At 55.2% G+C, this 57,671-nt stretch carries 44 protein-coding genes, 3 rRNA genes and 1 riboswitch (2 of these 48 running past the window's edge); of the genes, 27 read left to right on the top strand and 20 right to left on the bottom strand.

Annotation, left to right across the window (positions count from 1 at the left end; genetic code table 11):
- Both rpoB and rpoC read left to right on the top strand, forming a co-directional pair.
- On the top strand, window positions 1–3,619 hold the 3' portion of the coding sequence (gene rpoB / locus NQ842_RS22970; protein ID WP_014830238.1) for a DNA-directed RNA polymerase subunit beta. The gene continues 410 nt to the left of window position 1, outside the view; 3,619 of the gene's 4,029 nt are visible here — the last part of the coding sequence; its start codon lies off the left edge, out of view; the stop codon is at window positions 3,617–3,619.
- A 76-nt stretch (window positions 3,620–3,695) separates the two neighbouring features.
- A complete protein-coding gene (gene rpoC / locus NQ842_RS22965; protein ID WP_013095003.1) occupies window positions 3,696–7,919 on the top strand; it encodes a DNA-directed RNA polymerase subunit beta' in 4,224 nt (1,407 codons plus the stop codon).
- A gap of 57 nt (window positions 7,920–7,976) precedes the next feature.
- On the opposite strand, the gene NQ842_RS22960 is transcribed toward rpoC, so the two are convergent.
- From NQ842_RS22960 to rsd, 10 genes are all read right to left on the bottom strand, one after another.
- A complete protein-coding gene (locus NQ842_RS22960; protein WP_014830239.1) occupies window positions 7,977–8,294 on the bottom strand; it encodes a PTS lactose/cellobiose transporter subunit IIA in 318 nt (105 codons plus the stop codon).
- Between the two features lie 3 nt (window positions 8,295–8,297).
- Window positions 8,298–8,603: a PTS sugar transporter subunit IIB gene (locus tag NQ842_RS22955; protein ID WP_014882067.1), complete on the bottom strand. Its 306-nt coding sequence runs from the start codon at window positions 8,601–8,603 to the stop codon at window positions 8,298–8,300.
- A gap of 146 nt (window positions 8,604–8,749) precedes the next feature.
- Window positions 8,750–10,291 (bottom strand): sensor domain-containing diguanylate cyclase, encoded by a 1,542-nt coding sequence (locus NQ842_RS22950; protein ID WP_257256370.1) that lies wholly within the window; start codon window positions 10,289–10,291, stop codon window positions 8,750–8,752.
- 329 nt (window positions 10,292–10,620) lie between these two features.
- Window positions 10,621–11,754 (bottom strand): 2-iminoacetate synthase ThiH, encoded by a 1,134-nt coding sequence (gene thiH / locus NQ842_RS22945; protein ID WP_083022132.1) that lies wholly within the window; start codon window positions 11,752–11,754, stop codon window positions 10,621–10,623.
- A complete protein-coding gene (gene thiG, locus NQ842_RS22940) occupies window positions 11,751–12,521 on the bottom strand; it encodes a thiazole synthase (RefSeq protein WP_014830243.1) in 771 nt (256 codons plus the stop codon). The genes thiH and thiG overlap by 4 nt, the downstream gene beginning before the upstream one ends.
- A 1-nt stretch (window position 12,522) precedes the next feature.
- Entirely contained in the window at window positions 12,523–12,723 is a 201-nt protein-coding gene (thiS, locus tag NQ842_RS22935) for a sulfur carrier protein ThiS (protein WP_014830244.1), read from the bottom strand.
- Complete coding sequence (thiF, locus tag NQ842_RS22930) at window positions 12,707–13,462, bottom strand: thiazole biosynthesis adenylyltransferase ThiF (protein WP_014830245.1); 756 nt, start codon at window positions 13,460–13,462, stop codon at window positions 12,707–12,709. Before thiF ends, thiS begins: the two co-directional genes overlap by 17 nt.
- On the bottom strand, window positions 13,455–14,090 hold the full coding sequence (thiE, locus tag NQ842_RS22925) for a thiamine phosphate synthase (RefSeq protein ID WP_257256369.1): 636 nt from the start codon (window positions 14,088–14,090) through the stop codon (window positions 13,455–13,457). The genes thiF and thiE overlap by 8 nt, the downstream gene beginning before the upstream one ends.
- Window positions 14,090–15,985, bottom strand: a complete 1,896-nt coding sequence (gene thiC / locus NQ842_RS22920) for a phosphomethylpyrimidine synthase ThiC (protein WP_014830247.1) — start codon at window positions 15,983–15,985, stop codon at window positions 14,090–14,092. The genes thiE and thiC overlap by 1 nt, the downstream gene beginning before the upstream one ends.
- Before the next feature lie 79 nt (window positions 15,986–16,064).
- Window positions 16,065–16,174, bottom strand: a riboswitch (TPP riboswitch).
- A gap of 54 nt (window positions 16,175–16,228) precedes the next feature.
- Window positions 16,229–16,726, bottom strand: coding sequence for a sigma D regulator (gene rsd, locus NQ842_RS22915; protein ID WP_257256368.1), 498 nt, complete (start codon window positions 16,724–16,726; stop codon window positions 16,229–16,231).
- 95 nt (window positions 16,727–16,821) lie between these two features.
- Here rsd and nudC point away from each other — a divergent pair, with 95 nt between their 5' ends.
- From nudC to NQ842_RS22880, 7 genes are all read left to right on the top strand, one after another.
- Entirely contained in the window at window positions 16,822–17,595 is a 774-nt protein-coding gene (gene nudC / locus NQ842_RS22910) for an NAD(+) diphosphatase (RefSeq protein ID WP_014830249.1), read from the top strand.
- Window positions 17,596–17,635: 40 nt separating this feature from the next.
- A complete protein-coding gene (gene hemE, locus NQ842_RS22905; RefSeq protein WP_046889083.1) occupies window positions 17,636–18,700 on the top strand; it encodes a uroporphyrinogen decarboxylase in 1,065 nt (354 codons plus the stop codon).
- A gap of 9 nt (window positions 18,701–18,709) precedes the next feature.
- A complete protein-coding gene (nfi, locus tag NQ842_RS22900) occupies window positions 18,710–19,381 on the top strand; it encodes a deoxyribonuclease V (protein ID WP_014830251.1) in 672 nt (223 codons plus the stop codon).
- 41 nt (window positions 19,382–19,422) lie between these two features.
- Window positions 19,423–20,013 (top strand): YjaG family protein, encoded by a 591-nt coding sequence (locus NQ842_RS22895; RefSeq protein WP_013095017.1) that lies wholly within the window; start codon window positions 19,423–19,425, stop codon window positions 20,011–20,013.
- 186 nt (window positions 20,014–20,199) lie between these two features.
- Entirely contained in the window at window positions 20,200–20,472 is a 273-nt protein-coding gene (gene hupA, locus NQ842_RS22890) for a nucleoid-associated protein HU-alpha (RefSeq protein ID WP_002445246.1), read from the top strand.
- An 11-nt stretch (window positions 20,473–20,483) separates the two neighbouring features.
- Window positions 20,484–21,176, top strand: coding sequence for a DUF1481 domain-containing protein (locus tag NQ842_RS22885; protein WP_047360218.1), 693 nt, complete (start codon window positions 20,484–20,486; stop codon window positions 21,174–21,176).
- Window positions 21,177–21,277: 101 nt separating this feature from the next.
- Entirely contained in the window at window positions 21,278–22,432 is a 1,155-nt protein-coding gene (locus NQ842_RS22880; RefSeq protein WP_373371034.1) for an IS481 family transposase, read from the top strand.
- Between the two features lie 80 nt (window positions 22,433–22,512).
- Here the strand turns inward: NQ842_RS22880 and purD are convergent, their stop codons facing one another.
- On the bottom strand, window positions 22,513–23,805 hold the full coding sequence (purD, locus tag NQ842_RS22875) for a phosphoribosylamine--glycine ligase (protein ID WP_257256367.1): 1,293 nt from the start codon (window positions 23,803–23,805) through the stop codon (window positions 22,513–22,515).
- Window positions 23,806–23,820: 15 nt separating this feature from the next.
- Complete coding sequence (purH, locus tag NQ842_RS22870) at window positions 23,821–25,410, bottom strand: bifunctional phosphoribosylaminoimidazolecarboxamide formyltransferase/IMP cyclohydrolase (protein ID WP_046889086.1); 1,590 nt, start codon at window positions 25,408–25,410, stop codon at window positions 23,821–23,823.
- Window positions 25,411–25,973: 563 nt separating this feature from the next.
- On the opposite strand from purH, the gene NQ842_RS22865 reads away from it, so the two are divergent.
- From NQ842_RS22865 to aceK, 7 genes are all read left to right on the top strand, one after another.
- A 16S ribosomal RNA gene (locus NQ842_RS22865) occupies window positions 25,974–27,513 on the top strand.
- A gap of 199 nt (window positions 27,514–27,712) precedes the next feature.
- Window positions 27,713–30,616: ribosomal RNA gene (locus NQ842_RS22860) — 23S ribosomal RNA — on the top strand.
- A gap of 67 nt (window positions 30,617–30,683) precedes the next feature.
- Window positions 30,684–30,799 (top strand): 5S ribosomal RNA (rrf, locus tag NQ842_RS22855).
- Together the 16S, 23S and 5S rRNA genes form the textbook arrangement of a ribosomal RNA operon.
- 175 nt (window positions 30,800–30,974) lie before the next feature.
- Entirely contained in the window at window positions 30,975–31,904 is a 930-nt protein-coding gene (gene metA / locus NQ842_RS22850) for a homoserine O-succinyltransferase (protein WP_194516889.1), read from the top strand.
- A 270-nt stretch (window positions 31,905–32,174) separates the two neighbouring features.
- Window positions 32,175–33,776: a malate synthase A gene (gene aceB, locus NQ842_RS22845; protein WP_257256366.1), complete on the top strand. Its 1,602-nt coding sequence runs from the start codon at window positions 32,175–32,177 to the stop codon at window positions 33,774–33,776.
- A gap of 32 nt (window positions 33,777–33,808) precedes the next feature.
- Window positions 33,809–35,113 (top strand): isocitrate lyase, encoded by a 1,305-nt coding sequence (aceA, locus tag NQ842_RS22840; RefSeq protein WP_014830257.1) that lies wholly within the window; start codon window positions 33,809–33,811, stop codon window positions 35,111–35,113.
- A 49-nt stretch (window positions 35,114–35,162) separates the two neighbouring features.
- Window positions 35,163–36,902 (top strand): bifunctional isocitrate dehydrogenase kinase/phosphatase, encoded by a 1,740-nt coding sequence (gene aceK, locus NQ842_RS22835; RefSeq protein ID WP_014830258.1) that lies wholly within the window; start codon window positions 35,163–35,165, stop codon window positions 36,900–36,902.
- A gap of 68 nt (window positions 36,903–36,970) precedes the next feature.
- Here aceK and iclR read toward each other — a convergent pair whose 3' ends face one another.
- The gene (gene iclR, locus NQ842_RS22830) at window positions 36,971–37,798 is read right to left on the bottom strand and encodes a glyoxylate bypass operon transcriptional repressor IclR (protein ID WP_013095025.1); all 828 of its coding nucleotides are present in this window, start codon (window positions 37,796–37,798) and stop codon (window positions 36,971–36,973) included.
- Window positions 37,799–37,991: 193 nt separating this feature from the next.
- On the opposite strand from iclR, the gene metH reads away from it, so the two are divergent.
- From metH to rluF, 5 genes are all read left to right on the top strand, one after another.
- Window positions 37,992–41,675 carry a methionine synthase gene (metH, locus tag NQ842_RS22825; protein WP_257256365.1) on the top strand — a complete coding sequence of 1,228 codons (3,684 nt, stop codon included), beginning with the start codon at window positions 37,992–37,994 and terminating at the stop codon, window positions 41,673–41,675.
- Between the two features lie 115 nt (window positions 41,676–41,790).
- Window positions 41,791–43,422: a Na/Pi cotransporter family protein gene (locus NQ842_RS22820; RefSeq protein WP_013095027.1), complete on the top strand. Its 1,632-nt coding sequence runs from the start codon at window positions 41,791–41,793 to the stop codon at window positions 43,420–43,422.
- 95 nt (window positions 43,423–43,517) lie between these two features.
- The gene (locus NQ842_RS22815; RefSeq protein ID WP_014830260.1) at window positions 43,518–43,811 is read left to right on the top strand and encodes a type II toxin-antitoxin system CcdA family antitoxin; all 294 of its coding nucleotides are present in this window, start codon (window positions 43,518–43,520) and stop codon (window positions 43,809–43,811) included.
- Complete coding sequence (locus NQ842_RS22810; protein WP_194516887.1) at window positions 43,811–44,128, top strand: CcdB family protein; 318 nt, start codon at window positions 43,811–43,813, stop codon at window positions 44,126–44,128. Before NQ842_RS22815 ends, NQ842_RS22810 begins: the two co-directional genes overlap by 1 nt.
- A gap of 54 nt (window positions 44,129–44,182) precedes the next feature.
- The gene (gene rluF, locus NQ842_RS22805; RefSeq protein WP_083021999.1) at window positions 44,183–45,055 is read left to right on the top strand and encodes a 23S rRNA pseudouridine(2604) synthase RluF; all 873 of its coding nucleotides are present in this window, start codon (window positions 44,183–44,185) and stop codon (window positions 45,053–45,055) included.
- Here rluF and NQ842_RS22800 read toward each other — a convergent pair whose 3' ends face one another.
- The 3 genes from NQ842_RS22800 to lysC form a co-directional block, all read right to left on the bottom strand.
- The gene (locus NQ842_RS22800) at window positions 45,056–45,328 is read right to left on the bottom strand and encodes a DUF3811 domain-containing protein (RefSeq protein ID WP_014830263.1); all 273 of its coding nucleotides are present in this window, start codon (window positions 45,326–45,328) and stop codon (window positions 45,056–45,058) included.
- Between the two features lie 50 nt (window positions 45,329–45,378).
- Window positions 45,379–46,323: a ketopantoate/pantoate/pantothenate transporter PanS gene (panS, locus tag NQ842_RS22795; RefSeq protein WP_047360201.1), complete on the bottom strand. Its 945-nt coding sequence runs from the start codon at window positions 46,321–46,323 to the stop codon at window positions 45,379–45,381.
- Between the two features lie 92 nt (window positions 46,324–46,415).
- Entirely contained in the window at window positions 46,416–47,765 is a 1,350-nt protein-coding gene (gene lysC, locus NQ842_RS22790; protein ID WP_014830265.1) for a lysine-sensitive aspartokinase 3, read from the bottom strand.
- A gap of 375 nt (window positions 47,766–48,140) precedes the next feature.
- Here lysC and pgi point away from each other — a divergent pair, with 375 nt between their 5' ends.
- The 5 genes from pgi (at window position 48,141) to NQ842_RS22765 (ending at window position 53,932) form a co-directional block, all read left to right on the top strand.
- Window positions 48,141–49,790, top strand: a complete 1,650-nt coding sequence (pgi, locus tag NQ842_RS22785) for a glucose-6-phosphate isomerase (RefSeq protein WP_014830266.1) — start codon at window positions 48,141–48,143, stop codon at window positions 49,788–49,790.
- A 367-nt stretch (window positions 49,791–50,157) separates the two neighbouring features.
- Complete coding sequence (yjbE, locus tag NQ842_RS22780) at window positions 50,158–50,400, top strand: exopolysaccharide production protein YjbE (RefSeq protein WP_008503423.1); 243 nt, start codon at window positions 50,158–50,160, stop codon at window positions 50,398–50,400.
- 63 nt (window positions 50,401–50,463) lie between these two features.
- Window positions 50,464–51,102: a YjbF family lipoprotein gene (locus NQ842_RS22775; protein ID WP_014830268.1), complete on the top strand. Its 639-nt coding sequence runs from the start codon at window positions 50,464–50,466 to the stop codon at window positions 51,100–51,102.
- Entirely contained in the window at window positions 51,099–51,836 is a 738-nt protein-coding gene (locus NQ842_RS22770) for a capsule biosynthesis GfcC D2 domain-containing protein (RefSeq protein ID WP_072094899.1), read from the top strand. The genes NQ842_RS22775 and NQ842_RS22770 overlap by 4 nt, the downstream gene beginning before the upstream one ends.
- Complete coding sequence (locus tag NQ842_RS22765) at window positions 51,836–53,932, top strand: YjbH domain-containing protein (protein ID WP_257256364.1); 2,097 nt, start codon at window positions 51,836–51,838, stop codon at window positions 53,930–53,932. The genes NQ842_RS22770 and NQ842_RS22765 overlap by 1 nt, the downstream gene beginning before the upstream one ends.
- A gap of 55 nt (window positions 53,933–53,987) precedes the next feature.
- Here the strand turns inward: NQ842_RS22765 and NQ842_RS22760 are convergent, their stop codons facing one another.
- The gene (locus NQ842_RS22760) at window positions 53,988–54,440 is read right to left on the bottom strand and encodes an acyltransferase (RefSeq protein ID WP_257256363.1); all 453 of its coding nucleotides are present in this window, start codon (window positions 54,438–54,440) and stop codon (window positions 53,988–53,990) included.
- 96 nt (window positions 54,441–54,536) lie between these two features.
- Between NQ842_RS22760 and psiE the strand changes: the two genes are divergently transcribed.
- Complete coding sequence (gene psiE / locus NQ842_RS22755) at window positions 54,537–54,947, top strand: phosphate-starvation-inducible protein PsiE (protein WP_000202963.1); 411 nt, start codon at window positions 54,537–54,539, stop codon at window positions 54,945–54,947.
- Between the two features lie 97 nt (window positions 54,948–55,044).
- Here psiE and malG read toward each other — a convergent pair whose 3' ends face one another.
- The 3 genes from malG to malE all read right to left on the bottom strand — a co-directional run.
- Window positions 55,045–55,935, bottom strand: coding sequence for a maltose ABC transporter permease MalG (gene malG / locus NQ842_RS22750; protein ID WP_014830272.1), 891 nt, complete (start codon window positions 55,933–55,935; stop codon window positions 55,045–55,047).
- A 14-nt stretch (window positions 55,936–55,949) separates the two neighbouring features.
- Window positions 55,950–57,494, bottom strand: a complete 1,545-nt coding sequence (malF, locus tag NQ842_RS22745; protein ID WP_047360205.1) for a maltose ABC transporter permease MalF — start codon at window positions 57,492–57,494, stop codon at window positions 55,950–55,952.
- A 125-nt stretch (window positions 57,495–57,619) separates the two neighbouring features.
- Window positions 57,620–57,671, bottom strand: the end of a protein-coding gene (gene malE / locus NQ842_RS22740; RefSeq protein WP_257256362.1) for a maltose/maltodextrin ABC transporter substrate-binding protein MalE. The gene runs 1,139 nt beyond the window's last position; 52 of the gene's 1,191 nt are visible here — the last part of the coding sequence; its start codon lies beyond the right edge, outside the window; its stop codon occupies window positions 57,620–57,622.

Raw genomic sequence — 57,671 nt, 5'->3', positions numbered from 1 at the left:
TATCAACGGTACTGAGCGTGTTATCGTTTCCCAGCTGCACCGTAGCCCGGGCGTCTTCTTCGACAGCGATAAAGGTAAAACACACTCTTCCGGTAAAGTACTGTATAACGCACGCATCATTCCTTACCGTGGTTCATGGCTGGACTTCGAGTTCGATCCAAAAGACAACCTGTTTGTCCGTATCGACCGTCGTCGTAAACTGCCTGCAACCATCATTCTGCGTGCACTGAACTACACCACTGAGCAGATCCTGGACCTGTTCTTTGAGAAAGTGATCTTTGAAATCCGCGACAACAAGCTGCAGATGGAGCTGGTGCCGGAACGTCTGCGTGGTGAGACCGCGTCGTTCGACATCGAAGCCGACGGCAAAGTGTATGTGGAAAAAGGTCGCCGTATTACCGCGCGCCACATCCGTCAGCTGGAAAAAGATGATATCAAACACATCGAAGTTCCGGTTGAATACATTGCAGGAAAAGTAGCCGCGAAAGATTACGTTGATGAATCAACTGGCGAGCTGATCTGCCCGGCGAACATGGAGCTGAGCCTGGATCTGCTGGCTAAGCTGAGTCAGGCTGGTCACAAACGTATCGAAACGCTGTTCACCAACGATCTGGACCACGGTCCGTACATCTCTGAGACTGTACGCGTCGACCCAACCAACGATCGTCTGAGCGCGCTGGTAGAAATCTACCGCATGATGCGTCCTGGTGAGCCACCAACTCGCGAAGCGGCTGAAAGCCTGTTCGAGAACCTGTTCTTCTCTGAAGACCGCTACGATCTGTCTGCGGTTGGTCGTATGAAGTTCAACCGTTCTCTGCTGCGCGATGAGATCGAAGGTTCCGGTATCCTGAGCAAAGACGACATCATCGAAGTGATGAAGAAGCTCATCGATATCCGTAACGGTAAAGGCGAAGTGGACGATATCGACCACCTCGGCAACCGTCGTATCCGTTCTGTAGGTGAAATGGCGGAAAACCAGTTCCGCGTTGGCCTGGTACGTGTAGAGCGTGCGGTGAAAGAGCGTCTGTCTCTGGGCGATCTGGATACCCTGATGCCTCAGGATATGATCAACGCCAAGCCGATTTCTGCCGCCGTGAAAGAGTTCTTCGGTTCCAGCCAGCTGTCTCAGTTCATGGACCAGAACAACCCGCTGTCTGAGATTACGCACAAACGTCGTATCTCTGCACTCGGCCCAGGCGGTCTGACTCGTGAACGCGCAGGCTTCGAAGTTCGAGACGTACACCCGACGCACTACGGTCGCGTATGTCCAATCGAAACCCCTGAAGGTCCAAACATCGGTCTGATCAACTCCCTGTCCGTGTACGCACAGACAAACGAATACGGTTTCCTTGAGACCCCGTACCGTAAAGTGACTGACGGTGTTGTTACCGACGAAATTCATTACCTGTCTGCTATTGAAGAAGGCAACTACGTTATCGCTCAGGCGAACTCCAACCTGGATGACGAAGGCCACTTTGTAGAAGATCTGGTTACCTGCCGTAGCAAAGGCGAATCCAGCTTGTTCAGCCGCGACCAGGTTGACTACATGGACGTATCCACCCAGCAGGTGGTATCCGTCGGTGCGTCCCTGATCCCGTTCCTGGAACACGATGACGCCAACCGTGCATTGATGGGTGCGAACATGCAACGTCAGGCCGTTCCAACTCTGCGTGCTGATAAGCCGCTGGTTGGTACCGGTATGGAACGTGCTGTTGCCGTTGACTCCGGTGTTACTGCAGTGGCTAAGCGTGGCGGTACCGTTCAGTACGTTGACGCATCCCGTATCGTTATCAAAGTTAACGAAGACGAGATGTATCCGGGCGAAGCGGGTATCGACATCTACAACCTGACCAAATACACCCGTTCTAACCAGAACACCTGTATCAACCAGATGCCTTGCGTATCTCTGGGTGAGCCAGTTGAGCGCGGCGACGTGCTGGCAGACGGTCCGTCCACCGACCTCGGTGAACTGGCGCTCGGTCAGAACATGCGCGTAGCGTTCATGCCGTGGAACGGTTACAACTTCGAAGACTCCATCCTCGTCTCCGAGCGTGTGGTTCAGGAAGATCGTTTCACCACCATCCACATTCAGGAACTGGCCTGTGTGTCCCGTGACACCAAGCTGGGGCCAGAAGAGATCACCGCTGACATCCCTAACGTGGGTGAAGCTGCGCTCTCCAAACTGGATGAATCCGGTATCGTTTACATCGGTGCGGAAGTGACCGGCGGCGATATTCTGGTTGGTAAGGTTACGCCGAAAGGTGAAACTCAGCTGACGCCAGAAGAGAAACTGCTGCGTGCAATCTTCGGTGAGAAAGCGTCTGACGTTAAAGACTCTTCTCTGCGCGTACCAAACGGTGTTTCCGGTACGGTTATCGACGTTCAGGTCTTCACCCGTGACGGCGTTGAGAAAGACAAACGTGCGCTGGAAATCGAAGAGATGCAGCTCAAACAGGCTAAGAAAGACCTGTCTGAAGAACTGCAGATCCTCGAAGCGGGTCTGTTCAGCCGTATCTATGCGGTACTGGTTGCCGGTGGCGTTGAAGCTGAGAAGCTCGACAAACTGCCACGCGATCGCTGGCTGGAACTGGGCCTGACCGACGAAGAGAAACAAAATCAGCTGGAACAGCTGGCTGAGCAGTATGACGAACTGAAACACGAGTTCGAGAAAAAACTCGAAGCGAAACGCCGCAAAATCACTCAGGGCGACGATCTGGCACCAGGCGTGCTGAAGATTGTTAAGGTGTATCTGGCTGTTAAACGTCAGATCCAGCCTGGTGATAAGATGGCAGGTCGTCACGGTAACAAGGGTGTTATCTCTAAGATCAACCCGATCGAAGATATGCCGCACGATGCTAACGGTACGCCGGTAGATATCGTACTGAACCCGCTGGGCGTACCGTCTCGTATGAACATCGGTCAGATTCTGGAAACCCACCTGGGTATGGCTGCGAAAGGTATCGGCGACAAGATTAACGCCATGCTGAAACAGCAGGAAGAAGTCGCGAAACTGCGCGAATTCATCCAGCGTGCCTACGATCTGGGTACCGATGTGCGTCAGAAAGTCGACCTGAACACCTTCAGCGATGAAGAAGTGCTGCGTCTGGCAGAGAACCTGCGCAAAGGTATGCCAATTGCAACGCCGGTATTCGACGGTGCAAAAGAAGCTGAAATTAAAGAGCTGCTGCAACTGGGTGGTCTGCCAACGTCTGGTCAGATTACGCTGTTTGACGGCCGTACCGGTGAACAGTTCGAGCGTCCGGTAACCGTAGGTTACATGTACATGCTGAAACTGAACCACCTGGTCGACGACAAAATGCACGCTCGTTCTACCGGTTCTTACAGCCTGGTTACTCAGCAGCCGCTGGGTGGTAAGGCACAGTTCGGTGGTCAGCGCTTCGGGGAGATGGAAGTGTGGGCGCTGGAAGCATACGGCGCAGCATACACCCTGCAGGAAATGCTCACCGTTAAGTCTGATGACGTGAACGGTCGTACCAAGATGTATAAGAACATCGTGGACGGCAACCATCAGATGGAACCGGGCATGCCAGAGTCCTTCAACGTACTGTTGAAAGAGATTCGTTCGCTGGGTATCAACATCGAACTGGAAGACGAGTAATTCTCGCTCAAACAGGTCACTGCTGTCGGGTTAACGCCCGACAGCAGAGTGTGCTAACTCCGACGGGAGCAAATCCGTGAAAGACTTATTAAAGTTTCTGAAAGCGCAAACTAAAACCGAAGAGTTTGATGCGATCAAAATTGCTCTGGCTTCGCCAGACATGATCCGTTCATGGTCTTTCGGTGAAGTTAAAAAGCCGGAAACCATCAACTACCGTACGTTCAAACCTGAGCGTGACGGCCTTTTCTGTGCACGTATTTTCGGGCCAGTAAAAGATTACGAGTGCCTGTGCGGTAAGTACAAGCGCCTGAAACACCGTGGTGTGATCTGTGAGAAGTGCGGCGTTGAAGTGACCCAGACCAAAGTGCGCCGTGAGCGCATGGGCCACATCGAGCTGGCGTCTCCGACTGCTCACATCTGGTTCCTGAAATCTCTGCCGTCCCGTATCGGCCTGCTGCTGGATATGCCGCTGCGCGATATCGAACGTGTTCTGTACTTCGAATCTTATGTGGTTATCGAAGGCGGGATGACGAACCTGGAACGTCACCAGATCCTGACTGAAGAGCAGTATCTGGACGCGCTGGAAGAGTTCGGTGACGAATTCGACGCGAAGATGGGTGCGGAAGCTATTCAGGCCCTGCTGAAGAGCATGGATCTGGAGCAAGAGTGCGAGCAGCTGCGTGAAGAGCTGAACGAAACCAACTCCGAAACCAAGCGTAAAAAGCTGACCAAGCGTATCAAACTGCTGGAAGCGTTCGTTCAGTCTGGTAACAAGCCAGAGTGGATGATCCTGACCGTTCTGCCGGTTCTGCCTCCAGATCTGCGTCCGCTGGTTCCGCTGGATGGTGGTCGTTTCGCAACGTCCGATCTGAACGATCTGTATCGTCGCGTGATCAACCGTAACAACCGTCTGAAACGTCTGCTGGATCTGGCTGCGCCGGATATCATCGTACGCAACGAAAAACGTATGCTGCAGGAAGCGGTAGATGCCCTGCTGGATAACGGTCGTCGCGGTCGTGCGATCACCGGTTCTAACAAACGTCCTCTGAAATCTTTGGCCGACATGATCAAAGGTAAACAGGGTCGTTTCCGTCAGAACCTGCTCGGTAAGCGTGTTGACTACTCCGGTCGTTCTGTAATCACCGTAGGTCCATACCTGCGTCTGCATCAGTGCGGTCTGCCGAAGAAAATGGCACTGGAGCTGTTCAAACCATTCATCTACGGCAAACTGGAGTTGCGAGGACTCGCCACCACCATCAAAGCCGCTAAGAAAATGGTTGAGCGTGAAGAAGCTGTCGTTTGGGATATCCTGGACGAAGTGATCCGCGAACACCCGGTACTGCTGAACCGTGCACCAACCCTGCACCGTCTGGGTATCCAGGCATTTGAGCCAGTCCTGATCGAAGGTAAAGCTATCCAGCTGCACCCGCTGGTCTGTGCGGCGTATAACGCCGACTTCGATGGTGACCAGATGGCTGTTCACGTACCGCTGACGCTGGAAGCCCAGCTGGAAGCGCGTGCGCTGATGATGTCTACCAACAACATCCTGTCTCCAGCGAACGGTGAGCCAATCATCGTTCCTTCTCAGGACGTTGTATTGGGTCTGTACTACATGACCCGTGACTGTGTTAACGCTAAAGGCGAAGGCATGGTGCTGACTGGCCCGAAAGAAGCTGAGCGTATTTATCGCGCTGGCCTGGCCTCTCTGCATGCGCGCGTTAAAGTGCGTATCACTGAATATGAAAAAGATGCTAACGGCGAATTCGTTGCGAAAACCAGCCTGAAAGACACGACTATCGGCCGTGCCATTCTGTGGATGATCGTACCGAAAGGTCTGCCTTTCTCCATCGTCAACCAGGCGCTGGGTAAGAAAGCGATCTCCAAAATGCTGAACACCTGTTACCGCATTCTGGGTCTGAAGCCGACGGTTATCTTCGCTGACCAGACAATGTATACCGGCTTTGCTTATGCAGCGCGTTCAGGTGCATCTGTTGGTATCGATGACATGGTCATCCCAGAGAAGAAACACGAGATCATCTCTGAAGCGGAAGCGGAAGTTGCGGAAATCCAGGAGCAGTTCCAGTCTGGTCTGGTCACCGCGGGCGAACGCTACAACAAAGTTATCGATATCTGGGCTGCGGCGAACGATCGTGTATCCAAAGCGATGATGGATAACCTGCAAACCGAAACCGTGATTAACCGTGACGGCGTGGAAGAGCAGCAGGTTTCCTTCAACAGCATCTACATGATGGCCGACTCCGGTGCGCGTGGTTCTGCAGCACAGATTCGTCAGCTGGCAGGTATGCGTGGTCTGATGGCGAAGCCAGATGGCTCCATCATCGAAACGCCAATCACCGCGAACTTCCGTGAAGGTCTGAACGTACTCCAGTACTTCATCTCCACGCACGGTGCGCGTAAAGGTCTGGCGGATACCGCACTGAAAACAGCGAACTCCGGTTATCTGACGCGTCGTCTGGTTGACGTTGCGCAGGATCTGGTGGTGACCGAAGACGATTGTGGCACCCTTGAAGGTATCACCATGACTCCGGTTATCGAGGGTGGTGATGTTAAAGAGCCACTGCGCGATCGCGTACTGGGTCGTGTTACCGCGGAAGACATTCTGAAGCCGGGTACCGCAGACATTCTGGTTCCACGCAACACGCTGCTGCACGAACAGTGGTGTGACCTGCTGGAAGCGAACTCTGTTGACTCCGTGAAAGTGCGTTCCGTTGTATCCTGTGACACCGACTTTGGTGTATGTGCGCACTGCTACGGTCGTGACCTGGCGCGTGGCCACATCATCAACAAAGGTGAAGCCATCGGCGTTATCGCGGCACAGTCCATCGGTGAGCCGGGTACACAGCTGACGATGCGTACGTTCCACATCGGTGGTGCGGCATCTCGTGCGGCTGCTGAATCCAGCATCCAGGTGAAAAACAAAGGTAGCATCAAGCTTAGCAACGCGAAATCGGTTGTGAACTCCAGCGGTAAACTGGTTATCACTTCTCGTAACACCGAGCTGAAGCTGATCGACGAATTCGGTCGTACCAAAGAGAGCTATAAAGTGCCTTACGGTGCTGTTATGGCGAAAGGTGATGGCGAGCAGGTTGCCGGCGGGGAAACCGTTGCAAACTGGGATCCACACACCATGCCAGTTATCACCGAAGTAAGTGGTTTCATCCGCTTCACTGACATGATCGACGGCCAGACCATTACTCGTCAGACTGACGAGCTGACCGGTCTGTCTTCTCTGGTGGTTCTGGATTCTGCTGAACGTACTACCGGCGGTAAAGATCTGCGTCCTGCACTGAAAATCGTTGATGCTCAGGGTAACGACGTTCTGATCCCGGGTACCGATATGCCTGCGCAGTACTTCCTGCCTGGTAAAGCGATTGTCCAGCTGGAAGATGGCGTACAGATCAGCTCTGGTGACACCCTGGCGCGTATTCCTCAGGAATCCGGCGGTACCAAGGACATCACCGGTGGTCTGCCACGCGTTGCGGACCTGTTCGAAGCTCGTCGTCCGAAAGAGCCGGCAATCCTGGCTGAAATCAGCGGTATCATCTCCTTCGGTAAAGAGACCAAAGGTAAACGCCGTCTGGTTATCACCCCGGTAGATGGCAGCGAGCCGTACGAAGAGATGATTCCTAAGTGGCGTCAGCTCAACGTGTTCGAAGGTGAACGTGTAGAACGTGGTGACGTGGTTTCCGACGGTCCAGAAGCGCCGCACGACATCCTGCGTCTGCGTGGTGTGCATGCTGTTACGCGTTACATCGTTAACGAAGTACAGGACGTATACCGTCTGCAGGGCGTTAAGATTAACGATAAACACATCGAAGTTATCGTTCGTCAGATGCTGCGTAAAGCGACCATCGAGAACGCGGGCAGCTCCGAGTTCCTGGAAGGCGAGCAGGTTGAGTACTCACGCGTCAAGATCGCTAACCGCGAACTGGAAGCGAACGGCAAAATCGGTGCGACCTTCTCGCGCGATCTGCTGGGTATCACCAAAGCGTCTCTGGCAACCGAGTCCTTCATCTCTGCAGCATCGTTCCAGGAAACCACTCGTGTCCTGACCGAAGCCGCTGTTGCAGGTAAACGTGATGAACTGCGCGGTCTGAAAGAGAACGTTATCGTGGGTCGTCTGATCCCGGCGGGTACTGGTTATGCGTACCATCAGGATCGTATGCGTCGTCGTGCTGCAGGCGAACTGCCAGCTGCACCGCAGGTGACTGCTGAAGATGCATCCGCGAGCCTGGCAGAACTGCTGAACGCAGGTCTGGGCGGTTCCGACAACGAGTAATCGTTGATGCAGTAAATAAAAAACCCGCCTCGGCGGGTTTTTTTACAGCTGTAGCTTTTAATTTAGCAACGGGATGCGTCGATAAAGCTCAATCATATCGCCCGCAAGATCCTGGATGACCATCGCGTTCATCAGGTGATCCTGAGAGTGGACGGTAATCAGGTTAACCGGAAGCTTCCCGGAACCTTCATCAAGACCAATAAGCTGTGTCTGGATTGTGTGCGCATGTTTCACATATTCGCGCGATTCTTCCATCGCTTTTTCGGCTTCGTCAAAATCACCCTTGCGAGCCATCTGCAACGCCGTCAGGGCAGCACTGCGCGCCGCACCCGCGTTGACCAGCAGTTCCATGATCGTTGTTTCTAAATCTTCCACGGGTCACTCCAGCAGTTTGAGCGCTTTTTCCAGTACGGCATCACCTTTCATCATGCCGTAATCCATCATGTCGATCACCGCGACCTTTTTTCCCAGCGGGTCGGCCTGGGCCTGAAGTTTCGCCTGCTCGTATTTAACCTGTGGCCCCAGTAATACGATGTCGGCCGTCGCGATGTTATCTTTAAACTCCGCGACCGGAACGGCTTTAATGGTTACTTCAACCCCTTTTTTCTGCGCGGCGTCTTTCATACGTTGAACCAGCATGCTGGTTGACATTCCCGCTGCACAGCATAAAACGATGTTCTTCATAGTCAGCCTCGATCTACATGTGTTTATTGATAATTATCCCGTGCAGACCGCTTCAACAACCGCTTTACCGCGATTGTGTGTCTGGCATCACAAAGAAATCGGCATTTTTCTGAAACCGGTTACAATTTTGCGTCGAGCAGAGAAAATCAGCCGACGGACGTTCGAATAATGCGGTTTTTTCCCTGCTGTTTCGCGCTGTATAGTGCGTTATCTACACTCCCTACAAGCTGCTCCAGCGGTTCGAAATGCCATTCTCCCAGACCGGCGCTGAACGTAACCCGCAGGTTTTCTTCCCGCCAGACGCGTCTTTCAACGGCGGTACGCCACGCGTCCAGTAACGAGAATGCGGCAGCGATCTGCTCGGCCTGGAAAATCACCGCGAACTCTTCTCCACCGTAGCGGTAAACCGAGACGTTATGGGGCTGCATTATCTGGATCCCTTCACGCGCCACGTTACGCAGGACGATATCACCGCTCAGGTGACCCCAGGTGTCGTTAATCGATTTGAAGTTGTCGATATCAATCAGCGCCAGGGCGAAAGGCTGGTGGGCACTCAGTAACTCATTCACATCGCTATCAAACGCCCGGCGGTTTTTGCAGCCGGTGAGTGCATCGTGAGTTGCCTGGCGCACATAGGCCATCTCACGCTCTTTATTGGACTGGATGGTATGGCTAAGCATCGCTTCCAGACGCGGTGCCTGGCTGACGTCGCCGGTTTTGATGGCGTTGATAATCGTCATCAGCACGGTACGTGACGCATGACGCAGGTACAGACCGAAGAGGATGATAATGATGGCCGCCAGCGCAAAGCCCCAGCCGACGATGGTCGTTTCATGGCGGGTGATATCGGTGAGGGTCGCGCCCGATACCCGGTAGATGACAAACCAGTCCGGGTTAGTGAAGGAGTAGTAGTAATACCAGGCTTTGGTTTTCTTATCATACAGATGGCCTTCGCCGCTGGTCATTTTGTCCATCAGCGCTTCGCTCACATAGTGTTTGAAGAGCGCACCCGTATCAGGGTGAAGCACCACAGCACCGTCACGTTCGACGACAAAAAACTCCCCCTGCACAGGCGCCACCATTTGACGAAGGGTAAACCCCATGGAGGTCAAATCAAGATGAAAAGCGATTGTGCCCTTCAGCCTGCCTTCTGGCGAAATCAAGGGCTTGTACAGCGTCACAGTCGGGTGACCGGTGAAATAGTCCATGTAGGGACGGGTATAGTGACTGAAGATGCTGGCTTCCGCCTGGGCGATAAACCACGGACGCGTCCGGGGATCGAACGTTTTGCTCTTTTCCGTGGGGAGCACCTCCGGCGCGCGCAGATAACGCCCCTCGGTGTCTGTCAGAGAGATGGAAGAAACGGTCGGCATCAGGTTCTGCAAATGCATCAACATCTGTAGTCCCTGCGTCGGATTGACGATCAGGGTCTCGTTCAGCGTGTCGTTACGCGAAAAGTATATTGCCGAGCGCCCAAGGATATAGTCGTTTTCACGCAGGATAGATTCGGTGTAGTTCACTGCAAGGTTGTGGGTAAAGTTACCATTAATTTTATGATAATCCTCAAGAAAATCCTTTTGTTGTGAAAGGGTAACCACGACCGCGATCAGCGCAAAACTGCACAGGATCCCTGCAAAGCTAACCATAATGGGGCGGGTAAAAGAGAGTTTTCTGTTGTGAAGTGCCATGAGTTTTACATCAATCCTGATGGTGAGTTTTTTCGTTTGCCGACATCCTCTCAGCATAGTCGCTGCCCTGCGGTTAGTTGTGAATTATACGGAACACGATTTCAGGCGAGATGATTTATCTTAAGAATCACTAAGAAAATACTCATTAAACTGGCCGGGGGCGTTTGTGCAAAGAATCAGAGGCAGGGCGAAACGAGGAAGAAGCTTTTCGCCCTGGACAGCTTCCGTTGCTGACGGTATGACAATAAAAAACCGGACGACAGCTGACAATCATCCGGTTGTGACTCTCCAGAGCGCCTCGACAATTTTTTACCGGCTTGCAGTTCGTTTCAACGTATTTGCGAGGCTCTTCCCAGCCAGCTGTCCCAGTCTTTCCATACCGGTTGTAATCCCTGAGCGGTCAGGGCGGCAGCGACCGCGTCCGGACGTCGTCCATCATGTGGCGCGAATTGTTCCAGCTCCGGATGGTCATCGGCATAGCCCCCTGGCTGCGTTTTTGAGAACGCACTGACGTTGTTAATCGCAAGCGGGATCACGCGATCGCGAAACGCAGGAGATTCACGCGTCGAGAGGGATAATTCAACCTCCGGGGCGAGCAGGCGAAACGCGCAGATGGCCTGGACCAGCTGACGTTCGTCCATCACCGAAGCGGGTTCAACACCCCCAGTACACGGGCGTAATCGGGGGAAGGAGATGGAGTAACGGCTCTGCCAGTAGTGCTGCTGCAGCCATAGCAGGTGTTCCGCCACCATATAGCAATCCACTCGCCAGCTATCGGATAGCCCAATCAGCGCCCCCAGACCGATTTTGTCGATCCCCGCACGGCCCAGCCTGTCCGGGGTCTCCAGCCGGAAGAAGAAATCCTGTTTCTTTCCCTTCAGGTGATGCCGGGCATACGTCGCCTCGTGGTAGGTTTCCTGATAAACCATCACCCCGTCCAGCCCGAGGGCTTTAAGCTCCGCGTATTCGTCCTGCGACAGGGGCTGAACCTCCATCTGTAGCGACGCGAACTGCCGACGAATAGCCGGAAGGTGCTGTCGAAAATAGTCCATCCCGACTTTGCCCTGGTGTTCACCCGTGACCAGCAGGAGATGCTCAAAGCCCATCTCACGGATGGCGGCACACTCACGGGCGATTTCGCCCTCATCGAGCGTTTTCCGCTTAATGCGGTTGCTCATGGAGAAACCGCAGTAGGTGCAGTCATTGGCGCACAGGTTGGAGAGATAGAGCGGTACGTAAAAGCTCACCGTGTTGCCAAAACGCTGGCGGGTGAGCCTCTGAGCGCGCTGGGCCATCGGCTCAAGAAAGGTGCTCGCCGCCGGAGAGAGCAGGGCCATCATATCGTCGCGGGACAGATGACGGGCTTGTAAGGCGCGCTCCACATCAGCCTGCGTTTTACTGTTGATGCGCAGGGCAATATCGTCCCAGTCAAGTTGCCGCCAGCGATCGGTAAAGGTGATCATGAGAGCGCCTCCAGAAAACCGGTCAGCGGGCTGGTGGCCTGTGCCTGAAAACTGCGCGTTCCCGGGCCGGACTCTCGTGCCAGCAAGCCGGCCTCCACCGCCATGCGGAACGCGCGCGCCATCATGATCGGGTCGTCGGCTACCGCAATGGCCGTATTCACCAGCACCGCATCGGCTCCCATCTCCAGCGCCTGTGCGGCATGGCTTGGCACGCCAATACCTGCATCCACCACCACCGGCACGGTGGCCTGTTCAATGATGATCTCCAGCATGGCGCGGGTCTCCAGGCCCTGATTAGAACCAATTGGGGCGCCCAGTGGCATGACGGCAGCGCAGCCGACCTCTTCCAGCCGTTTACACAGCACGGGATCGGCTCCGCAGTAGGGCAGAACGGTAAAGCCTTGCTGCACCAGTTTTTCCGCCGCTTTCAGCGTTTCGATGGGGTCGGGTAACAGCCAGCGCGCATCCGGGTGAATTTCCAGTTTCAGCCAGTGGGTACCCAACGCTTCACGGGCCAGCTGAGCCGCAAAAATCGCCTCTTCAGCCGTTTTCGCACCCGAAGTATTGGGCAGCAGGGTAACGCCAGCATCCAGCAACGGTGCCAGAATGGCGTCGCTGTGATGGCGCAGATCGACGCGCTTGAGCGCCAGCGTTACCAGCTGGCTGCCGCTTTCACGGATGGCATCCACCATCAGCTGCGGCGAGGCGAATTTTCCGGTTCCGGTAAACAGATGTGAATCAAAGATTTTATCAGCAATACGTAACATCTCAGCCCCCTGCGATTACCTGAAACAGCAGGATCTGGTCGCCTTCACTTACCTGCTGATGTTCCCACTGCTCACGCGGCAGGATCTGTTGATTAAGCGCCAGCGCCGTTCCCGGCCTGAGCTGGCGCAGCTTCCTGAGCAGCGCGGCAACGGTGAGGCCGTCATCGCATTTCATCGGCTCATCGTTAAACAGAATGCGCATTCTGACCTCCGCACACCGGGCAGTGGCTGGCGCGATGCAGCGCCAGATGACGCCAGCCGCTGGAGCGGGCATCAAACAGCCGCAGTGTATTACGCTCTGTTTCCATACCGCTGAGCAATTTGATGGCCTCCAGCGCCTGCAGAGTGCCCATCACGCCCACCACCGGACCAAGAATGCCTGCGGTGCGGCAGTTGCGCTCCGGCTCGGCATCATCCGGCCACAGGCAGCGATAACAGCCCTGCGCCCAGGGCGGGGTCAGTACCATCATCTGGCCGCCGAATCCTACCGCGCTGGCGGTGATAAGCGGCGTATTCTGTGCCACGCAGGCGGCGTTAATGGCCTGACGGGTCGCCATATTATCGGTGCAGTCCAGTACCACATCCGCAAGGGCAACTTCGCGCTGCAGGCTTTCGCCGCTGAGCCGCTCCTGGAGTGCAATAAGCGTAATATCCGGATTCAACGCATTCAGGCGTTTACGGGTAATGTGTGCTTTGGGCTGGTTGACGTCCTCAGTGGTGAAAAGGATCTGTCGCTGCAGGTTGCTGAGATGTACCTCGTCGTCGTCGGCCAGCACCAGCGTGCCCACGCCCGCCCCCGCCAGATAGAGCGCGGCAGGTGCACCCAATCCGCCCAGGCCAATAATCAGAACCCGGCTGGCGAGCAGCTTTTGCTGCCCGTCAATGGCGATATCCTCCAGCAGGATCTGGCGGCTATAGCGCATAAAATCACGATCATTCATCGCCTGCTCCTGCCAGCTGTAAGAGCTGTGCGGTGGCGGCCTGCCAGTCTGCCGCCTGGGTAATGGCGCTGACGACAGCGATACTGCCGACACCGGTATCCAGCACGGCAGGAGCGCGTTCCAGGCTGATCCCACCGATCGCAACGGTAGGGTAATCGGCAAGGCGTTTAACGTGCGCCGCCAGCTGCGTCAGCCCCTGTGGGGCAGAGGGCATCTGTTTGGTCTGCGTCGGAAAAACATGGCCAAGTGCGATGTACGAAGGGCGAGCCGCCAGCGCCACGTCGATCTCCATGTCGTCGTGTGTTGATACCCCCAGTCTTAATCCAGCGTCCCGGATTGCGCTCAGGTCCGTTGTTTCCAGGTCCTCCTGACCCAGATGCACGCCGTAAGCCTGGTGCTTAACGGCCAGCCGCCAGTAGTCGTTGATAAACAGGCGCCCGTCGTAACGACGTCCCAGCGCGATGGCGGCGACCACATCGGCCTCCACCTCGTCATCACGTTTATCCTTGATGCGCAGTTGGATTGTGCGAACGCCGCACGCCAGCAGGCGCTCGATCCACGCCACGCTGTCCACCACCGGATAGAGTCCTAAACGAAAGGGAACGGAGGGGAAATCAGGCTGATACATTACGCCTCCTCTTGTTTGAGGTAGATTTCGCCGCCCTTCGCGCGGAAGGTTTCTGACATGTCCGCCATACCCACTTCGATGGTTTGCGCGGCGGCGTAGTCACGGACTTCCTGGCTGATTTTCATCGAACAGAATTTTGGCCCACACATGGAGCAGAAGTGAGCCACTTTGCCCGACTCCTGCGGCAGGGTTTCATCGTGATACGCACGGGCGGTGAAAGGATCGAGCGCCAGGTTGAACTGGTCTTCCCAGCGGAATTCAAAGCGCGCCTTCGACATGGCGTTGTCGCGAATTTGCGCGCCAGGGTGGCCTTTGGCCAGGTCCGCGGCGTGGGCGGCGATTTTGTAGGTAATCAGCCCCTGCTTCACATCCTCTTTGTTAGGCAGACCGAGGTGCTCTTTCGGCGTCACATAGCAAAGCATGGCGCAGCCGAACCAGCCGATCATCGCCGCACCAATCCCGGAGGTGAAGTGGTCATAGCCCGGTGCGATATCCGTGGTCAACGGCCCCAGGGTATAAAACGGTGCTTCGTGGCAGTGCTCCAGCTCTTCGGTCATGTTGCGGCGGATCATCTGCATCGGGACATGTCCCGGGCCTTCAATCATCACCTGTACGTCATACTCCCAGGCGATTTTGGTCAGCTCGCCCAGAGTATGCAGCTCGGCAAACTGCGCTTCGTCGTTGGCATCACGAATGGAGCCCGGACGCAGGCCGTCGCCCAGCGACAGGGAGACATCGTACGCGGCACAGATTTCACAGATCTCGCGGAAGTGTTCGTAGAGGAAGTTTTCCTTATGGTGCGACAGGCACCATTTGGCCATGATAGAGCCGCCGCGCGAGACAATACCGGTCAGACGCTTCGCCGTCATCGGCACGTAGCGCAGCAGTACGCCCGCGTGGATGGTGAAGTAGTCTACGCCCTGTTCAGCCTGCTCCAGTAGCGTGTCGCGGAAGGCTTCCCAGGTGAGGTCTTCGGCAATACCGTTCACTTTCTCCAGTGCCTGATAAACGGGCACCGTTCCGATAGGCACCGGGCTATTGCGCAGGATCCACTCGCGGGTTTCGTGGATGTAACGCCCGGTGGAGAGATCCATCACCGTGTCCGCGCCCCAGCGCGTCGACCAGACCAGCTTTTCGACCTCTTCTTCGATGGAGGAGGTCACGGCTGAGTTGCCGATGTTGGCGTTGACCTTCACCAGGAAGTTGCGGCCGATGATCATCGGTTCAGATTCCGGGTGATTGATGTTGGCGGGAATAATCGCACGGCCAGCGGCCACTTCATCACGCACGAACTCCGGCGTAATGTTTTCTGGCAGACGTGCCCCGAAGCCTTCCCCCGGGTGCTGGTGGCGCAACACTTCGCTGCGGATGCGCTCACGGCCCATATTTTCGCGAATGGCGATAAATTCCATCTCCGGCGTGACGATACCCTGGCGTGCGTAGTGCAGCTGGGTGACGCATTTGCCCGCTTTCGCCCGTTTCGGCGTCAGCAACCCGGTGAAGCGCAGTTCATCCAGACCGTCGTCCGCCAGGCGCGCTTTGGTGTAAGCCGAGCTGCGGTCAGACAGCTCTTCGCAGTCGTTACGCGCGTCAATCCACGGCTGGCGTAATTTCGCCAGACCCTGCTGAACGTTAATGGCAACCGCAGGATCGCCGTACGGACCAGAGGTGTCATACACCGGCACGGCTTCGTTATCTTCATACTGCGGGTGCGCTTTGCTGCCGCCGATAAGCGTCGGGCTAAGCTGGATTTCACGCATTGGCACACGGATATCCGCCTGTGAGCCGGTGATGTAAATGCGTTTTGAGTTCGGGAAAGCGGTACCTTCCAGGGTGTCGATGAAGTGTTGGGCTTGTGCGCGCTGTTCGCGGCGGGTCAGTTTTGTTGTAGACATAGCTCATTCCAAAAGTGAAGGACATGGCTTGTCAGACGACGGATGAAGCAAGAGGAGATCGCCCGGTGGGCGATACAACAGCAGTGTGACTCTTGTTCCCTTCGCAGGTATTAGCCTGATCAGGTTCCGCGGATCCCGAATTAACGGTCTCAGCCCGTGCTTTCACACTGGGCACTCCGACAAGAAAAATCCCCCTCCAGAGAGGGGCGAATGGTTGTAAATTACTCGTTAACGATTAAGAACTCAAGCAGGGCGCGCAATGTTATCTTCGCTGCTGATGTTCAGGTTGTTATCCAGGGCGAGACCGATCAGCTTATCTTCCAGCGTGAATCGCTCTTCCAGCGCTTCGCCAAGGTCGGAAAGCGCCTGCTGGAACTCAAGATAGTTATCGTGATCGATAGCGTTCTCAAGCGTGGAATCGTAGTAATCCATGATCTGCTGGGTGTTGGCTTCCAGCAGCGGATAGAGTTTGCTGGCGGTTAAATACGGCGTCGTCCCTTCCATTTCACGGATAATACGTTCATAAATATTGAAATGGCCATCGGACAGATAGTCGACCAGGCTCTGACAAAAATCATCCAGCGCTTTTTCATTCAACCGCATAAACGATTCTTTGCCAGGCTTAATACCGACCAGATTGTAATAAGCCACGAGTAGATGCTTGCGCACATGTAGCCAGCGATCCACCAGTTTGTTACTTCCTCTAACGCGCTCAGTCAGGCTTTCTAGCTGGTTTAACATGGTCGACTCCGCAAGGTTTAGAATGGGATCTGCTTATCCAAAATGTAACCACAATGCTAACAACATGTCAGTGAAGCGAAGGTAGTGCAATAGATATGGATCGTATTATTGAAAAATCAGATCTCGGTTGGTGGATCGTCAGTCACGAACAAAAATTATGGTTGCCTGCCGGGGAGATACCCTATGGTGCGGCAGATCGTTTCGATCTTGTAGGCCTGCCCGCGCTAAGGATCGGGGAATGGCAGGGGGAACCCGTGTGGTTGATCCAACAGCCACGCCGCAATGACATGGGATCGGTTCGTCAGGTGCTGGATCAGGATGTTGGCTTGTTCCAGCTGGCGGGCCGGGGCGTTCAACTGGCTGAGTTTTACCGTTCGCATAAGTACTGCGGCTACTGTGGTCACACCATGCACCCCAGTAAAACCGAATGGGCGATGCTCTGCAGCCACTGCCGTGAGCGCTACTACCCGCAAATTGCGCCGTGCATTATCGTCGCTATCCGTCGTGACGATTCCATCCTGCTGGCGCAGCATACCCGCCATCGCAACGGCATTCATACCGTGCTGGCCGGCTTCGTCGAAGTGGGCGAAACGCTGGAACAGGCGGTGGCGCGTGAAGTGATGGAAGAGAGCGGTATTAAGGTTAAGAACCTGCGCTATGTCACCTCGCAGCCGTGGCCGTTCCCGCAGTCGCTGATGACGGCCTTTATGGCCGACTATGACAGCGGGGAGATTGTTATCGACCAGAAAGAGTTACTGGAAGCGAACTGGTATCGCTACGACGATTTACCGCTGCTGCCACCACCAGGCACCGTCGCTCGTCGGCTGATAGAAGATACCGTAGCAATGTGTCGGGCTGATGCTGAGTGACATGTTACACTGAGGCCATGACGCTTAAGGAACTGCAAAAATGACCGAACTGAAAAACGATCGTTATCTGCGTGCGCTGCTGCGCCAGCCCGTTGATGTCACCCCGGTGTGGATGATGCGCCAGGCGGGACGTTATCTGCCAGAGTACAAAGCCACGCGTGCGCAGGCGGGCGATTTTATGTCGCTGTGCAAAAATGCCGAGCTGGCGTGTGAAGTCACGCTCCAGCCGCTGCGCCGCTTCCCGCTGGATGCCGCCATTCTCTTTTCGGACATTCTGACCATTCCGGATGCGATGGGCCTTGGGCTCTATTTCGAAACCGGCGAAGGCCCGCGCTTCACCTCCCCAATCAAAAGCAAAGCCGACGTGGATAAGCTGCCGATCCCCGATCCGGAAGGTGAACTGGGCTACGTGATGAACGCCGTGCGCACCATTCGTCGCGAACTGAAAGGCGAAGTCCCACTGATTGGCTTCTCCGGCAGCCCATGGACGCTGGCGACCTATATGGTTGAAGGCGGCAGCAGTAAAGCCTTTACCGTCATTAAAAAGATGATGTATGCCGAGCCGCTGGCCCTGCATGCGCTGCTCGACAAGCTGGCGAAAAGCGTCACCCTCTATCTGAACGCGCAGATCAAAGCGGGTGCGCAGTCGGTGATGATTTTCGATACCTGGGGCGGCGTGCTGACCGGGCGTGACTATCAGCAATTCTCTCTCTACTACATGCACAAAATCGTTGATGGCCTGCTGCGTGAACATGAAGGCCGCCGTGTGCCGGTCACGCTGTTCACCAAAGGCGGTGGTCAATGGCTGGAGGCGATGGCCGCCACTGGCTGTGACGCGCTGGGGCTCGACTGGACCACCGATATCGCCGACGCGCGCCGCCGCGTGGGTGACAAAGTCGCGCTGCAGGGCAATATGGATCCGTCCATGCTCTACGCGCAGCCTGCCCGTATTGAAGAAGAGGTGGCTTCCATTCTGGCTGGCTTTGGCCAGGGGGAAGGGCACGTGTTTAACCTCGGGCACGGTATCCATCAGGACGTTCCGCCAGAGCACGCTGGCGCGTTTGTGGAGGCGGTGCACCGACTTTCTGCGCAATATCACAAATAAGGAGTGGTTATGGATCTCGCGTCATTACGCGCTCAACAGATAGAACTGGCTTCATCCGTGATCCGCGAGGATCGTCTGGATAAGGATCCCCCGCAGTATATAGGCGGTGCGGATGTCGGATTTGAGCAGGGCGGTGAAGTGACGCGAGCGGCAATGGTGCTGCTGAAGTACCCCTCACTTGAGCTGGTGGAGTACAAAGTGGCGCGTATCGCCACCACCATGCCGTACATACCGGGTTTTCTCTCCTTTCGTGAATACCCCGCGCTGCTGGCAGCGTGGGAGCAACTCTCGCAAAAACCCGATCTGCTGTTTGTTGATGGACACGGTATCTCTCATCCACGTCGCTTAGGCGTTGCCAGCCACTTTGGCCTGCTGGTGGATGTGCCCACCATCGGCGTCGCCAAGAAACGCCTGTGCGGTGCGTTTGAGCCGCTCTCCGCTGAGCCGGGCGCGCTGGCGCCGCTTATCGATAAGGGTGAGCAGCTGGCGTGGGTCTGGCGCAGTAAAGCGCGCTGTAATCCGTTGTTTATCGCGACCGGGCATCGCGTAAGTATGGACAGCGCCCTGACATGGGTACAACGGTGTACGAAGGGTTACCGTTTACCTGAGCCCACCCGCTGGGCGGACGCCGTGGCCTCTGCCCGTCCGGCTTTTGTTCGTTGGCAGGAAATTCAGCGCTGATTCAGGTAAACTGCGGCTAATTTTCGATTCGAGACATCATCATGCTACAAAACCCGATTCACCTGCGCCTTGAGAAGCTGGAAAGCTGGCAGCACGTCACCTTTATGGCTTGCCTGTGCGAGCGCATGTATCCGAACTACGCCGCGTTCTGCAAGCAGACGGAGTTTGGTGATGGCCATATTTATCGCCGGATCCTGGACCTCATCTGGGAAACGCTGACGGTCAAAGACGCGAAGGTGAACTTCGACTCTCAGCTGGAAAAGCTCGAAGAGGCTATTCCGGTAGCGGATGATTTTGATCTCTACGGTGTCTATCCGGCGATCGATGCCTGCGTGGCGTTAAGCGAACTGATCCACTCTCGTCTGAGCGGTGAAACGCTGGAGCATGCCATCGAAGTCAGTAAGGCATCCATTACGACCGTGGCGATGCTGGAAATGACCCAGGCAGGCCGCGAAATGACCGACGAAGAGCTGCGCGCTAACCCCGCGGTCGAACAAGAATGGGATATCCAGTGGGAAATTTTCCGCCTGCTGGCAGAGTGTGAAGAACGCGATATCGAGCTGATAAAAGGGCTGCGTGCGGACTTGCGTGAGGCGGGTGAGAGCAATATTGGTATAATTTTTAACCAATGAGACAACAAAACGTGATTTAACGCCTGTTTTGTCACACCTCAACTCTTCCCTTCTGCCCCCCGTCTGGTCTACATTTGGGGGGCGAAAAAAAGTGGCTATCGGTGCGTGTATGCAGGAGAGTGCTATTTTGGCCTTTTCGTCGCACTCGATGCTTAGCAAGCGATAAACACATTGAAAGGATAACTTATGAACAAGACTCAACTGATTGATGTAATTGCGGACAAGGCTGATCTGTCTAAAGTGCAGGCTAAAGCTGCTCTGGAATCTACCCTGGCTGCTATTACTGAGTCTCTGAAAGAAGGCGATGCTGTACAACTGGTTGGTTTCGGTACCTTCAAAGTGAACCACCGCGCTGAGCGTACTGGCCGCAACCCGCAGACCGGTAAAGAAATCAAAATCGCCGCAGCTAACGTGCCGGCATTTGTTTCTGGTAAAGCACTGAAAGACGCTGTTAAGTAAGACGCGTGGCAGTGAACAGTTTTAGCGAAGGGGCGGTAACGCCCCTTTTGTCTGTCTGGCGTGGTCTGTTTGCGCTGGCGGGCGTGCTGCTGCTGTCAGCCTGTAGCCACGACACCTCTCTGCCACCGTTTACCGCCAGCGGCTACGCTGACAACCAGGGGGCGGTCAGGATCTGGCGTAAAGATTCCGGCGGTGAAGTGCATCTGCTTTCCGCTTTTAGCCCGTGGCATAACGGCAATACATCGACCGCAGAGTATCGCTGGCAGGGAGACGACCTGTCATTCATCGAACTCAATATCTACGGCAAAACCCCCGAACATGTTAAAGTGCGGTTTGATGACCACGGCGAGCTGAGCTTTATGCAGCGTGAAGTCCACGGTCAAAAACAGCAGCTCTCCAGCGATCAGGTTGCCCTCTATCGTTATCGTGCCGGACAAATCCGCCAGACCAGCGACGCGTTGCGTCTGGGACGCGTGGTGCTGCGCCAGGGGCGCTGGCATACCGATGGTACGGTCACCACCTGCGAAGGACAGACAGTTAAACCTGAGCTTGAATCCTGGGCAACCGAACATATTCAGCGCCGTCAGCGTCATTCATCAATGGAAGTGAGTGTGGCATGGCTTGAAGCGCCGGAAGGCTCTCAGCTGTTGCTGGTCGCGAACGAAGATTTCTGCACCTGGCAGCCGACAGAAAAGAGTTTTTGACGTAAATCCCCTCTCCCTTGAGGGTGTACGGTCCGGGGACATAGTGAACACTTGTTCGGGGACATGGTAGACACTTACAACTAAGGCATAAGAACCCGTTTATGGAGTCGCTTATGCCCTGGGATGCGAGAGATACCATGTCATTACGTACCGAGTTTGTTTTGTTCGCCTCGCAGGACGGGGCGAACATCCGTTCCCTCTGCCGTCGCTTCGGCATTTCACCTGCCACCGGCTACAAGTGGCTTCGTCGCTGGATGGAGGAAGGTTCCTCCGGCCTTCAGGACCGCCCGCGCATACCGCACCATTCCCCGAACCGCTCATCTGACGACATCACTGCCCTGCTGCGTATGGCCCATGACCGCCATGAACGCTGGGGCGCACGCAAGATAAAGCGCTGGCTGGAAGACCAGGGGCACCGTATGCCCGCCTTCAGCACCGTTCATAACCTGATGGCCCGTCACGGCCTGCTGCCGGGCACTTCACCGGGCATTCCCGCCACGGGACGGTTCGAACATGACGCGCCGAACCGGCTCTGGCAGATGGATTTTAAGGGCCACTTTCCCTTTGGCGGTGGCCGCTGCCATCCGCTCACCCTGCTGGATGACCACTCCCGTTTTTCCCTGTGCCTGGCGCACTGTAGCGATGAACGGCGTGAGACCGTGCAGCAACAACTGGTCAGCGTGTTTGAACGCTACGGCCTGCCGGACAGGATGACGATGGACAACGGCGCCCCGTGGGGAGACACCACCGGCACCTGGACGGCGCTCGAGCTGTGGCTGATGCGCCATGGTATCCGGGTGGGACACTCCCGGCCGTATCATCCGCAGACGCAGGGCAAGCTGGAGCGTTTTCACCGCAGCCTGAAGACGGAGGTGCTGCAGGGTAAATGGTTCGCGAGTGAGGGCGAACTGCAGCGCGCCTTCGACCACTGGCGGACGGTCTATAACCTTGAACGCCCGCATGAGGCGCTGGATATGGCGGTACCGGGCTCGCGGTATCAGCCGTCATCGCGACGGTACAGCGGCAACACAACGCCCCCGGAATACGACGAGGGCGTGATGGTCAGGAAAGTGGATATCAGCGGAAAGCTGAGCGTGAAAGGGGTAAGTCTGAGCGCAGGCAAGGCGTTCAGGGGAGAACGGGTCGGGCTGAAGGAGATGCAGGAAGACGGCCGCTACGAGGTGTGGTGGTACAGCACAAAAGTGGGGGTGATCGACCTGAAGAAAAAGTCGATCACCATGGGTAAAGGATGTTAAAAAGTGTTCACCATGTCCCCGAACACCTGTCTACCATGTCCCCGGACCGTACAGAGGGAGAGGGTTAGGGTGAGGGGGTATTATTCCCCTTGCTCGCGTGCAATCGCACGATAGCCGATATCCTGACGGCTAAAGCTACCGTTCCAGTGAATATCCGCCATCAGCGCATAGGCACGCTTCTGGGCATCGGCAACAGTATGGCCCAGCGCGGTGGCGCACAGCACGCGGCCACCATTAGTCAGTACGCGATCGTCCTCAGACAGTTTCGTACCGGCGTGGAACACCTTCGCACCTTCAACTTCTTCCAGCGGCAGGCCGTGGATCTCATCCCCGGTGTTGTAGTGGCCAGGATAACCGCCCGCAGCAATCACCACGCCCAGAGACGCGCGTTCGTCCCACTCGGAGGTTTTCTCATCCAGCTTGCCGTCGCATGCGGCCAGGCAAAGATCCACCAGATCGGATTTCATGCGCAGCATGATTGGCTGTGTTTCCGGATCGCCGAAGCGGCAGTTAAATTCGATTACCTTCGGATTGCCCTGCTTGTCGATCATCAGGCCCGCATAGAGGAAACCGGTGTAGGTGTTACCCTCGGCAGCCATTCCTTTTACGGTTGGCCAGATGATACGGTCCATGGTGCGCTGATGCACTTCATCAGTTACCACAGGTGCAGGGGAGTAAGCACCCATACCGCCGGTATTCGGCCCGGTATCCGCATTGCCTACGCGCTTATGGTCCTGGCTGGTGGCCATTGGCAGAACGTGTTCGCCATCGACCATCACGATAAAGCTCGCCTCTTCACCGTCGAGAAACTCTTCAATCACGATGCGGTGGCCCGCGTCGCCAAAGGTGTTGCCGGCCAGCATATCGTGAACCGCGGCTTCGGCTTCTTCGAGCGTCATCGCGACGATAACGCCTTTACCGGCAGCCAGACCGTCGGCTTTAATAACGATCGGCGCGCCTTTTTCACGGAGGTAAGCCAGGGCGGGCTCAATCTCGGTGAAGTTCTGGTATTCCGCCGTCGGGATGTGATGACGCGCGAGGAAATCTTTGGTGAAGGCTTTAGATCCTTCCAGCTGTGCGGCACCTTCCGTTGGGCCGAAGATTTTCAGACCCGCGGCACGGAACGCGTCAACAACGCCAATCACCAGCGGAGCTTCGGGGCCGACGATGGTGAGATCGATTTTCTCGTTCTGTGCAAAGCTCAGCAGCGCGGGAATATCCGTCACGCCGATGGCGACGTTCTGCAGAGCAGGTTCCAGTGCCGTACCCGCATTACCCGGCGCGACGAAGACGGTTTTCACCCGCGGCGACTGAGCTGCTTTCCACGCCAGCGCATGCTCGCGTCCGCCGTTACCAATCACTAATATTTTCATTTTCTGCTCCGTGGATTAATGGCGGAAGTGGCGCATGTCGGTGAAGATCATCGCGATGCCGTGTTCGTCGGCGGCGGCAATCACTTCGTCGTCGCGGATTGAGCCGCCAGGCTGGATCACGCAGGTGATGCCCACTGCTGCGGCAGCATCAATACCGTCGCGGAACGGGAAGAAGGCATCAGACGCCATGGCGGAGCCTTTCACTTCCAGACCTTCGTCACCGGCTTTAATCCCGGCAATTTTCGCGGAGTAAACGCGGCTCATCTGGCCTGCACCTATCCCGATGGTCATGTTCTCTTTGGCGTAGACAATGGCGTTGGATTTCACGAACTTCGCCACTTTCCAGCAGAACAGCGCGTCGCGCAGCTCCTGCTCTGTTGGCTGACGTTTGGTCACGACGCGCAGGTCTGCGGCTGTCACCATGCCTAAATCGCGATCCTGTACCAGCAGCCCACCATTTACACGTTTGAAATCAAGACCCGGCACGCGCTCTGCCCACTGGCCGCAAACCAGCACGCGCACGTTCTGTTTCGCAGCGGTGATTTTCAGGGCTTCTTCAGACGCAGATGGCGCGATGATCACTTCAACAAACTGACGAGAGATAATGGCCTGTGCGGTTTCGGCATCCAGTTCGCGGTTAAAGGCGATAATGCCGCCGAAAGCAGAAGTCGGGTCGGTTTTATAGGCGCGATCGTAAGCATCCAGAATGGATGTACTCACCGCTACGCCGCATGGGTTCGCATGCTTCACGATAACGCAGGCAGGCTCGCTGAACTCTTTCACACACTCCAGCGCAGCATCGGTATCGGCAATGTTGTTATAAGAGAGCGCTTTGCCCTGAACCTGCTGCGCGGTAGCGACAGAGGCTTCTTTTACCTCTTCTTCTATATAGAAGGCAGCCTGCTGGTGGCTGTTCTCGCCATAACGCATATCCTGCTTCTTGATGAAGTTCAGGTTCAGCGTGCGTGGGAAGCGGCCGGAAGGATCGTTGCTTTCACCGTGGTAAGCAGGCACCAGGCTACCGAAGTAGTTGGCGATCATGCTGTCGTACGCGGCGGTGTGTTCGAATGCTTTAATCGCGAGGTCGAAACGGGTGTCCAGAGTCAGTGACCCTTCGTTCGCATCCATCTCATTAATAATGGCGGAGTAGTCGCTGCTCTTCACCACAATGGCCACATCTTTATGGTTCTTGGCCGCGGAGCGCACCATCGTCGGTCCGCCGATATCAATATTCTCTACGGCGTCTTCCAGAGAGCAGCCTTCGCGCGCTACGGTTTGAGCGAACGGATAAAGGTTAACGACAACCATATCAATTGGCGCGATCTCATGTTGTTCCATAATCGCGTCGTCCTGACCGCGACGACCCAGAATACCGCCGTGGACTTTTGGGTGCAGGGTTTTGACGCGTCCATCCATCATTTCCGGGAAACCGGTGTAATCGGACACTTCGGTTACCGGCAGACCTTTATCTGCTAACAGGCGTGCGGTACCACCTGTGGACAGCAGCTCTACACCACGTGCAGAAAGTGCCTGAGCGAATTCGACGATACCGGCTTTATCAGAAACACTGAGCAGAGCGCGGCGGACTGGACGACGTTGTTGCATGGTAAATCCCCTGGATTTCACGATTACAGAGAGCGTTAGATGAATTTTCCAGCGAAAAACTCATCTAACACACCTGACGAGGCATCCTTGTTAAGCGCGAGCATTTTAACGAAAACGTTTGCGCAACGCTCGCGAATTTTCACTTTTTCGCATCGCTGTGGATAAGTCTGTGCGTAAAAGGGTATAAAGCGGGGTTTTGCTGGGGAATGCAGCAGTCAGTCATTTTTCTGTCATTTAGCGGTTGCGGCCTGCGGAGAACTCCCTATAATGCGCCTCCATCGACACGGCGGATGTGAATCACTTCACAAACAACCCGGTCGGTTGAAGAGAAAAAATCCTGAAAATCAGGGTTGACTCTGAAAGAGGAAAGCGTAATATACGCCACCTCGCGACAGAGCGCTGAAGCGCGTCGCAACTGCTCTTTAACAATTTATCAGACAATCTGTGTGGGCACTCAAAGTGACATGGATTCTTAATGTCTTCGGACACTAAATGAATACCAAGTCTCAACGAGTGAACACGTAATTCATTACGAAGTTTAATTCATTGAGCATCAAACTTTTAAATTGAAGAGTTTGATCATGGCTCAGATTGAACGCTGGCGGCAGGCCTAACACATGCAAGTCGAACGGTAGCACAGAGAGCTTGCTCTCGGGTGACGAGTGGCGGACGGGTGAGTAATGTCTGGGAAACTGCCTGATGGAGGGGGATAACTACTGGAAACGGTAGCTAATACCGCATAACGTCGCAAGACCAAAGAGGGGGACCTTCGGGCCTCTTGCCATCAGATGTGCCCAGATGGGATTAGCTAGTAGGTGGGGTAACGGCTCACCTAGGCGACGATCCCTAGCTGGTCTGAGAGGATGACCAGCCACACTGGAACTGAGACACGGTCCAGACTCCTACGGGAGGCAGCAGTGGGGAATATTGCACAATGGGCGCAAGCCTGATGCAGCCATGCCGCGTGTATGAAGAAGGCCTTCGGGTTGTAAAGTACTTTCAGCGGGGAGGAAGGTGTTGTGGTTAATAACCACAGCAATTGACGTTACCCGCAGAAGAAGCACCGGCTAACTCCGTGCCAGCAGCCGCGGTAATACGGAGGGTGCAAGCGTTAATCGGAATTACTGGGCGTAAAGCGCACGCAGGCGGTCTGTCAAGTCGGATGTGAAATCCCCGGGCTCAACCTGGGAACTGCATTCGAAACTGGCAGGCTAGAGTCTTGTAGAGGGGGGTAGAATTCCAGGTGTAGCGGTGAAATGCGTAGAGATCTGGAGGAATACCGGTGGCGAAGGCGGCCCCCTGGACAAAGACTGACGCTCAGGTGCGAAAGCGTGGGGAGCAAACAGGATTAGATACCCTGGTAGTCCACGCCGTAAACGATGTCGATTTGGAGGTTGTGCCCTTGAGGTGTGGCTTCCGGAGCTAACGCGTTAAATCGACCGCCTGGGGAGTACGGCCGCAAGGTTAAAACTCAAATGAATTGACGGGGGCCCGCACAAGCGGTGGAGCATGTGGTTTAATTCGATGCAACGCGAAGAACCTTACCTGGTCTTGACATCCACAGAACTTTCCAGAGATGGATTGGTGCCTTCGGGAACTGTGAGACAGGTGCTGCATGGCTGTCGTCAGCTCGTGTTGTGAAATGTTGGGTTAAGTCCCGCAACGAGCGCAACCCTTATCCTTTGTTGCCAGCGGTTAGGCCGGGAACTCAAAGGAGACTGCCAGTGATAAACTGGAGGAAGGTGGGGATGACGTCAAGTCATCATGGCCCTTACGACCAGGGCTACACACGTGCTACAATGGCGCATACAAAGAGAAGCGACCTCGCGAGAGCAAGCGGACCTCATAAAGTGCGTCGTAGTCCGGATTGGAGTCTGCAACTCGACTCCATGAAGTCGGAATCGCTAGTAATCGTAGATCAGAATGCTACGGTGAATACGTTCCCGGGCCTTGTACACACCGCCCGTCACACCATGGGAGTGGGTTGCAAAAGAAGTAGGTAGCTTAACCTTCGGGAGGGCGCTTACCACTTTGTGATTCATGACTGGGGTGAAGTCGTAACAAGGTAACCGTAGGGGAACCTGCGGTTGGATCACCTCCTTACCTTAAAGAACCTGCCTTTGCAGTGCTCACACAGATTGTTTGATAAATGAATAATTTCAAAATGTACTGTTAAGTGCATTGTGAAATTTTGCTCTTTAAAAATCTGGATCAAGCTGAAAATTGAAACGACACACAGTTAATGTGTGTTCGAGTCTCTCAAATTTTCGCAATCATGAAGTGAAACATCTTCGGGTTGTGAGGTTAAGCGACTAAGCGTACACGGTGGATGCCCTGGCAGTCAGAGGCGATGAAGGACGTGCTAATCTGCGAAAAGCGCCGGCGAGGTGATATGAACCCTTGACCCGGCGATGTCCGAATGGGGAAACCCAGTGTGATTCGTCACACTATCGTTAACTGAATACATAGGTTAACGAGGCGAACCGGGGGAACTGAAACATCTAAGTACCCCGAGGAAAAGAAATCAACCGAGATTCCCCCAGTAGCGGCGAGCGAACGGGGAGCAGCCCAGAGTCTGAATCAGCTTGTGTGTTAGTGGAAGCGTCTGGAAAGTCGCACGGTACAGGGTGACAGTCCCGTACACGAAAATGCACAGGCTGTGAACTCGAAGAGTAGGGCGGGACACGTGGTATCCTGTCTGAATATGGGGGGACCATCCTCCAAGGCTAAATACTCCTGACTGACCGATAGTGAACCAGTACCGTGAGGGAAAGGCGAAAAGAACCCCGGCGAGGGGAGTGAAAAAGAACCTGAAACCGTGTACGTACAAGCAGTGGGAGCACCTTCGGGTGTGACTGCGTACCTTTTGTATAATGGGTCAGCGACTTATATTCTGTAGCAAGGTTAACCGTATAGGGGAGCCGAAGGGAAACCGAGTCTTAACTGGGCGTTAAGTTGCAGGGTATAGACCCGAAACCCGGTGATCTAGCCATGGGCAGGTTGAAGGTTGGGTAACACTAACTGGAGGACCGAACCGACTAATGTTGAAAAATTAGCGGATGACTTGTGGCTGGGGGTGAAAGGCCAATCAAACCGGGAGATAGCTGGTTCTCCCCGAAAGCTATTTAGGTAGCGCCTCGTGAACTCATCTTCGGGGGTAGAGCACTGTTTCGGCTAGGGGGCCATCCCGGCTTACCAACCCGATGCAAACTACGAATACCGAAGAATGTTATCACGGGAGACACACGGCGGGTGCTAACGTCCGTCGTGAAGAGGGAAACAACCCAGACCGCCAGCTAAGGTCCCAAAGTCATGGTTAAGTGGGAAACGATGTGGGAAGGCCCAGACAGCCAGGATGTTGGCTTAGAAGCAGCCATCATTTAAAGAAAGCGTAATAGCTCACTGGTCGAGTCGGCCTGCGCGGAAGATGTAACGGGGCTAAACCATGCACCGAAGCTGCGGCAGCGACACTATGTGTTGTTGGGTAGGGGAGCGTTCTGTAAGCCGTTGAAGGTGGCCTGTGAGGGTTGCTGGAGGTATCAGAAGTGCGAATGCTGACATAAGTAACGATAAAGCGGGTGAAAAGCCCGCTCGCCGGAAGACCAAGGGTTCCTGTCCAACGTTAATCGGGGCAGGGTGAGTCGACCCCTAAGGCGAGGCCGAAAGGCGTAGTCGATGGGAAACAGGTTAATATTCCTGTACTTGGTGTTACTGCGAAGGGGGGACGGAGAAGGCTATGTTAGCCGGGCGACGGTTGTCCCGGTTTAAGCATGTAGGCGGAGGTTCCAGGTAAATCCGGTACCTTTTTAACGCTGAGGTGTGATGACGAGGCACTACGGTGCTGAAGTAACAAATGCCCTGCTTCCAGGAAAAGCCTCTAAGCATCAGGTAACACGAAATCGTACCCCAAACCGACACAGGTGGTCAGGTAGAGAATACCAAGGCGCTTGAGAGAACTCGGGTGAAGGAACTAGGCAAAATGGTGCCGTAACTTCGGGAGAAGGCACGCTGATATGTAGGTGAAGCCCCTGCGGGTGGAGCTGAAATCAGTCGAAGATACCAGCTGGCTGCAACTGTTTATTAAAAACACAGCACTGTGCAAACACGAAAGTGGACGTATACGGTGTGACGCCTGCCCGGTGCCGGAAGGTTAATTGATGGGGTTAGCGGCAACGCGAAGCTCTTGATCGAAGCCCCGGTAAACGGCGGCCGTAACTATAACGGTCCTAAGGTAGCGAAATTCCTTGTCGGGTAAGTTCCGACCTGCACGAATGGCGTAATGATGGCCAGGCTGTCTCCACCCGAGACTCAGTGAAATTGAACTCGCTGTGAAGATGCAGTGTACCCGCGGCAAGACGGAAAGACCCCGTGAACCTTTACTATAGCTTGACACTGAACACTGGTCCTTGATGTGTAGGATAGGTGGGAGGCTTTGAAGCGTGGACGCCAGTCTGCGTGGAGCCGCCCTTGAAATACCACCCTTTAATGGCTGGTGTTCTAACGTAGACCCGTAATCCGGGTTGCGGACAGTGTCTGGTGGGTAGTTTGACTGGGGCGGTCTCCTCCCAAAGAGTAACGGAGGAGCACGAAGGTTAGCTAATCCTGGTCGGACATCAGGAGGTTAGTGCAATGGCATAAGCTAGCTTGACTGCGAGAGTGACGGCTCGAGCAGGTGCGAAAGCAGGTCATAGTGATCCGGTGGTTCTGAATGGAAGGGCCATCGCTCAACGGATAAAAGGTACTCCGGGGATAACAGGCTGATACCGCCCAAGAGTTCATATCGACGGCGGTGTTTGGCACCTCGATGTCGGCTCATCACATCCTGGGGCTGAAGTAGGTCCCAAGGGTATGGCTGTTCGCCATTTAAAGTGGTACGCGAGCTGGGTTTAGAACGTCGTGAGACAGTTCGGTCCCTATCTGCCGTGGGCGCTGGAGAATTGAGGGGGGCTGCTCCTAGTACGAGAGGACCGGAGTGGACGCATCACTGGTGTTCGGGTTGTCATGCCAATGGCACTGCCCGGTAGCTAAATGCGGAAGAGATAAGTGCTGAAAGCATCTAAGCACGAAACTTGCCCCGAGATGAGTTCTCCCTGAGACTTTAAGTCTCCTGAAGGAACGTTGAAGACGACGACGTTGATAGGTCGGGTGTGTAAGCGCAGCGATGCGTTGAGCTAACCGATACTAATGAACCGTGAGGCTTAACCTTACAACGCCGAAGCTGTTTCGGCGGACGAAAGACAGAATTTTCAGCCTGATACAGATAACAGAATTTGCCTGGCGGCTTTAGCGCGGTGGTCCCACCTGACCCCATGCCGAACTCAGAAGTGAAACGCCGTAGCGCCGATGGTAGTGTGGGGTCTCCCCATGTGAGAGTAGGGAACTGCCAGGCATTAATTAAGAAGAACCCCGTACCGTAAGGTGCGGGGTTTTTTGCTTTTGTTTTCTCCCTCTCCTTGAAACTTTCTCACCTTTATCTTGCAGACTCGACATTCACGCCAATACTGGGTATCGTTGGCTGTCTGGATGTCTAAACGTTTATACGTATGCTGTGAGGATACAAGGTTATGCCGATTCGGGTGCAGGACGAGCTACCAGCCGTCAATTTCTTACGTGAAGAAAACGTCTTTGTAATGACCACTTCACGCGCGACAGGTCAGGAAATTCGCCCGCTGAAGGTGCTCATCCTTAATCTGATGCCGAAAAAGATCGAAACAGAGAATCAGTTTCTGCGCCTGCTTTCGAACTCTCCGCTTCAGGTGGATATTCAGCTGCTGCGGATCGATGCCCGAGAGTCGCGTAATACGCCTTCTGAGCACCTGAACAACTTCTACTGTAACTTCGACGATATCCGCGAGGAAAACTTCGACGGACTGATTGTCACCGGTGCGCCACTGGGCCTGGTCGAATTCAATGATGTCGCCTACTGGCCGCAGATCAAACAGGTACTGGAGTGGGCAAAGGATCACGTCACCTCCACGCTGTTTGTCTGTTGGGCGGTACAAGCCGCGCTGAATATCCTCTATGGCATCCCTAAGCAAACCCGCACCGAAAAACTCTCCGGCGTATACGAACACCACATTCTTCACCCTCATGCATTGCTCACTCGCGGTTTCGATGACACTTTCCTGGCCCCGCATTCACGCTACGCCGATTTCCCGGCGCAGCTGATTCGTGACTACACCGATCTGGAGATCCTGGCCGAAACAGAAGATGGTGATGCGTACCTGTTTGCCAGCAAAGATAAGCGTATTGCCTTTGTGACCGGGCATCCTGAGTACGATCCGCATACCCTCGCGTCAGAGTATTTCCGTGATGTTGAAGCGGGTCTTAATCCGGATGTGCCGTATAACTATTTCCCGAAAAACGATCCCCAGAACAAGCCGCGAGCCACCTGGCGCAGTCACGGGAATTTGCTGTTTACCAACTGGCTCAACTATTACGTCTACCAGATAACGCCATACGATCTGCGTCATATGAATCCGACGCTGGAGTAATCTTCTGCTTTAAACGATCCTAAAGCGTTTCAGCTATTCACATCAGGCACCTTCGGGTGCCTTTTTTATTTCCGAAATGACGCTCAACATTTACGTAAACTTTAATTCTACTATTATCAATAAGTTGTACGTATTTTTTAATTGAAATGGAAATTGTTTTTGATTTTGGAAAAAATAGAGATAGTCTTAATTCTGCTGAGCGAAAACTACACAACGATCTTTCGTTCGCATTGGGGATGTGAATTTGGATCTTTGATGAGGAGCAGAGTGATGACTCAACAGGCAACGACGGTCGATGAACTGGCCTTTACCCAGCCGTATGGCGAACAAGAACAGCAAATTTTGACGACAGAGGCGGTCGAATTTCTGACTGAGCTGGTGACCCGTTTTACGCCACAGCGCAATAAGCTGCTGGCGGCACGCATTCACCAACAGCAGGAAATTGATAATGGCAAGTTGCCTGGTTTTATTTCGGAAACCGCTTCCATTCGGCATGGTGAGTGGACAATCCGCGGCATCCCTGAAGATTTACAGGATCGTCGCGTTGAGATCACTGGCCCGGTAGAGCGCAAAATGGTGATCAACGCCATGAACGCCAACGTCAAAGTCTTTATGGCGGATTTTGAGGATTCACTGGCCCCGGACTGGCGTAAAGTGATCGACGGGCAGATCAACCTGCGCGACGCCGTTAACGGCACCATCAGCTATACCAATGAAGCCGGTAAAATTTACCAGTTAAAACCCAATCCGGCGGTTCTGATCTGCCGCGTTCGCGGCCTGCACCTGCCGGAAAAGCATGTCACCTGGCGTGGGGAAGCCATTCCGGGCAGCCTGTTTGATTTTGCCCTCTATTTCTTCCACAACCACAAAAATCTGCTGGCGAAAGGCAGTGGCCCCTATTTCTACTTGCCAAAGACCCAGGCCTGGCAGGAAGCGGCCTGGTGGAGTGAGGTGTTCAGTTACGCGGAAGATCGCTTCAACCTGCCGCGTGGCACCATTAAAGCCACCCTGCTGATTGAAACGCTGCCTGCCGTATTCCAGATGCATGAAATCCTCCACGCCCTGCGCGATCACATCGTGGGTCTGAACTGCGGACGCTGGGACTACATCTTTAGCTACATCAAGACGCTGAAAAACCACCCGGATCGCGTACTGCCGGATCGTCAGGTTGTCACCATGGATAAACCGTTCCTCAGCGCCTACTCGCGCCTGCTGATTAAAACCTGCCACAAACGCGGTGCCTTTGCGATGGGCGGCATGGCGGCATTTATTCCGAGCAAAGACGCTGAGCGTAACAATCAGGTGCTCAACAAGGTGAAAGCTGACAAGGAGCTTGAAGCGCGTAACGGTCACGACGGCACGTGGATCGCCCATCCGGGCCTGGCCGATACGGCAATGGAAGTCTTTAACCATGTGCTCGGCGACAACAAAAACCAGCTGTTTGTCACCCGTGATGACGATGCCCCAATCGCAGAAGAGCAACTTCTGGCGCCGTGCTCGGGTGAACGCACGGAAGAGGGCATGCGCGCCAATATCCGCGTTGCCGTGCAGTACATCGAAGCGTGGATCTCCGGTAACGGCTGCGTGCCCATCTACGGCCTGATGGAAGACGCGGCGACGGCAGAAATCTCCCGCACCTCGATCTGGCAGTGGATCCATCATCAGAAAACGCTCAGCAACGGCAAGCCGGTGACCAAATCCCTGTTCCGCCAGATGCTGGCCGAAGAGATGCGCGTCATTCAGGACGAACTGGGCGAACATCGCTTCAGCAGCGGACGTTTTGATGATGCCGCCCGCCTGATGGAGCAAATCACAACCTCAGATGACTTAATCGACTTCCTCACCCTGCCAGGTTACCGCCTGCTTGCGTAAATCCACCACATAACAATATGGAGCATCTGCACATGAAAACCCGTACCCAACAAATCGAAGAACTGAAGAAAGAGTGGACACAGCCGCGCTGGGAAGGCATCCGTCGCCCGTACAGCGCTGAGGAAGTGGTGAAGCTGCGTGGCTCGGTCAATCCGGAATGCACGCTGGCGCAAAATGGCGCGGCGAAGATGTGGCATCTGCTACATGGCGGCTCCAAAAAGGGCTACATCAACAGCCTCGGTGCGCTGACCGGCGGTCAGGCGTTGCAGCAGGCGAAGGCCGGTATCGAAGCCATTTATCTTTCCGGCTGGCAGGTCGCGGCGGATGCTAACCTGGCCTCCAGCATGTATCCGGATCAGTCGCTCTATCCGGCTAACTCCGTGCCGTCGGTGGTGGATCGGATCAACAACACCTTCCGCCGTGCGGATCAGATCCAGTGGGCGGCAGGTATCGAGCCAAACGATCCGCGCTTTATTGACTACTTCCTGCCGATCGTCGCGGATGCAGAAGCGGGTTTCGGCGGCGTGCTGAACGCCTTTGAGTTGATGAAATCGATGATTGAGGCCGGTGCAGCGGCCGTTCACTTCGAAGATCAGCTGGCATCGGTGAAGAAATGCGGACACATGGGCGGCAAAGTGCTGGTCCCAACCCAGGAAGCGATTCAGAAGCTGGTTGCTGCGCGTCTGGCCGCCGATGTGCTCGGCGTGCCGACGCTGGTGATTGCCCGTACCGATGCGGATGCGGCTGACCTGATCACCTCTGACTGTGACCCGTACGACAGCGAGTTCATTACCGGCGAGCGCACCAGCGAAGGATTCTATCGTACCCATGCTGGCATTGAGCAAGCCATCAGCCGTGGCCTGGCGTATGCACCGTACGCAGACCTGGTCTGGTGTGAAACGTCCACGCCGGATCTGGCGCTGGCAAAACGCTTTGCCGATGCTATCCACGCCAAATACCCGGGCAAACTGCTGGCCTACAACTGCTCGCCGTCCTTCAACTGGCAGAAAAAGCTGGACGATAAAACCATCGCCAGCTTCCAGCAGCAGCTGTCCGACATGGGCTACAAATATCAGTTCATTACCCTGGCAGGCATCCACAGCATGTGGTTCAACATGTTCGATCTGGCGCACGCCTATGCACAGGGTGAGGGCATGAAGCACTACGTTGAAAAGGTGCAGCAGCCGGAATTTGCCGCGGGCAAAGACGGTTACACCTTCGTGTCTCACCAGCAGGAGGTGGGCACCGGCTACTTTGATAATGTGACCACGATTATTCAGGGCGGCACCTCCTCCGTCACTGCCTTAACGGGTTCAACGGAAGAAGCTCAGTTCTAATCTTTTCCCCCTCTCCCCTCTGGGGAGAGGGTTGGGTGAGGGGGAATCTATGTCGCGTGGCCTGGAATTACTGATTGCACAGACTATTTTGCAGGGTTTCGATGCCCAGTATGGTCGCTTTCTGGAAGTCACCTCTGGCGCGCAGCAGCGCTTTGAGCACGCCGACTGGCATGCGGTTCAGCAGGCCATGAAGCAGCGTATTCACCTCTACGACCATCATGTGGGTCTGGTGGTGGAGCAGTTGCGCTGCATCACCGACGGTAAAAACCCGGACGCGGAATTTTTACTGCGCGTTAAGGAGCACTACACCCATTTGTTGCCAGACTACCCGCGCTTCGAGATTGCGGAGAGCTTTTTCAACTCCGTGTATTGCCGGTTATTTGACCACCGCTCTTTATCTCCTGAGCGGTTATTTATTTTCAGCTCCCAGCCGGAGCGTCGTTTTCGCACCATTCCGCGCCCGCTGGCGAAGGATTTTTTCCCCGATCACGGCTGGGAGAAGCTCCTGCACCGCGTGTTAACAGACTTACCGCTGCGCTTGCCCTGGGAGAATAAAGCCCGCGATATTGGCTTTATCATCGCCCACCTCCACGAATCCTTTGGCGAAGAGGCACTCAGCCACTGCCATTTGCAGGTCGCCAACGAGCTTTTCTACCGCAATAAAGCCGCATGGCTGGTGGGCAAGCTGGTGACGCCCTCCGCCACCGTGCCGTTTCTGTTGCCCATCCACCGTACCGATGACGGCGAACTGTTTGTCGATACCTGCCTGACCACCAGCGCCGAGGCCAGCATTGTGTTTGGCTTCGCCCGCTCCTATTTTATGGTCTACGCTCCGCTGCCTGCCGCCCTGGTGGAGTGGCTGCGTGAGATCCTGCCAGGCAAAACCACCGCCGAGCTGTATATGGCGATTGGCTGTCAGAAGCATGCCAAAACGGAAAGCTACCGGGAGTATTTGCGCTATGTTACCACCGCCGATGAGCAATTTATCGAAGCGCCCGGCATTCGTGGCATGGTGATGCTGGTCTTTACGCTGCCGGGGTTTGACCGGGTGTTTAAGGTCATCAAAGATACATTCGCGCCGCAGAAAGAGATGACCGCAGCGCATGTTCGTGCCTGCTATCAGCTGGTGAAAGAACACGATCGCGTCGGGCGTATGGCGGATACGCAGGAGTTTGAAAATTTTGTGCTGGATAAGCGGCAGATCGATCCGGCTCTAATGGCCCTGTTACTGCAGGAAGCACCGGCAAAAATCACCGATCTGGGTGACAAAATAGCGATTAGTCATCTGTATATCGAACGTCGTATGGTGCCGCTGAATATCTGGCTGGAACAGGCCGACGGTCAGGCTTTAAAAGATGCCATTGAAGAGTATGGCAACGCGATTCGCCAGCTTGCCGCCGCCAATATTTTCCCGGGCGATATGCTGTTTAAAAACTTCGGCGTCACCCGTCACGGGCGAGTCGTATTCTATGATTACGATGAAATTTGCTATATGACGGAGGTGAATTTTCGCGATATCCCGCCGCCCCGTTACCCCGAAGATGAACTCTCCGGCGAGCCGTGGTACAGCGTCTCACCGGGTGATGTCTTTCCCGAGGAGTTTCGCCACTGGCTGTGCGCCGACCCGCGTATTGGGCCATTATTTGAAGAGATGCATGCCGATCTGTTTCGTGCCAGCTACTGGCGCGGGCTGCAAACGCGGATCAAAAACGGACATGTGGAAGATGTGTACGCCTACCGTCGTAAACAGCGGTTTTGCATCCGATTTTCTCCCTCTCCCGCAGGGTAAGGGCATCATGTTTTCTCCCTCTCCCTGTGGGAGAGGGCCGGGGTGAGGGCATCAGACCGCACTCAATCCTAACGAATCCCACCATACGCCAGCGTCACCTCTTTCGCCGCCTTAATCACCAGCGCACCCAGCTCGGTTACGCGGTCATCGGTCATACGCGAAATTGGTCCGGAGATGGAGATGGCGGCAAACGGTTCGCGATGCTCGTCAAAGATACAGGCCGCAATACAGCGCAGGCCCAGGGCATGCTCCTCGTCGTCAAACGAATAGCCGCGCTTACGGGTCAACGCCAGATCTTCTTTCAGATGCACCGGTGAAACCAGCGTGGCGTGGGTATAGGCGTGCAGCCCTTTACGGTGCAGCAGCCCCGTCACCTGTTCCTCGCTCAGCTGTGACAGAAAGGCTTTCCCCGCACCGGACGCGTGCATAGGCAGCTTACCGCCAATAGGGGCTGACATACGCATCAGCTGGGTACACTGTACTTGGTCAATGATAATCGCCTGATGGTCGCTCTGGTCGAGTACGGCCAGATTCACGGTCTCGCCCGACTCTTCCATTAATTTGCGCAGGATAGGGTGCACAATCGCCAGCAGGTTGCGGCTTTGCAGGAAGCTACTGCCGACGATGAACGCATGGGCGCCGACTGCCCAGTGCCCCAGCTCCCCAACCTGACGCACAAAACCAAGCTGCTGCATGGTGGTCAGCAGCCGGTGCGTGGTGGAGTTCGGCAGACCAGCCTGCTGAGCCAGCTCCGTCAGGGCCACGCTGCTGTGCGACTCGGCTATCCACTCCAGCAGCTTCAAACCGCGCGTGAGCGATTGAACCTGTCCGCCCTGTTGTGCGGCGGGGGTGGCGGCAGGTTTTCTGCCGCGTTTCGCGGGAACGGTCGTGACCATGACGATCTCCTTTTTCTGTATCGTGGAAATCATTTTCGTTTTATTTGGTGATTTTGCAACCGTTATCCTGACTGATCGGAGGAGTGATGGTGAACATGTCTCATGTTACCGCCGTGTGACTTTTCCACCCTGCAAGATTGTGCCAGTATGGACCGCAGCCTTTTGGCCTGGTTGAGCGTTGTCGGGAGCAAGTGTGAGCAGCAAAGTAGAGCAACTGCGTGCGCAGTTAAATAAACGAATTCTGGTGCTGGACGGCGGCATGGGCACCATGATCCAGAGCTATCGTCTCAGTGAAGACGATTTCCGCGGCGAACGTTTCGCGGACTGGCCATGCGACCTCAAAGGTAACAACGACCTGCTGGTGTTAAGCAAACCGCAGGTGATTGCGGATATCCACAACGCCTACTTCGAGGCGGGTGCCGATATCGTTGAAACCAACACCTTTAACTCGACAACCATCGCCATGGCGGATTACCAGATGGAGTCCCTGTCGGCGGAGATAAACTTTGAGGCGGCGAAACTCGCCCGCGCCTGTGCCGACGCATGGACGGCCCGCACGCCGGATAAACCGCGCTATGTTGCCGGGGTGCTGGGTCCAACCAACCGCACCGCCTCCATTTCACCGGACGTGAACGACCCGGCGTTTCGTAATATTACCTTTGACCAGCTGGTTGCGGCCTACCGTGAATCAACCAAAGCGCTGGTGGAAGGGGGTTCCGATCTGATCCTGATTGAAACGGTTTTCGATACCCTCAATGCCAAAGCCGCGATATACGCGGTGAAAGAGGAGTTCGAGGCGCTGGGCGTTGACCTGCCGATCATGATTTCCGGCACCATCACCGATGCCTCTGGCCGTACCCTGTCAGGCCAGACCACCGAAGCGTTTTATAACTCCCTGCGCCACGCTGAAGCGCTCTCCTTCGGCCTGAACTGCGCGCTGGGGCCGGATGAACTGCGCCAGTACGTGCAGGAGCTGTCGCGCATCGCGGAATGCTACGTTACCGCCCACCCGAACGCCGGACTGCCAAACGCCTTTGGCGAATACGACCTGGATGCGGACACCATGGCGGCGCAAATCCGCGAATGGGCTGAATCCGGTTTCCTGAATATCGTTGGCGGCTGCTGCGGCACTACGCCGGAGCACATAGCCGCCATGAGCAATGCCGTGGCCGGTCTGCCGCCGCGTAAACTGCCCGAGCTGCCGGTTGCCTGCCGTCTCTCCGGCCTTGAGCCGTTGACCATCGGCGATGACAGCCTGTTTGTGAACGTTGGGGAGCGTACAAACGTTACGGGCTCGGCAAAGTTTAAACGGCTGATCAAAGAAGAGAAGTACAGCGAAGCGCTGGACGTTGCCCGCCAGCAGGTTGAAAACGGCGCGCAGATCATCGACATCAACATGGATGAGGGGATGCTCGACGCCGAAGCGGCGATGGTGCGTTTCCTCAACCTGATCGCTGGCGAGCCGGATATCGCCCGCGTGCCGATCATGATTGACTCCTCCAAATGGGAAGTCATCGAAAAAGGGCTGAAGTGCATTCAGGGCAAAGGTATCGTCAACTCCATTTCAATGAAAGAAGGCGTCGATATCTTCATTCACCATGCAAAGCTGGTCCGTCGATATGGCGCGGCCGTGGTGGTGATGGCCTTTGATGAAGTGGGCCAGGCCGATACCCGCGAGCGAAAAATTGAAATTTGCCGCCGCGCGTACAAGATACTGACTGAAGAGGTGGGCTTCCCGCCGGAAGACATTATCTTCGACCCGAACATCTTCGCCGTTGCGACCGGGATTGAAGAGCACAATAACTACGCCCAGGACTTTATCGGCGCGTGTGAAGACATCAAACGTGAGCTGCCGTATGCGCTGATCTCCGGCGGCGTGTCGAACGTGTCGTTCTCGTTCCGCGGCAACGACCCGGTGCGTGAAGCGATCCACGCCGTATTCCTCTATTACGCCATTCGCAATGGAATGGACATGGGGATCGTCAACGCCGGACAGCTGGCGATTTACGACGACCTTCCTGCCGAACTGCGCGATGCCGTAGAGGACGTGATCCTGAACCGCCGCAACGACGCCACCGAGCGACTGCTCGATCTGGCAGAAAAATACCGCGGCAGCAAATCGGACGACGCTGCCAATGTTCAGCAGGCCGAGTGGCGTGCCTGGGATGTAAGGAAACGGCTGGAATATTCGCTGGTAAAAGGCATCACCGAGTTTATCGAGCAGGATACCGAAGAGGCTCGTCAGCAGGCTGCACGGCCCATCGAGGTTATCGAAGGGCCGCTGATGGATGGCATGAACGTGGTGGGCGATCTGTTCGGTGAGGGCAAAATGTTCCTGCCGCAGGTAGTCAAGTCCGCGCGCGTGATGAAGCAGGCCGTGGCGTATCTGGAGCCGTTTATCGAAGCCAGCAAAGAGCAAGGTTCCAGCAACGGTAAAATGGTTATCGCCACCGTGAAGGGCGACGTGCATGACATCGGAAAGAACATTGTCGGTGTGGTGCTACAGTGCAATAACTACGAGATTATTGACCTTGGTGTAATGGTGCCGGCGGATAAAATCCTCAGGACCGCGCGCGAAGTCAATGCTGACCTGATTGGCCTTTCGGGGCTGATTACCCCGTCGCTCGACGAGATGGTTAACGTGGCGAAAGAGATGGAGCGTCAGGGCTTCACCATTCCGCTGCTGATTGGCGGGGCGACCACCTCAAAAGCGCATACTGCGGTGAAGATTGAGCAGAACTACAGCGGCCCGACGGTCTATGTACAGAACGCCTCTCGCACCGTGGGCGTGGTCTCAGCGCTGCTCTCCGACACCCAGCGCGATGACTTTGTGGCCCGGACCCGCAAAGAGTACGAAACCGTCCGCATTCAGCATGCCCGCAAGAAACCGCGCACCCCACCGGTGACACTTCAGGCGGCGCGCGATAACGATCTGGCGTTTGACTGGGCGAGCTATACGCCGCCGGTTGCCCATCGTCTGGGCGTGCAGGAGGTGACCGCCAGCATCGAAACGTTGCGCAACTACATCGACTGGACACCATTCTTTATGACCTGGTCGCTGGCGGGCAAATATCCGCGCATCCTGGAAGATGAGGTTGTCGGCGAAGAGGCGAAGCGCCTGTTTAAAGACGCTAACGACATGCTCGACAAACTCAGCGCCGAGAAAGCCCTTAACCCGCGCGGCGTGGTGGGGCTGTTTCCGGCGAACCGTGTGGGTGATGACATCGAAATTTATCGCGATGAGACGCGCACCCACGTGCTGGCCGTGAGCCATCATCTGCGTCAGCAAACCGAGAAGGTTGGGTTTGCCAACTACTGTCTGGCCGATTTTGTCGCGCCAAAGCTGAGTGGCAAAGCCGACTACATCGGTGCCTTCGCCGTGACCGGCGGTCTGGAAGAGGATGCGCTGGCGGACGCCTTTGAAGCGCAGCATGATGATTACAACAAAATCATGGTCAAAGCGATTGCCGATCGCCTGGCGGAAGCGTTCGCAGAGTATCTGCACGAGCGCGTGCGTAAGGTGTACTGGGGCTACGCTGCGAATGAAAATCTCAGCAATGAGGAGCTGATCCGCGAAAACTACCAGGGGATCCGCCCGGCGCCGGGTTACCCGGCCTGTCCGGAACATACCGAAAAGGGCACCATCTGGCAGCTGCTGGACGTTGAAGCCCATACCGGGATGAAACTGACCGAATCTTTCGCGATGTGGCCAGGGGCATCGGTTTCCGGCTGGTACTTCAGTCATCCGGACAGCAAGTACTTCGCCGTGGCGCAGCTGCAGCGCGATCAGATCGAAGATTATGCACTGCGTAAAGGCATGAGCGTCTCTGAAGTGGAACGTTGGTTAGCGCCGAATCTCGGCTACGACGCCGACTGACGTCACTTTTCCTTACAACTAACAGGGCGCTCAATGAGCGCCCTGTCTCTTTCTTACGTTTAAACCCTTATACTGACCTAAGGAAAACGAATAACGATAAGGAGGATAACCTTCCGTGCTGACCCTGTTACATCTGCTTTCGGCAGTCGCACTGCTGGTCTGGGGCACCCATATTGTCCGTACCGGCGTGATGCGCGTGTTTGGCGCACGTTTACGTACCGTTCTCAGCAGCAGCGTAGAGAAGAAACCGCTCGCCTTCTGCGCGGGTATTGGCGTAACGGCGCTGGTTCAGAGCAGTAATGCGACCACATTGCTCGTGACATCGTTTGTCGCGCAGGATCTGGTGGCGCTGGCTCCTGCACTGGTTATCGTGCTGGGGGCTGACGTGGGTACCGCCCTGATGGCACGTATCCTGACTTTCGACCTCTCCTGGCTGTCACCGCTGCTGATATTTATCGGGGTTATCTTCTTCCTTGGGCGTAAACAGACACGCGCTGGCCAGCTTGGACGCGTGGGAATTGGCCTTGGGCTGATCCTGCTGGCGCTGGAACTGATTGTGCAGGCGGTAACGCCCATTACCGAAGCCAACGGCGTGCAGGTCATCTTTGCCTCGCTGACCGGTGACATCATGCTGGATGCGCTGATTGGCGCGGTATTTGCCATCGTCAGTTACTCCAGCCTGGCGGCTGTACTGCTGACGGCGACCTTAACCGCCGCCGGGGCGATCTCCTTTCCGGTCGCACTGTGTCTGGTAATCGGGGCTAACCTCGGTTCTGGCCTGCTGGCGATGCTCAATAACAGCGCCGCCAATGCTGCCGCCCGCCGCGTGGCGCTCGGCAGTCTGCTGTTTAAGCTGGTGGGCAGCCTGATTATTCTGCCGTTTGTGCACCCACTGGCGAACCTGATGGACAACCTCTCTCTGCCGAAGGCAGAGCTGGTGATCTACTTCCACGTCTTCTACAACCTGGTGCGCTGCCTGGCGATGGTTCCGTTTGCTGAGCCAATGGCGCGCTTCTGTGAACGGCTTATCCGCGACGAGCCGGAGCTGGATGCGCGCCTGAAACCGAAGCATCTGGACACCTCCGCGCTGGATACCCCTGCGCTGGCGCTGGCCAATGCCGCCCGCGAAACGCTGCGCATGGGGGATGCGATGGAAACCATGCTCGAAGGACTGCAAAAGGTAATGCACGGCGAGCCGCGGGAAGAGAAAGAGTTGCGCAGGCTCGCGGATGATATCAACGTGCTCTATACCGCCATCAAGCTCTATCTGGCGCGCATCCCGCAGGATGAACTGGCGGAAGAGGAGTCCCGCCGCTGGGCGGAAATCATTGAAATGTCGCTTAACCTTGAGCAGGCCTCGGATATTGTGGAGCGGATGGGCAGTGAAATTGCTGACAAATCCCTGGCCGCCCGCCGTGCGTTCTCCGTCGAAGGGCTGAAGGAGCTGGAAGCCCTGCACGAACAACTTCTGAGTAACCTGAAGCTGGCGATGCTGGTCTTCTTCTCAAGTGATGTGCCGAGCGCACGCCGCCTGCGTCGCAACAAACATCGTTTCCGTATCCTCAACCGCCGCTACTCGCACGCCCACGTTGAACGTCTGCACCAGCAAAACGTGCAAAGTATCGAAACCAGCTCCCTGCATCTGGGGCTGCTGGGGGATATGAAACGCCTTAACTCATTGTTCTGTGCGGTGGCGTACAGCGTGATGGAACAGCCGGATGAAGATGACGAGCGGGATGAGTATTAATCTCTGAAAGCGCCTCGCAAAACCCATTTGCGAGGCGTGACGCTTTATAAAGCGCAATTTACTCTTCAGACCTTATATTTTGAAGGGAATAGAAAATGCTCGTTTATTACGCTACACTTCGCCAATTCATGCGCATTCCAATGGGGGTTCTCATGCGCACTACCCATGGCATTAAAAAATCAGTCAATGTTTCGTTAGCACCTGAAATTCTTGAAGAAGCGCGACGGCTGAAACTCAATCTCTCTGCTGTACTCACGGCCGCTCTACAGGAGCAGTTTCGTGCGCATCAGCGCGCAGAGTGGTTAGCAGAAAATAAAGCGTCTATAGAGGCCATCAACCAGTGGGTTGATGAAAACGGCTCCTTTAGTGATTTTCAGAGGTCGTTCTGATGGAGCAATATTTTGCTTATGAGAATGAAGGCAATGGGAGAAAAGCCTATCCATGGCTTATTAATATGCAGCACCCTGTTGCTAATGTGATGAAACATGTACTTGTCGCTCCCGCCGTTGAATTAAGCCTGCTGGGCGGCATTCGTCCGCCTGCGAAAGTGTGCCCTGTCGTTGAAATCGCGGGTAAGCCTTGCGTTGTCATGATGCATATGCTGTCAGGCATATCTTCAAAAGAGTTAGGTGAACGCGTTGCCGATCTCACTGACAACAGAGCTTCATTGCGGGATGCACTCGATTTTCTGATCAACGGTTACTAGGCCTTTTTTGTCAGCCGCAAGGTAAGGTATATTTCGCCCTTCACAGGAGAAACTATGCTGCCAACTCAATCAACCCGATTAAACAAATACATTAGCGAGAGCGGGATCTGCTCACGTCGCGAGGCGGACCGTTACATCGAACAAGGTAATGTGTTCCTCAACGGCAAACGCGCCACTATTGGTGACCAGGTGATGCCTGGCGACGTGGTTAAAGTGAATGGTCAGCTCATCGAACCGCGTGATGCAGAAGACCTGGTGTTTATCGCGTTGAATAAACCGGTTGGTATCGTCAGTACCACGGAAGAGGGCGAGCGGGACAACATTGTTGATTTCGTTAACCACAGCAGCCGTATCTTCCCGATTGGTCGTCTGGATAAAGACTCCCAGGGGCTGATTTTCCTCACTAACCACGGCGATCTGGTGAACAAGATTCTGCGTGCCGGTAACGACCACGAGAAAGAGTATATCGTGACGGTGAATAAGCCGGTGACGGACGAATTTATCCGAGGAATGGGTGCAGGCGTACCGATTTTGGGCACCGTGACGAAGAAGTGTAAGGTCAAAAAAGAGGCACCCTTCGCGTTTCGTATCACGCTGGTGCAGGGCCTGAACCGCCAGATCCGCCGTATGTGCGAATACTTTGGCTACGAAGTGACGAAGCTGGAACGCACGCGCATCATGAACGTCAGCCTGTCCGGGATCCCGCTGGGCGAGTGGCGTGACCTAACGGACGACGAGCTGATTGAGCTGTTCAAACTTATCGAGAACTCCTCGTCCGAAGCAAAGCCGAAGGCCAAAGCGAAACCGAAAACTCAGACGATGAAGCGTCCGGTCGTGAAGGCGCCTCAGGCGGAAGAAAAAGGGCGTGGCAAGCCGGGCAACGGGAAACGTTTTACCCAGCCGGGCCGTAAAAAGAAGGGGCGCTAATTAGCGCCTTCCACGGGTAGAGGTATTGGCCGACCACGAAAAGGTCGTTTCAGTATCCGGCTTATATGCCTGCTGCTTTTTCAGTTTGCGGGCTTTCTTCGCCTCGGCATCACGCTGCGCCATCAGTTTGTCGATGTACTCTTTTTTCACCTGATTGGTTTCGGCGTTTGTCAGCGTGCGGCCATGCGCGATGCGTGCGCGGTCAAGAAGCGTTTTAAGTTCACGCTGCTCGGCTTCCGTCATGTCTTTCTGGGTTAATCGTGGTGTCGCCATTGCTGAAGCCTCCTGAGAGAGAGGCTTCAGTGTAAAGCAAGTACCGTAAATTAACCCTGTTTCACCGCATCTTTTTTCGTTTGTTCATCAATCGGTTTACCGGACCAGTATCCCGCCAGTAGTGAACCGGACAGGTTATGCCAGACCGAGAAGAGCGCACCAGGCAGAGCCGCCAGCGGCGAGAAGTAGATTTTCCCGAGCGCCGCCGCCAGACCGGAGTTCTGCATTCCTACCTCAATGGCCAGCGTCCGGCAGGTGGATTCATCGAAACCAAACAGTTTCCCGCCCCAGTAGCCGCCCAGCAGGCCAATGGTGTTATGCAGCACGATCGCGATAATCACGACAAAGCCCACGGATGCAATGTGCGACGCGGAACCTGCCACCACGGCGCTGATGATGGCCAGAATACAGACCATCGAAAACGCAGGCAGATACGGTTCAACGGCTTTCACCACGCGCGGGAACAGGTGGTGAATGACCAGACCCAATGCGATCGGGATCACCACGATTTGCAAAATGCTCAGCAGCATTCCCATCACGTCCACCTGGATATGCGCATCCACATACAAGCGTGTTAACAATGGTGTGGCAATGACGCCAACCAGCGTGGATACCGAGGAGATGGTCACGGAGAGCGCCACATCGCCTTTTGCCAGATAGATCATGACATTCGACGCGGTTCCGCTGGCCACGCTGCCCACCAGTACCATCCCGGCGGAGAGGTCGGGTGGCATCTTAAAGGCCATTGCCAGCAGCCAGGCCGCAAGAGGCATCACCAGGTAGTGCAGGAAAATCCCTGCGGCAACCGGAGCCGGGCGTGACAGCACGCGTTTAAAGTCGTCGATTTTTAGGTGTACACCCATGCCGAACATAATCAGCATCAGCAACGTAGTCACCCACGGACCAATGCCCGTGAACGTAGTGGGGGTGTAATACGCGAGTATGGAGAGCAGCAGCGCCCATAACGGGAACAGCCGGGTGATGGCGGATAACATAGGTATTCCTTGCAGTATTGTCGTGTTGTTTAGTTATAAAAAAGCCGGGTCTGTGCCCGGCTTATAGGTATTGTTTATCGTGCTAACGAATTTTATTCAAACAAATTCTGATGAAGTTTTTGCACAACCTGCTCCGCCTGCTCAGCTGGCACCAGGAAGCAGAGGTTGTAGCTGGAGGCACCGTAGCAAATCATACGGATATTGAACGGATCGAGTACCCCGAAGACCTCTTTGCCCACGCCACAGGCGCGCGACAGCTTATTACCGATGATCGCCACCAGCGCCAGGTTTTCTTCTACTTCCACGCGGCACAGTTCAGACAACTCAATCAGCAACGACTGCGTCAGCAGGGTGTCACCCGTTGAGGTTGAACCGGTGGTGTCCAGCGTCAGCGCGATGCTCACTTCGGAGGTGGTGATCAGATCCACGGAGATATTATGACGCGCCAGGATGCCAAACACTTCCGCCAGGAAGCCGCGCGAGTGCAGCATATTATGGCTGTGCAGCGTGACCAGCGTTTGCTTACGGCGCAGGGCCAGCGCGCGGAACAGCGGTGGGTTTTCGGTTTTCTTGCATACCAGCGTACCGCCCGCTTTCGGATCTTTACTTGAACCGACAAAGACCGGGATATCACTACGCACGGCAGGCAGCAGCGTTGCCGGGTGCAGCACTTTCGCACCGAAGGTCGCCATTTCCGCCGCTTCTTCAAACGCAATCACATCAATACGTTTTGCCGCAGAGACGACGCGTGGATCGGTGGTGTAGATCCCCGGGACGTCAGTCCAGATATCGACGCGGGTCGCGTGCAGCGCTTCGCCCAGCAGCGCCGCGGTGTAGTCACTGCCGCCACGGCCAAGCGTGGTGGTGCGGCCTTTGGCTTCGCTGCCGATAAAGCCCTGGGTGATCACGATACCCTCATCCAGGCGCGGGGCCAGCTGCTGATTGGTCAGCTCGGCCAGCGCTTCCACGTCCGGCTCGGCGCGGCCAAAGCGATCGCTGGTGCGCATGATTTTACGCACGTCGAACCACTGTGCCTGAACATGACGTTCACGCATGATTTCAACAAACAGCAGGGTGGACATGAGCTCACCGTGGCTGACCAGTTCATCGGTCAGGGCGGTGGAGGTGGCCAGAGAAGCGGCTTCTGCCAGCGTGGTGATATTTTCCAGCAGGCGCTCTACTTCCTCGCGGATCACGTTTGGATTCTGCAGACGTTCAAGGATGTCGAACTGAATTTTGCGCAGTGCGTCCAGCTTAACGAAGCGCTCGGTGGCCTCCAGTCCTTCAGACAGAGAAACCAGCAGGTTCGTCACGCCAGCAGAGGCAGAAAGCACTACCAGGCGGGTATTCGGATCGGCCAGCACCACATCGGCGCTGCGGTTCATGGCATCGTAATCTGCCACACTGGTGCCGCCAAACTTGGCGACCACAAAACTCGTCATAACAACCTCGTGTCAGGGAATGAATAAAGCGACCATGGCACAAGAATGAAACGAAAACAGGTGCAGGCGCAAAATACGGCCCTATAAATAAAATGCGGGGGAGGTCCTGTCAATGCCGGGATTATGCGGATTTTTCATGGGGGGGTACCCCTGAGAAACAGGACTTATAACAGGGCCATATTTTATGCTTCATTTTACCCGGTTTTGACCGACATTTCGCCGCCACGGGTGGGCGCGTCAGCAGCTATACTTTTCGGGTCTTTTCACCTGCGTTTGATGCAGGCCAGGGCAATGGCATAAAAACCATCACAATTTTTATTTGCAGGCGCTACAATCGACCGCAGTCACAATTCTCAAATCAGAAGAGTATTGCTAATGAAAAACATCAACCCAACGCAGACCGCTGCCTGGCAGGCACTACAAAAACATTTTGATGAAATGAAAGACGTCACTATCGCGGAGCTGTTCGCGAACGATGCCGATCGTTTCAACAAATTCTCCGCGACCTTCGATGACCTGATGCTGGTGGATTTCTCCAAAAACCGCATTACCGAAGAGACGCTGGCGAAACTGCAGGATCTGGCAAAAGAGACTCAGCTTGCCGACGCCATCAAATCCATGTTCTCCGGTGAGAAGATCAACCGCACCGAAGACCGTGCCGTGCTGCACGTGGCACTGCGTAACCGTAGCAATACGCCAATCATCGTTGATGGCAAAGATGTGATGCCGGAAGTGAACGCGGTGCTGGAAAAGATGAAAGCCTTCTCTGAAGCGATCATCTCCGGAAGCTGGAAAGGCTACACCGGCAAAGCGATCACCGACGTGGTTAACATCGGTATCGGCGGCTCTGATCTCGGCCCGTTCATGGTGACCGAAGCGCTGCGTCCATACAAAAACCACCTCAACATGCACTTTGTCTCTAACGTCGATGGTACCCACATCGCCGAAGTGCTGAAGAACGTGAACCCGGAAACCACCCTGTTCCTGGTGGCGTCTAAAACCTTCACCACCCAGGAAACCATGACCAACGCCCACAGCGCGCGCGACTGGTTCCTGAAAACCGCGGGCGACAACAAGCACGTGGCGAAGCACTTCGCGGCTCTGTCCACCAACGGTAAAGCGGTCGGTGAGTTCGGTATCGACACCGCGAACATGTTCGAGTTCTGGGACTGGGTGGGTGGCCGTTACTCTCTGTGGTCCGCGATCGGTCTGTCCATCATCCTCTCCGTGGGCTTCGACAACTTTGTTGAGCTGCTCTCCGGCGCGCACGCGATGGACAAACACTTCTCCACCACCGCACCTGAGAAAAACCTGCCAGTGCTGCTGGCGCTGATCGGCATCTGGTACAACAACTTCTTCGGCGCAGAGACCGAAGCGATCCTGCCGTACGACCAGTACATGCACCGCTTCGCGGCCTACTTCCAGCAGGGCAATATGGAATCCAACGGTAAATACGTTGACCGTAACGGCAACGCGGTGGATTACCAGACTGGCCCAATCATCTGGGGTGAGCCAGGCACCAACGGTCAGCACGCGTTCTATCAGCTGATTCACCAGGGAACCAAAATGGTACCGTGCGATTTCATCGCCCCGGCTATCACCCATAACCCGCTGTCTGATCACCATCCGAAACTGCTGTCTAACTTCTTCGCTCAGACTGAAGCGCTGGCGTTTGGTAAATCCCGCGAGGTAGTAGAGCAGGAATACCGTGACCAGGGTAAAGATCCAGCCACCCTGGAACACGTTGTGCCGTTCAAAGTGTTCGAAGGCAACCGCCCAACCAACTCCATCCTGCTGCGTGAAATCACGCCATTCAGCCTGGGCGCGCTGATTGCCCTTTATGAGCATAAGATCTTCACGCAGGGCGCTATCCTGAACATCTTCACCTTTGACCAGTGGGGCGTTGAGCTGGGCAAACAGCTGGCGAACCGCATTCTGCCTGAACTGGGTGATGATAAGGCGATTAGCAGCCACGACAGCTCGACAAATGGTTTGATTAATCGCTATAAAGCATGGCGCGCGTAATTAAATCTTCATAAAAACGTGCCGGCGATATGCCGGCATTTTTTTATCGGATAATTCCTGATGTCTGTTATTTAGCTCAAATTCCCGTTCTGAGTTTTATCTGAAAATACCCTTTAACCGGTTAATGAGTACGGTTTATTTTAGGATTATACGGAGTAGTGATTTTACTGAGTGTAATTATATCTATTTGATTTTTATTGATTCTTTAATTTCTAAATTGTTCTTATATTTCAATTTTATCCAATAGTCCGAAAACCCTTCCTCTATTTATCCGTACGGCAATCCCTCTGCTTTAGTTGTGTATACTCGAATCCGCCTGGAATTCTTTTCGGGCAAATCTCCATTCATTCATTGAAGGGAAATTGTTATGAAGAAAGTACTGTATGGCATTTTTGCCATATCTGCGCTTGCGGCGACATCTGTTTATGCAGCTCCGGTTCAGGTCGGGGAAGCAGCAGGGTCGGCTGCGACGTCTGCGTCTGCGGGGAGTTCTACCGCAGCCAGCGCCAGCACCGTAAGTTCAGCCGTGGGTGTCGCGCTGGCGGCAACCGGTGGCGGTGATGGCTCCAATACCGGAACCACGACCACCACAACGACCAGCACCCAGTAATAGCGGGTGTTTTAATCATAACCACACTTCGGTGTGGTTATTTCGCCCCTTCGGAGAAGAGTCGTGAAGCGACCTGCAATCATCCTGATTTGCCTGCTGTTGCAGGCGTGCTCGGCCACCACCAAAGGGCTGGGTAATTCACTGTGGGAAAGCATGTTCGGTACACCGGGCGTGCATTTGACCGATGATGAACTTCAGAACATGCCGTATGCCAGTCAGTACATGCAGCTCAACGATGGGCCGCAACTGTTTGTGGTGCTCGCTTTCGATGAAAACGGGCAGCAGAAATGGGTGACGCAGGATCAGGCCACCATCGTGACGCAACATAGCCGTATTGTGAAAACCCTGCTCGGTGGCGACAACCTCCTCGAGGTCAACAACCTCGCGGCCGATCCGCTCATCAAACCGAACCAGATCACCGACGGTGCAAGCTGGACGCGGACAATGGGGTGGACGGAACACAAGCAGGTTCGTTACGCCACCGCCCGCTCTACCTTCCGCTGGGACGGTATGGACAGCGTCAGGGTAGGCAGCGACGAAACTCAGGTTCGCGTACTGGATGAAGAGGTCACGACCGATCGGGCGACCTGGCATAACCGTTTCTGGGTGGATGAGGACGGGCAGATCCGCCAGTCATTGCAGTATCTGGGTGCCGGATTCTTCCCGGTCAAAACCACGCTGATCAAGGCCGCGAAATCATGAAAACACTTATTCGCGTTGCGCTGATCGCAAGCTTTGCCACACCGCTCGCCTGGTCTGCCGGGACGGTGAAGGTCTACACACCGGACAACGCGCAGCCCAAAACGTTGACGAACGCCGGGCATCTGATTGATCTCGTCGGCCAGCCAAGACTGGCAAACAGCTGGTGGCCAGGGGCGGTGATCGGTGAGCGGCAGGCAACGGTTGAGGCGGAACAAAAACACAAGGCGCTGCTCGCCAGGTTAACCGGGTTAGCAGAGCAGGAAGACGGTGACGATGCGGCAGCCATTAACAGCCTTCGCCAGCAGCTTCTGGCGCTGAAGGTCACCGGAAGACAAAAGGTCAATCTCGATCCGGATGAAGTCCGCGTGACGGAAAAAGGCAATCCGGCACTCGAGGGCGACTACACGCTCTGGCTCCCCGCGCAGCCTACCACCATCACCGTGATGGGGCTTATCAGCAGTCCGGGGAAAAAGCCTTTTACCCCCGGCCGCGACGTGGCGAGCTATCTCGACGAGCAGAGCCTGTTGAGTGGTGCGGATAACAGCTACGCCTGGGTGATTTACCCTGACGGGAACACGCAAAAAGCACCGGTCGCCTACTGGAACAAGCGGCATATCGAACCTATGCCAGGCAGCATAATTTTTGTCGGTTTTGCCGACCACTTCTGGACGAAGGCGTATGACGGGCTGAATGCCGATATCCTTCATTCCCTGATACAGCGGATACCGGAATAATGAAAAAAACCTATCTCTATAGCATGCTGGCACTGTGTGTGAGTGCCGCCTGTCATGCAGAAACGTATCCGGCACCCATTGGCCCGTCTCAGTCAGACTTCGGTGGCGTCGGTTTACTGCAAACCCCTACCGCGCGTATGGCGCGAGAAGGGGAAATTAGCCTTAACTATCGTGATAACGACCAGTACCGCTACTATTCTGCATCCGTACAGCTGTTCCCATGGCTCGAAACCACGCTGCGTTACACCGACGTACGGACGAAACAGTACAGCAGCGTGGACGCGTTCTCCGGCGATCAAACCTACAAAGATAAAGCCTTCGACGTAAAACTGCGTCTGTGGGAAGAGAGCTACTGGATGCCGCAGGTTTCCGTGGGGGCGAAAGATATCGGCGGTACCGGCCTGTTCGACGCGGAGTACATTGTCGCCAGTAAGGCCTGGGGGCCGTTTGACTTCTCACTGGGGCTTGGCTGGGGCTATCTCGGTACCAGCGGCAACGTGAAAAACCCGTTCTGCACTTACAGCGACAAATTCTGCTATCGCGATAACAGCTATCAGAAAGCGGGTTCCATTAACGGTGACCAGATGTTCCATGGCCCGGCGTCCCTGTTTGGCGGCGTGGAGTATCAGACGCCGTGGCAGCCGCTGCGCCTGAAGCTGGAGTACGAAGGAAACGACTACTCACAGGACTTCGCCGGGAAAATTGAGCAGAAGAGCAAGTTTAACGTCGGCGCCATTTACCGCGTCACCGATTGGGCCGACGTTAACCTCAGCTACGAGCGCGGCAATACCGTCATGTTCGGCTTTACGCTGCGCACGAACTTTAACGATATGCGACCGCACTATAACGACAACGCGCGGCCTGCATATCAGCCAGAGCCTCAGGATGCCATTCTGCAGCACTCCGTGGTGGCCAATCAGCTGACACTGCTGAAATATAACGCTGGTCTGGCCGATCCGAAGATTCAGGTGAAAGGCGATACGCTGTATGTGACCGGCGAGCAGGTGAAATATCGCGACTCGCGGGAAGGGATCGAACGTGCCAACCGGATCATCATGAACGATCTGCCGGAGGGGATCCGCACGATCCGCGTAACGGAGAACCGCCTGAACCTGCCGCAGGTGACGACGGAAACGGACGTGGCCAGCCTTAAGCGCCATCTGGAGGGCGAGCCGCTGGGGCATGAAACCGAGCTGGTACAAAAACGCGTTGAGCCGATCGTGCCGGAGACGACCGAGCAGGGCTGGTATATCGATAAATCGCGCTTCGATTTCCACATCGACCCGGTGCTAAACCAGTCTGTCGGTGGGCCGGAAAACTTCTACATGTACCAGTTGGGCGTGATGGCGTCGGCGGATCTGTGGGTGACCGACCACCTGCTGACCACCGGCAGCCTGTTTGGCAACCTTGCCAACAACTACGACAAGTTCAACTACACCAATCCGCCGAACGACTCGAAGCTGCCGCGCGTGCGTACCCGCGTCCGTGAGTACGTGCAGAACGATGCCTACGTAAACAACCTGCAGGCCAACTACTTCCAGTACTTCGGTAATGGCTTCTACGGTCAGGTCTACGGCGGTTATCTGGAAACCATGTACGGCGGCGCGGGGGCGGAAGTGCTTTATCGTCCGGTGGACAGCAACTGGGCGTTTGGTATTGATGCCAACTACGTTAAACAGCGTGACTGGCGCAGCGCGCAGGACATGATGAAGTTCACCGACTATAGCGTGAAAACCGGTCACCTGACGGCCTACTGGACGCCGTCGTTCGCCCAGGACGTGCTGGTGAAAGCCAGCGTGGGTCAGTACCTGGCGGGCGATAAGGGCGGCACGCTGGATATCTCCAAACACTTCGACAGCGGAGTGGTGGTAGGCGGTTACGCCACCATCACCAACGTTTCGCCGGACGAATACGGGGAAGGGGACTTCACCAAAGGGGTGTATGTGTCGATTCCACTGGATCTGTTCTCATCCGGCCCAACCCGCAGCCGTGCGGCCATTGGCTGGACGCCGCTGACGCGCGACGGGGGCCAGCAGTTGGGCCGTAAGTTCCAGCTGTATGACATGACCAGCGATAAGAACATTAACTTCCGCTGATAGCTCTCATCCTTTTCTGTTGTAGGCCCGGTAAGCGCCAGCGCCACCGGGCAACTCACAAGCGGCGCAACAGCCTCGCCGGGTTTCCCGCATAAATGCCTTTCTCGGTGATGGATTTGGTCACCACGCTCCCCGCACCAATCACCACCCCGTCGCAGATGGAGACCGCCAGAATGGTGGCGCCACTGCCAATCGACACATCATTTCCCACGGTAATGCGTCCCCAGCTGTTCCGGTCAGCATTGGGTTTGCCGTCGCGAAACAGATCGTTGGCAAACATCACCCCATGACCAATAAAACAGCGTTCGCCTATGCTGACGTACTCGCAAATGAAGGTGTGGGACTGAATTTTGCTCTCATCGCCAATGCGCGTATGGCCCTGGATTTCAACAAACGGGCCGACAAACACACCGTTGCCAAGCACGCAGTCATAAAGATTACAGGGCTCATAAAGAGTGACATTTTCGCCACAGGTTACGTTGCGAACCCCGGTAGGTCTGCGCTCCATCCGTTACCTCCGTACATAAAACATAATTAAAAAATATAGATCCACGTCACATTTTTGCGTTATACAGGAACCTCGCCCTGGAGAATGAGGTGCTGTATGACATCCCTGACTCGCCCGCGCGTTGAGTTCATCTCAACTATCCTCCAGACCGTGCTGAACCTCGGTCTGCTGAGCCTTGGCCTGATCCTGGTCGTCTTTTTGGGTAAAGAGACGGTGCATCTGGCAGATGTGTTGTTCGCCCCCGAGCAAACCAGCAAATATGCGCTGGTGGAAGGCCTGGTGGTCTACTTTCTCTACTTTGAATTTATCGCCCTGATTGTGAAGTATTTCCAGTCAGGCTTTCACTTCCCTCTGCGCTATTTTGTCTACATTGGGATCACCGCGATAGTGCGGCTGATCATCGTCGATCATAAATCTCCCCTTGATGTGCTGATCTACTCGGCGGCGATCCTGCTGCTGGTGATCACCCTCTGGCTGTGTAATTCGAAGCGGCTGAAGCGCGAATAAAAAAAATGGCGCTCCGAAGAGCGCCTAACAACAGTCACAAGTTGGGTTAATACAATACGTCTAAAGTTGAGGGTTGCAGTGGCATAACAGATGAAACTTAACCTTTCACACCGCCCGCCGTCAGGCCGTTGACCAGCCAGCGCTGGGCCAGCAGGAACACCACGGTAATCGGGATGGCAGAGAGTACGGCCGCCGCGGCAAAGTCGCCCCACAGGTAGTTTTGCGGGTTGAGGTATTGCTGCATACCCACGGCGAGGGTGTAACTATTCACATCACGCAGTAACAGAGACGCGACCGGCACTTCGGTGATGGCGGCGATAAACGACAGGATAAACACCACCGCCAGGATAGGCACCGACAGCGGCAGCAGAACCAGACGGAACGCCTGCCATGGCGTCGCGCCATCCAGCGCCGCTGCTTCTTCCAGCGAGCCGTCGATGGTTTCGAAATAGCCTTTGATGGTCCACACATGCAGGGCGATACCGCCAAGATAGGCGAAGATCACGCCGCCGTGGGTGTTCAGGCCGATAAACGGCACATACTGGCCCAGGCGGTCAAACAAGGCATACAACGCGACCAGAGACAGTACCGCCGGGAACATCTGGAAAATCAGCATCCCTTTCAGCAGTGAGGCCTTGCCCGGGAACTTCATACGGGCGAAAGCGTATGCACAGGTCGTTGAGAGCGTCACAATACCTATCGCAGTGATCCCGGCGATTTTCACCGAGTTCCACAGCCATAACAGCACCGGGAACGGCGGCGGGGTGACGCGGCCATCGGCATGCTCCACGCTGAAGCCCAGCGCGAGCTTCCAGTGCTCCCAGGAGATTTCGTCCGGGATCAGGCTGCCGGTAGCGAAGTTACCCGAACGCAGGGAGATGGCGATGACCATCAGCAGCGGGAACATGATTGCCGCAATAAAAATCAGCAGCCCTAAGTGCGTCGCCAGGAGGCGCAGTTTCTGAGATTTGGGTTGTACCATAGCCATGATCGATGCCCTCCTTAGTCAAATTTCATACGTGTGGCTTTCAGGTTCACTATCGCCAGTGCGCCCACCAGCAGGAAGATCAGGGTGGCAATCGCTGCCGCCAGACCAAAGTCCTGACCGCCGCCGCCTTCAAAGGCGATGCGATAGGTGTAGCTCACGAGCAGGTCGGTATAGCCGGCCGGCGTGGTGGTACCGAGACGATCCGGGCCACCGTTGGTCAACAGCTGAATCAGCACGAAGTTGTTAAAGTTGAAGGCAAAGCTGGCAATCATCAGCGGGGTCAGCGGCTTGATGAGCAGCGGCAGCGTAATCTTAAAGAAGTTCTGGAACGGACCCGCGCCATCCATTGCCGAGGCTTCGTACAGGTCGTCCGGGATGGCCTTCAGCAGGCCCATGCACAGGATCATCATGTACGGATAACCCAGCCAGGTGTTGACGATGATAATCATCGAACGGGCGGTAGTCGGGTCGCTGAACCAGGCCGGTTTGATGCCGAACAGCGCGCTCAGCATCATGTTGATTTCACCGAAGCTCTGGTTAAACAGCCCTTTGAAAATCAGAATTGAGATAAACGACGGAACGGCATACGGCAGGATCAGCAGCACGCGGTAGATCGCTTTGCCTTTCAGGGCTTCCCACTGCACGAGGCAGGCCAGCACCATGCCCACAGCAACGGTCAGGAGTACCGTCAGTACGGAGAAGACCACCGTCCAGACGAAGATAGCAAAGAACGGCTTCTGGATCCCTTCGTCGGTAAACACGCGGGTAAAGTTGTCCCAGCCGATGGTCACGGTATAACCCGGGCTGAGTTTGTCATCGCCCCAGCTGCCGTCGGCGTTTACAGACTGATAGAAACCAATATCGTTGTTCGGACGGTACTTCACGCCGCTCTGGTTATTCGTCAGCGTGCCGTCATCTGCCAGGGTGTAGAGTGGCTGCGTGCCGGAGAACTGGCGCAGCGAGCTCATGGTCACTTTGCTTTCGTCCGGCAGCACGGCGGTGAGCTGAGTCAGCGCCTGACGGTTCTGGGTAATGATACGCAGGTTAGCGCGTTCGCCTTCCGGCAGGGCAGGAGCCTCTTTTAAGGCCAGCTTCTGCTCGCCGCCAAATTTGAAAGCGTCGGAAATAAAGGTTTTGCCGCTCTCGCCGTCAGTCAGTGCTAATTTCCATTCGTCACCCGCAGGATACAAACCAAAGTTGAAGGTCTTGCCTGCCTGATAAGAACGGTCCAGAAGCACCTGAGTGGCGCGCTCTTGCGCGAGCTGGTTGGTGCTGCTGTAGTTAGTGAATGCGATAGCGATAGTACAGATCAGCGGGAACAGGACAAACAGCCCCATCCCGGCCACGCCCGGATAGACATAACGCCAGGCATACGCCTTACGGTTGGCGAAAATATACAGGCCAGCAGAGCTTAAAATCAGCGTCATGATGGCAAACAGATATTCCCCTTGTACGTACATTAAAACAACAAGGTAACCCACCAGCAGACAGAGCAGACCGATCGCTGACCACTTCAGCACGTCGCTTTGCCACCAATGTTTCTTTTTAATGACATCCATGGGGTTCTTCCTCTACAACGTTTGATCTTTTCTCCCTCTCCTGGGGGAGAGGGCCGGGGTGTGGGCGTGCAGATAGCGACAACCCTCACCCTAACCCTCTCCCTTTGGGAGAGGGGACTACGGCATTACTTAGTAATACGACCCTGTGCATCTTTCAGCGCGGCATCGACAGTCTGA

This window comes from Enterobacter cloacae complex sp. R_G8 (assembly GCF_024599795.1).
Taxonomy (GTDB): Bacteria; Pseudomonadota; Gammaproteobacteria; order Enterobacterales; family Enterobacteriaceae; genus Enterobacter; species Enterobacter dissolvens.
Note: the sequence above shows the minus strand (reverse complement) of the source record. Positions and strands in the feature narration are given on the sequence as shown.

What these genes read in the sequence shown, in the direction of transcription:
- NQ842_RS22955 (WP_014882067.1), bottom strand. Translation starts at nt 8,603, where the DNA reads ATGAAGAACATCGTTTTATGCTGTGCAGCGGGAATGTCAACCAGCATG.
- NQ842_RS22950 (WP_257256370.1), bottom strand. Translation starts at nt 10,291, where the DNA reads ATGGCACTTCACAACAGAAAACTCTCTTTTACCCGCCCCATTATGGTT.
- thiH (WP_083022132.1), bottom strand. Translation starts at nt 11,754, where the DNA reads ATGATCACCTTTACCGATCGCTGGCGGCAACTTGACTGGGACGATATT.
- thiG (WP_014830243.1), bottom strand. Translation starts at nt 12,521, where the DNA reads ATGTTACGTATTGCTGATAAAATCTTTGATTCACATCTGTTTACCGGA.
- thiS (WP_014830244.1), bottom strand. Translation starts at nt 12,723, where the DNA reads ATGCGCATTCTGTTTAACGATGAGCCGATGAAATGCGATGACGGCCTC.
- thiF (WP_014830245.1), bottom strand. Translation starts at nt 13,462, where the DNA reads ATGAATGATCGTGATTTTATGCGCTATAGCCGCCAGATCCTGCTGGAG.
- thiE (WP_257256369.1), bottom strand. Translation starts at nt 14,090, where the DNA reads ATGTATCAGCCTGATTTCCCCTCCGTTCCCTTTCGTTTAGGACTCTAT.
- thiC (WP_014830247.1), bottom strand. Translation starts at nt 15,985, where the DNA reads ATGTCTACAACAAAACTGACCCGCCGCGAACAGCGCGCACAAGCCCAA.
- rsd (WP_257256368.1), bottom strand. Translation starts at nt 16,726, where the DNA reads ATGTTAAACCAGCTAGAAAGCCTGACTGAGCGCGTTAGAGGAAGTAAC.
- nudC (WP_014830249.1), top strand. Translation starts at nt 16,822, where the DNA reads ATGGATCGTATTATTGAAAAATCAGATCTCGGTTGGTGGATCGTCAGT.
- hemE (WP_046889083.1), top strand. Translation starts at nt 17,636, where the DNA reads ATGACCGAACTGAAAAACGATCGTTATCTGCGTGCGCTGCTGCGCCAG.
- nfi (WP_014830251.1), top strand. Translation starts at nt 18,710, where the DNA reads ATGGATCTCGCGTCATTACGCGCTCAACAGATAGAACTGGCTTCATCC.
- NQ842_RS22895 (WP_013095017.1), top strand. Translation starts at nt 19,423, where the DNA reads ATGCTACAAAACCCGATTCACCTGCGCCTTGAGAAGCTGGAAAGCTGG.
- hupA (WP_002445246.1), top strand. Translation starts at nt 20,200, where the DNA reads ATGAACAAGACTCAACTGATTGATGTAATTGCGGACAAGGCTGATCTG.
- NQ842_RS22880 (WP_373371034.1), top strand. Translation starts at nt 21,278, where the DNA reads ATGGAGTCGCTTATGCCCTGGGATGCGAGAGATACCATGTCATTACGT.
- purD (WP_257256367.1), bottom strand. Translation starts at nt 23,805, where the DNA reads ATGAAAATATTAGTGATTGGTAACGGCGGACGCGAGCATGCGCTGGCG.
- purH (WP_046889086.1), bottom strand. Translation starts at nt 25,410, where the DNA reads ATGCAACAACGTCGTCCAGTCCGCCGCGCTCTGCTCAGTGTTTCTGAT.
- metA (WP_194516889.1), top strand. Translation starts at nt 30,975, where the DNA reads ATGCCGATTCGGGTGCAGGACGAGCTACCAGCCGTCAATTTCTTACGT.
- aceB (WP_257256366.1), top strand. Translation starts at nt 32,175, where the DNA reads ATGACTCAACAGGCAACGACGGTCGATGAACTGGCCTTTACCCAGCCG.
- aceA (WP_014830257.1), top strand. Translation starts at nt 33,809, where the DNA reads ATGAAAACCCGTACCCAACAAATCGAAGAACTGAAGAAAGAGTGGACA.
- aceK (WP_014830258.1), top strand. Translation starts at nt 35,163, where the DNA reads ATGTCGCGTGGCCTGGAATTACTGATTGCACAGACTATTTTGCAGGGT.
- iclR (WP_013095025.1), bottom strand. Translation starts at nt 37,798, where the DNA reads ATGGTCACGACCGTTCCCGCGAAACGCGGCAGAAAACCTGCCGCCACC.
- NQ842_RS22815 (WP_014830260.1), top strand. Translation starts at nt 43,518, where the DNA reads ATGCTCGTTTATTACGCTACACTTCGCCAATTCATGCGCATTCCAATG.
- NQ842_RS22810 (WP_194516887.1), top strand. Translation starts at nt 43,811, where the DNA reads ATGGAGCAATATTTTGCTTATGAGAATGAAGGCAATGGGAGAAAAGCC.
- rluF (WP_083021999.1), top strand. Translation starts at nt 44,183, where the DNA reads ATGCTGCCAACTCAATCAACCCGATTAAACAAATACATTAGCGAGAGC.
- NQ842_RS22800 (WP_014830263.1), bottom strand. Translation starts at nt 45,328, where the DNA reads ATGGCGACACCACGATTAACCCAGAAAGACATGACGGAAGCCGAGCAG.
- panS (WP_047360201.1), bottom strand. Translation starts at nt 46,323, where the DNA reads ATGTTATCCGCCATCACCCGGCTGTTCCCGTTATGGGCGCTGCTGCTC.
- lysC (WP_014830265.1), bottom strand. Translation starts at nt 47,765, where the DNA reads ATGACGAGTTTTGTGGTCGCCAAGTTTGGCGGCACCAGTGTGGCAGAT.
- pgi (WP_014830266.1), top strand. Translation starts at nt 48,141, where the DNA reads ATGAAAAACATCAACCCAACGCAGACCGCTGCCTGGCAGGCACTACAA.
- yjbE (WP_008503423.1), top strand. Translation starts at nt 50,158, where the DNA reads ATGAAGAAAGTACTGTATGGCATTTTTGCCATATCTGCGCTTGCGGCG.
- NQ842_RS22770 (WP_072094899.1), top strand. Translation starts at nt 51,099, where the DNA reads ATGAAAACACTTATTCGCGTTGCGCTGATCGCAAGCTTTGCCACACCG.
- NQ842_RS22765 (WP_257256364.1), top strand. Translation starts at nt 51,836, where the DNA reads ATGAAAAAAACCTATCTCTATAGCATGCTGGCACTGTGTGTGAGTGCC.
- NQ842_RS22760 (WP_257256363.1), bottom strand. Translation starts at nt 54,440, where the DNA reads ATGGAGCGCAGACCTACCGGGGTTCGCAACGTAACCTGTGGCGAAAAT.
- psiE (WP_000202963.1), top strand. Translation starts at nt 54,537, where the DNA reads ATGACATCCCTGACTCGCCCGCGCGTTGAGTTCATCTCAACTATCCTC.
- malG (WP_014830272.1), bottom strand. Translation starts at nt 55,935, where the DNA reads ATGGCTATGGTACAACCCAAATCTCAGAAACTGCGCCTCCTGGCGACG.
- malF (WP_047360205.1), bottom strand. Translation starts at nt 57,494, where the DNA reads ATGGATGTCATTAAAAAGAAACATTGGTGGCAAAGCGACGTGCTGAAG.